The organism is Chthoniobacterales bacterium (assembly GCA_035274845.1).
In the GTDB taxonomy this organism is placed as follows: Bacteria; Verrucomicrobiota; Verrucomicrobiia; order Chthoniobacterales; family UBA10450; genus AV80.
Genome location: DATENU010000007.1, coordinates 1 through 56689 on the forward strand (window position 1 = coordinate 1; position 56689 = coordinate 56689).

A 56689-nucleotide genomic window follows, 5' to 3' on the forward strand; every position below is an offset into this window, starting at 1 on the left:
TTGCTCAACGTGCCGGTTCGATTGATTCGCTCGGCTCCCGCCTCGCTCACCGCTACCCTCGCGGCTTTCCGTCTATGTCGCTCGTCCCACTCGCTCCATTCCCGCCCCCGCCTGTTCAACATGCTCGGGATGAACTGACAACGGGGCCTTTGCTTAACGCGCCGGTTCGATTGACTCGCTTGCTCCCGCTTGCTCACCCCGCCCGGGCTTCGCCTATGTCGCTCGGCTTCCGCCGGCTCCATTCCCGCCCTCCGGCTGCTAATCACCCCATCACTCCATTACTCCACTACTCCATCTCCCCACCCCCTGCTCGGCCTCCAAAATGCTCGACCTGGCCGCGGTGTTAGCGTTATCTCATCGGATGCCCCGTTCCCGACCATTGAGCGCCAGGCCAAAATCGCCTGGCGCGGTATGGCTTTGCCTTTGCGCGATGGCTCTGGCTTCGGCCAGCAGCGCGATCGGTCGCGATTATTTTGTGAATCCGGCCGGCGCGGACGGCGCCTTTCCGACGGTCCAAAGCGCTGTCGATGCCGTCCAAGATCAGACGGAAACGGACCGGGCGAATATCTTTATCGCGCCAGGGAGGTACGTCGAGCGGGTGATTGTCGATAAACCATGGGTCACCTTCATTGGCCAGGGCGCAGGACCGGAGAACGTGACCATTTCATACCACATCACGCAGACGCCGGCGTCGCTGAATGAGGTGGTCTCGATCCATCCGAGCGCGACGGCTTTCATGGCGCGCAACCTGACTTTCGAGAATTCCACGCCCCAAAGCAGTTTGTTTCAGGCCCTGGCGACACGCTGCGACGCAGACCGGGCCGTGTTCGATAATGTTCGTTTCCTCGGCTACCAGGACACGCTTCTCGTCTGGAGCTCGACCAGACAGTACTTCAGTAACAGCTTCATCACGGGCGACGCCGATTTCATTTTCGGAAACGCGACCGCGGTCTTCGACCACTGCACGATCGAGAGCACGGGCTTGGGCTATCTCACCGCCGCCGACACGCTGCGCGTCATCGCCAATGGATTGATCTTTCTCGATTGCGAGCTCGTGAAAGGGTTTTCACGAGAGAACGGCACGACCGCTCCGAACAATTCCGTTTTCCTCGGCCGGCCGTGGTTTTATTCGCCGTCCCAGCAAATGCCGAGCGTGATTTACATTCGGACACGAATGGGAACGCATATCACGCAGGCAGGTTGGGACCCGTGGAACAGTCTCATGGACCCCGGCACAAATCGCGATCCGTTCACCCGCGTCTCGGAGTGGGGTAGCATGAGCCTCAGCGGCCAGCTGCTGGCGGATTCCGACGGGAATGGGACTCCCAATGGTCGAGTCGCGTGGGCCGATCCGATGACCGCGGAACAAGCGGCCAATTATACCCTGCAAAATATCTTTGGACCGGTGGATTTCTGGAACGCGACGACGCAGCCCGAGAGCGCCGGGCCTTATGAGAGCCAGGGAGCGCCGTGGGATCCGCAGCTCCAAATGCTCTGGCTGCCGGTGAAGCCAGGCGCGAAGCCGCAATTCTTCAATATCTCCACAAGACTCCGGATCGACGCCACCCAGAATGTGGGGATCGGCGGTTTCATCATTACGGGAACCGCGCCGAAGAAGGTCGTCGTGCGCGCCATTGGTCCGTCGTTGCAGGCCGCGGGTTTGACGGATGCCCTGGCGGACCCAGTGCTGACGGTGCACGGAGTGAGCGGAGAGATCGCAACCAACGATAATTGGCAGGACGATGCCGTGTCTGCCGCGGAGTTGGAGACGAAGAGTTTGTCGCCGGCGCACGAGCTCGAGTCGGCTCTAGTCCTGACGCTTGCCCCCGGCTCCTACACAGCCGTGGTTCGCGGACACGATGGGACCCTTGGGACTGCACTCGTCGAGGTTTATGATGGCGATCTTCCCGCGGATTCGCAGTTGGGAAATATCAGCACCCTGGGGTTCGCCGGCACCGGGGACAATGTCTTGATCGCCGGCGTCGTCATCGGCGGCCCGACTGCGGGGCAGGTGGTATTGCGCGCGATCGGCCCCTCGCTGACGGCATTTGGCGTGGCGAACACGCTCCAGGATCCAATGCTGCAGCTTTACGATGCGAACGGAAGTCTCACCGGTAACGACGACTGGGGGACGTCGGTAAACGGCCAACCCATTCCCGCTTCTTTGCAGCCGACGAATCCGCGTGAGTCTGCTCTGCAAACCAGCCTGGCTCCCGGGCATTACACCGCGATCGTGCAAGGCAAAGGGGCGACGACGGGCGTGGCTTTGGTGGAAGCTTACAATTTGGAATAGCCGGAACCGTTGGCAGTTTCGGCGCGTTAGCTCTCCGGCTCGCCGCGGCGAGCCGGCCCCATTACGACGGCAGGCCGCCTCCAAGCGCGAGAAAAGCGCAAGCCTTTCTGCCATCCAAAGGTTCGTGGTCTAACGAATCAATCTTGGATAACGCTGCTGAATAATGCGGCCGCGCTTTCCGTCAGTCACATCTACATGCTTATGAAAAAATCACTTCTGTTGGGAGCAACTTTGGCCGTATTGGGTCTCGCCATTGCTCCTGTTTTCGCTCAGACGACCCAGAGCACGACCACAACCACAACGGGTTACATTCAAAGTAGCAGCGTTATCGGTTCCAAAATCAAGGATTCACGCGGACAGGATGTCGGCGAGATCAAGGATTTCGTGCTCGATCGAAACAGCGGTTGCCTCGCTTACGTGGTTCTTTCAACCAGAGGGGGCGGGACGACGACAACGAGTACCACGACCACGACAAAAACCGTCGCGGCGCCCTGGAGCGTCTTTTCGGTAAGCTCCGAACCGCGCGTATACGTCACGCGAGTGGAGCGGGAAAAAATCTACAGCGCCCCAGTGTGGGAATCGACTCGGATCGAAGAATACAGCCGGCCGGAATATATCAGCGGTGTTTACGGCTACTTCGGCGTGACGCCAAGCTTTAGTATCGGCGTGACGAATACCAGCACGAGCGGGACGACGACAACTACGAACGCGAGCGCCTCGACCAATGCAACCGCGGTGCCGGCGACGAGTGTTACGCCCGCCGCGTCGGCAGCGCCGAGCCCGAGTGGGACAGCTGCGGCCATCGTGACTCCGAAGCCAACGCCTATGAGCCCGGCCACGTCCTCGCCCTCGAAGCCGGCCGCCAGCGCCTCCGCTTCGAAACCTTCCACCGCCAAGAGCCCGGCGTCTGAAAGCGCGAGCAGCCCTTCGTCAAAGAGCACGAAGAAGAAGAGTAGCGCCGATACCGCGACGGATGAGTCGACGAAGACCGAATCCACCCAGAGCGACTCGACCAAGAGCAGCTCGAAGAAGTCCGAGGCCAAGACCGAGAAATCGCCGAAGAGCGATTCCGCCACGGAAAGCACGACGAGCGAATCGAAGCCAAAGAAATCGCAAAAATCCGAGAAAAAGACTTCCGAACCGGAAGCGGCTCCGACGCCGTAAGGTTAACCAAGCAATTGTATTCAGAACAGCAGGAGTGCGGGAGCGCTCCTGCTGTTTTGCTTTAACGGCTGGGTGGGTCTCAGGCAGCGGCCGCCTCGACACGGGCAATGTCGCGGGGCAAAAACTTCGCCCCAATCAGCCAAAGAACCCCCGCCAAAAGCATCATTCCCGAGACGACGAGAAACGCAGTCGTCCAATTACTGTGGCCAGCCACATAGCCGATTGCGGGAAATGCCGGAACGTCGCCAAACATGTGAAGCATGAGGATGTTAAAGGCAAACGCTGTCGCGCGCACCTTCGGCGACGTAACGTTGGCCAACGCCGTGTTCGACGGTCCGGTGTTGAGAAACAAGAAGAAGACCGACCCAAACATCCACAGCCAGGCGAATGGAAAGGGCGTAAACAACATGGCCACGAAAAGGGGAAAGGCGCAGAGCATTCCCCAGCCTGAGACGAGGAAGTAGGAACCACGATACTTATTGCGAAGACGATCCGCCAGCCAACCGCCGATCAAAGTCGAGGTCAGACCCGCAACGGCAATGATGACTCCGAAAATCTCGGTGGAGGATGAAGGCAAACCACGATCCTTCAAATATGCCGCGATCCACCAGCCGATCCCACCCGCCGCGAAGGTCATCGCCGTCTGAGCTCCGCAGTTTATAAGGAAGGAAGGCGTTCGAATGATCGTAAGGTAGTCCCCCCATTTCGCGCGTTGTTTCTCGGGACGCACGCCGTGGACGGCACGTGGGTCTCGCTGCAAAAAACACCAAAGGCCGAGAGCGATTCCCGGGACTGCCACCAGGCATAAGGCCCAGCGCCACCGGTCCGGCTCGGCCACGAAAGTCAAATGCGTCAGGACCGCTCCGCCAATGACGTAACCCAGCGCGCTGCCGACCGGAATGGCCGCGAAAAAGAAAGACATAATGCGGCCGCGTTTCTCAATCGGAAACAGATCCGCCAAAATTGTCGGCGCCGCCGGTCCGTATCCGCCTTCCCCGACTCCAACAAGAATGCGGGTAAAAAACAAAATGCCGTAAGTCGCAGCCAAACCGGAACCGGCGGTGGCGAAGCTCCAAAAAATAACCGCGAGTCCGATAATAACCCAGCGCGAAAAACGGTCCGCCAGCCAGCCGAGCGCAGGCGCGACCAGCATGTAGGTGACAAGAAACGCACTTCCAAGGCTACCGCTGATCGCGAGGGCGTTTTTGTCCCCCGGCAGAAAAAACGCCGCCCGGATAGAAGGTTCGACGGCCGCCAGGATTTGCCGGTCGACATAATTAAAAATATTGATCGAAAGCAAGAGCGCGACTGCGGTGCGTGCTCCCAGGCGGCCAGGGGAATCCTTTGTCATCATGGAATTGCCGATTGCATGGGACAACCGGCTCCTTGTAAACCATAAACAAACAATGGCTAAATCTTCCGGCGTCGAAAGCGTGCTCCGTTTTTTTGGCTTGGGCATCGCGCGGGTGATTTATCGCGTTTCCACCGTGGGCCGCGAAGATCTCCCGACGGGCGGTTTCCTTCTCCTGCCGAATCACATCACCTGGGTGGACGCCATCGTGCTCTCGCTTGCCTGTCCGCGCCCGGTTCGGTTCATCATCGACGCGGGCGTGTACAAGAATCGTGTTCTTAATCCTGTGTTGCGAGCGGTCGGTTGCATCCCAATCACGGCCCGCAAAGCGAAAGACGCGATGCGCGAGGCGGTCGCGCGGATTGAGGCGGGCGAGATTGTCTGTCTGTTCCCCGAGGGCGAACTCACGCGAATCGGATCGCTTCTGCGCCTGCGCCGCGGTTATGAAATCATCGCCCGGCAGGCGGAAGCGCCGGTCGTCCCTGTCTGGCTCGACCGTCTTTGGGGTTCGATCTTTTCTTTCAAGGGCGGACGCTTTTTTACGAAATGGCCCAGCGCGGTGCCGTATCGGGTGATGGTCGCATTCGGCCAGCCCCTGCCGGCGGATGCGGCCGACATCGCCAGCGTGCGCGAAGAGCTGCTCAAGCTCGGGGAATTTTGTTACAGCCAGCGGCCGATCCTGCGCGAGCACCTCGGGCGCGCCTGTTTGCGCGGACTCAAACGCCATCCGTTTCGAACCGCGCTCACCGACGGCCTGGACGGGAGCACCTTGTCGCGAAGTAAGTTGCTCGGGGTCGCCCTCGCGTTGAGCCGGCACCTGAAAACTAATTGTCCGGAAAAGCGGATCGGAGTTGTCCTTCCGCCGGGCAAAGGCGGCGTGGTCGCGAATCTAGCCGTGACCCTCGCGAACAAGGTCCCGGTGAACCTGAACTTCACCAGCCCGCGCGACGCGGTCGAGTCCGCAATCGAGCAGGGGCGCGTTACCACCATCATCAGCGCGCGAGCGCTGGCCAAACGGCTCGAGGATTTTCCCTGGACGCAAAACGTCATTCACCTGGACGAAGTGCTGCCGCCGATGAAGAAAAAGATCCTCGGTTCGTGGATCGCCGCGCTCATTTTGCCGGCGTCCATCCTGGCCCGGCGCCTTCGGTTACCGCGAATCGGCGACCACGAAGAAGCCGTTCTCTTGTTCACGAGCGGAAGTTCCGGGAAACCGAAAGGCGTGGTCCTGAGCCACCGCAATATTGTCGGCAACGTCTCGCAATTCGCCGTGTTCCTCGAAGCGAAAAAGAACGACGTGATCCTCGGGTCGCTCCCGTTTTTTCACAGCTTCGGCTGCACGGTCACGCTTTGGTATCCGCTCATCGAGAGGGTGCGCGTGGTCACTTACCCGAATCCGTTGGAAGCGAAAAAGATCGCGGGATTGGTGGAAGAGCATGCGATCACGGTGATGCTGGCGACGCCGACATTTCTCCGGGCCTACTTGCGCAAGGCCGAGCCGCCGCAGTTGCGCAGCGTCCGTCTCCTGATCACCGGCGCGGAAAAATTGCCGGACGAACTGGCGAACGCGTTCGCCGTGCAATTCGGCAAGGAGGTGATGCAAGGCTACGGGCTTACCGAGACATCGCCGGTGGTCAGCGTGAATCTTCCGCAGTTGACGCCTTCGAAGCCTGGCCAAAGCGTCCAGCCTTCGAATCGTCTCGGCGCGACTGGCAAACTGCTCCCGGGGATCGCGGCGGAAATTCGCGATCCGGAAACGAACGCGCACCGGTCGCTTCACGAAACGGGAATGCTCTGGCTGCGCGGCCCGAACATTTTCGAAGGTTACCTCGACGCTCCGGAACAAACCGCCGCGGTCTTGCGTGACGGCTGGTTCATGACCGGCGACATCGGACGTTTCGACGAAGACGGGTTTCTTTTCATCGAAGGGCGCCTGTCGCGTTTCTCGAAGATTGGGGGCGAGATGGTGCCGCACGAAACAATCGAACAGAAGATCATCACGACGTTGAACCTGGATCAGTCGACGCGCATGGTCGCGGTCATGGGTGTGCCGGACGCGGCCAAGGGTGAAGCGCTCATTCTCCTGAGCAGCATCGAGCTGGATTTGCCGACGCTGCGATCGGCCCTGGCTGAGTCCGGAGTTCCGAACTTGTGGATTCCAAGGACGGTCCGCCGCGTGGAAGCGATTCCTGTTCTCGGCTCTGGCAAACTCGATCTCGCGAGCTGCAAACGGCTCGTGGAGGAGGGTTAATGGCAGGGACGGCGCGCGGGCGCGTCCGCAAGGATAGCGCTGCAACTTGTGCTCGCGGACGCCGCAGCGCGGCGTCCCTACCAAGCCAATCCCTACCGAGGACGCCGCTGCACCATCACGTAGGCGAGGAACGTTTGGACAATCTCGCCGCGCTGGTTCGTGGTCACGTTCCGGATGCGGATAATGCCGCGATTGGGCTTCGATTGGGACGGGCGCACCTCCAGGATTTCAGTCTCGAGCCGCAGCGTATCTCCCGGCCGGACCGGATGCGGCCACCGCAATTCGTCCACGGCCAAACCAACCGAGCCACCGGCCGCTCGAAATTTTCCGGTGGTATACAACTTCATGCTCATCGCCGCCGTATGCCAGCCGCTGGCGGCCAGGCCCTTGAAAACGCTCTTCTCGGCGGCGGATTTATCGAGGTGAAACGCCTGCTGGTCGAAGTCGCGGGCAAAAGCGATGATGTCCTCCTCCGTCACGTGGACAACGTCGGAATCAAAGCGATCGCCGACGTGCAAATCTTCGAGGTAGAGCTCGGTCACGCTCTATTTTCAGCGTCATTTCCGATTTGTCATCCCGTGCGATGCGCGGGTTTCCGTCACCCCTTCGGGGTTAGGTGATTCGGGATCCACCCCCCCCGGAGTTCGCTGCGCTTCACTCCGGGCTTTAATCCCACGCGCCTCCGGCGCTGCAAGGAAAGCGCGCTCACGTTCCGATTCTGCCGTTATGGTTAGCCCCAACGGGGCGTCGGATTAGAGCCCGGAGTGAAGCGAAGCGAAACTCCGGGTGCCGATCCCGACTGAAATCAAGCCCCGAACAGGGGCGACGGAAGGATCGATGCCGCCCAAAAGGCGTGGTTTCCGTCACCCCTTCGGGGTTTGGTGGATTTGTGAAAGGTCCCCGGAGTTCGCTCTGCTCACTCCGGGCTCTAATCCGGCGCGCCTCCGGCGCTCAAGCAGGTCCGAGGCAGCCGGGAATCCCAGCGTTTCACGCGACGCTACGAACGGAAGCTGTCGATGAGCCCGTTGACACAAACGCTCGCGGCGGTATTGAGTTTGTCTCGCAAACGCCAGGGTAGCTCAGCGGTAGAGCAGGGGACTCATAAGCCCTTGGTCGGGAGTTCGATTCTCCCCTCTGGCAGTTTCTTAAATGGCTTGGGTCTATATCCTCCGCGGTTCCACCGGTCGCCATTACATTGGCTCAACCGTCGATCTCGATGCACGCTTCGCGCAGCATATTCGTGGTCACACCGCAACCACGAAGCGTCTCGGTGAGAAACTTGAAATTGTTGCAGCAAAGAGATTTTCGTCGCTAAGCGAGGCCCGCTCGGTCGAATGTCGATTGAAAAAAAAGAAGAACCCTAAACTCGCGATTTACTATTTGCGCCGGTAGGCAGCCCCGAAAGCTTTCGGGGTTGGTCGGGAGTTCGATTCTCCCCTCTGGCACTCCCCTCACCCGTTTACTCCTTCTTTTTCTCCAAGTACGGCTGGAGATCTTTTTCGCCGCCGCGAATTGCGGCCATGAAACAAACGCCGTTTCGCTGGGTGACCGCGCCCGTCCAGCCTTCCAACTCGACGAAACGCCAATCGGAAAAATCGGTGACCTGGCCGGTTTTGGGGTCGGCCTCGGCCGGGAAGAGAAAACACTGCATCCGCTTTTCCACCAACCAGATTTGGGCGACGCGACGGACTTCATCGTCGTCAAAAACACGCGTGCCCAAGGTTTTGAAATCGGCGAACTCAGCCGGCACGTCATAATGCTCGAGCCGGTGCTTCATGAAATAGAAATCGCTCAGGGCGCCGGCCTCCGTTTTCAACGGATCGAGCAAGACCGATCGGGTCGAAGCGCCCACCGTGAGAAGTCTTCGCGCCTTGTCCGCGCCGGGAAAGTCGCGCAAGTGCTCGCGCACGCGATAAGCAGCGACGCCGCTGATGACGAGCAGGGCCAGGGCAATCGCGATGACAACTGGATTGAGCAGGATCTTTTTCCAGCGGCGCCTCACCACCGGAATGAGGTTTTCGTTTGCGAACCATTCCGCCACCTGCGCGTCCACCGGGATCTCATGAACGAGCCTGGCCATCGCCGTGTCGAACGCCTGCTGATGGCCAAACGCGGCTGCCTTCTTCCCGTGGCGCGCGCGCTGGATCGCCACCCGCATCGCGCGGTCGATCCCCGGCTTTTCCGTGATGGGCGCGCAGCCCAGAAGAAGGTCAGACTTGTCCGGCATCGAAAACTTCTTCTTCGTGATATGGCGTGGTGGCGTCGAGCCAGGATTGGAATTGACGACGCCCGCTCGAAATCAGCCCGGCAAACTCGCCGGTCTTCATTTCCAGCATCGTGAGCATTTCGTTCAAGGTGAATTCGTCCAGATAAAAAAGGGCCAGGGCACTGCGCTGCGGCTCGGGGGCTGCGGAAATCCAGACCGCGAGCTGATTAGGCTCCAGCTGTGCGATCTGCTTCGGGGCCGCGGGAGAAATTTCGGCCTCCTCCAACATTCCCGGCTCAGCCTGCAGATCCTGCTCGCCGAGCGCGAGGCAGCGCCAGCGCGCGTCATTAAAAAACCAGAAGCGATCCGGAGGCGGCTCGTCTTTCGCGGAGCGCAGGGCCGCTTCCCGGACTGTGTCCTGAAAGGCGCTCTGCGCCTTGCTCGCGTCGCCTGTCATTAGGAAACAAAAGCGATAGAGTTGCGGAAGATTTTGGGTGGTAACGGCCATTATTCGATTTTCTGAAGCACGAAATTTACGCGCGAGCTGTGCCGCGACAAGGGGCTGTAGCTGGGACGCTTTCCAATGGAGCCGGCACGCCATCGTGCCGGAGGGATGCAGCATCGCTTTCTCTCAACGGCCTGGTGGCAGGCCGTCTCCAATAAGGCGCCGTCCCACTTCCTCTGCGTTTTCCCGGCTGTTGAAGGCCGAGATGCGGAAGAACCCTTCGCCGCAGGATCCGAATCCGCTCCCGGGCGTGATCACGACGTTAAGCTCGTGCAACATCCGATCGAACATCTGCCAGCTCGTCAGGCCGGGAGGCGTCGAGACCCAAATGTAGGGCGCGTTCACGCCACCATAAACCTCGAGACCGGCGTGCTCCGCCGCTTCGCGCAGGATCCGCGCGTTCCCCATGTAATGATCGATCAAATGGCGCACCTGCTCGCGCCCTTCCGGCGTGTAAATGGCCTCGGCGCCCCGTTGAACCGGATAACTCACACTGTTGGCTTTTGTGCTCCAGCGGCGATGCCAAAGAGGGTGGATCGGCTTCCGCTCGCCGCCCGCCGTGCGCGCCAGCAAACTCTTCGGCATGACTGTGAATCCGCAACGCACGCCGGTGAACCCGCCATTCTTGGAGAAACTGCGAAACTCCACCGCGCATTCGCAGGCACCTGGGATTTCGAAAATCGAGTGCGGAATTTTTGGATCGCTGATGTAAGCCTCATACGCCGCATCGAACAGGATGATGGACTCGTGTTTACGCGCGTACTCAACCCAGCGGGTCAACTGCTCCCGGGAGGCCACGGCGCCGGTCGGATTATTCGGAAAACAAAGGTAAACGATGTCGACCGGCTCCGACGGCGGCTCGGGCACAAAATTATTCGAGGGGCCGCAAGGCAGGTAGGTGATTCCTTCGTATCGACCTGATTTGTCGGCGGCTCCCGTGTGCCCCACCATGACATTCGTATCGACGTAAACCGGATAAACCGGGTCGGTAATCGCCAGTTTGTTTTGGTCGCCCAAAACGTCGAGGATGTAGCCGCAGTCCGATTTCGAGCCTTCCGAGATAAAAATCTCGTCCATGGTCATCTCAACGCCGCGGTCGCGATAATCCTGTTCCGCGATTCTCTCGCGCAGCGATTCCAAACCCTGCTCATGGCCGTAGCCGCGGAAAGTCTCGCGGACGCTGAGCTCATCCACCGCGTGGTGCATGGCCGCGATAACGGCCGGCGGCAACGGCTCGGTGACGTCGCCGATCCCGCAGCGAATCAGGCGTTTCGCCGCGTCCGGATTCGCGTCGCAAAATTCACGGACCCGGCGGCTGATTTCGGGAAAGAGATAGCCAGCCTGGAGCTTGAGGTAGTTGTCGTTTAGATAGGCCATTTCTGTAGCGGCGGTCTCTGACCGCCGAAGCTCCACCTCACGGCGGTCAGAGACCGCCGCTACAGATGAGCAAAACGTCGTCGCTTAATAGTTCTTCGCGACTTCGTCCCAGTTCACCACGTTCCACCAGGCCTTGATGTAATCGGGCCGGCGGTTCTGGTAGTTCAGGTAATAGGCGTGCTCCCAGACATCGACTCCGAGGAGTGGCGTGTTGCCCTCCATGAGCGGGCTGTCCTGGTTCGGAGTAGAAACGACTTCGAGTTTGCCGCTCTTGTTCTTGATCAGCCACGCCCAGCCGCTCCCGAAACGTTTGGCTCCGGCATCGGCGAACTTTTCCTTGAAAGCGTCGAAGCTCCCGAAAGTGGATTTGATGTCATCGCCGAGTTTGCCGGACGGTTCGCCGCCGGCGTTCGGGCCCATGATCTTCCAGAAGAAAGAATGGTTCGCGTGCCCGCCGCCGTTGTTGCGGACGACGCCGCGAATGTCTTCCGGCACAGAATTGAGGTCCTTGATCAGATCCTCGACGGATTTGTTCGCGAGTTCGGGTTTATCCTTGAGGGCGTTGTTGACGTTGGTGATGTAAGTCTGGTGATGCTTGGTGTGATGGATTTCCATCGTGCGCGCATCGATGTGCGGCTCAAGCGCGTCGTAGGCGTAGGGCAGTTTTGGTAATTCGTAGGCCATAGTTTGGCAATGTCACTGCCTGCGGCAGCGCGTCAATCAAGCAGCGAACTGCCAAATTTACGGCGCCGCTCCGACAGGGCCGTCGCACCCTTTAGATTGCCGCTACGGAATCTTGACGGCTTTAAGCCGTCAAGATTTGCAGCGCCCGTTCGCACGTCCGCCGTCAACCGAGATGGCGCTGCTGGCCGACTTGATAGGCTTCGGTAAACCAGGCGGCGGCTTCGTCGTCGATCTCGTCCACGCTCTCGAATCGAAAGGCGTGAAGATGATTTCGCGGCGAAAAAGTCTCGATTCGGCGAAAGCGCGGGTTCTCCAGGCGGCGCGCGAGGACGACGTGTCCGTCCACCCAGTTTCGTCGGATGACGAAGGCGGCAAAGCTCATCCGAACCTGAAACGCGATCCGGGTTTTCTCGGGCAGAACAGTTACCGGCCCGTTCCGCCTGGCGACTGCGAGCAGCTTATCGAAAATGGCACGGACCGTTTTCGGTTTGTCGTCGAAATGTGAAGCGAGGGTGTAATTCCCGCAGGCGTGGGATTGATTGCGATTGGCGAAAGCGCGGCCGCACTCAGGACAACGCCAGAGGGGAGGGCGCCGTTTCGTTGCCATCACGCCTTCAGTTGCCTCATCAATCCCGCGATATCAACCAGACCCCAGGCCTCGGCGGCACGGCCATCCACGATTCGCCAAACGCTGAACCCTTCGATCCGAACGTTCTTCCCCGTCGGCTCGATCCCAAAAAAAGCGCCGCGATGCACCCCCTCTGAAACCCAGTGATCGATGACGAGATCGCCTTCCGCCGCAGTATGCAGACTCCGCACTTTCTGGTCAAAAGCCGCTCGCAAATTTCCGACCGCATCGGCGAAGCCAGCCCGGCCGGGTCGCTGACCAGGAAATGCGGCATGGTCGTGAAAATCATCCGCGATAACCGTGTCCAGCGCGGCGATTGGTTTCTCGCCGCTCAACACGGCATTAATGACTTCAACGACCTGCCGGTTCTCGGCCGTTTCGCTCATGCGCCGCAGCGATAGAAGCTGGGATAATGGCCGAGGCCGCTGCGGTAATTGATGTAAGTCGCGAGCGCGAGCAGCGGAAAATTCTGCCGGTACATGTCGTACTTGAGATAAAAGACGCGGGGGAAACCGGTGCCCGTGATTTGCGGTTCGTCCCAGGCGCCGTCGGCTCGTTGGGTCGAAAGCAGATAACGCAAACCTCGCTGCACGCTGGCCCGATCGAGATCGCCACAGGCACAGATTCCCATGATCGCCCAGGCGGTCTGCGAGGCGGTGCTTTCGCCGCACCCTTTCACCGTCGGGTCGTCATAGGATGCGCAGGTTTCTCCCCAGCCGCCATCCGCATTCTGGCAGCTCTCGAGCCAATCACGTCCGCGCAGGATCCAATCCTGCGTCATGTTCTCGCCGATGGCGCGCAGGCCGCGGAGCACCTGCCATGTCCCGTAAATGTAATTGACGCCCCAGCGTCCGTACCACGAACCGTCGTCATCCTGCGTTTCAAAGAGATAGCGGATGGCTTCGCGGACCGAGCGCTGTTTCACGTCGAAATTGATGTAGCCGAAAAGCTCGAGGGTGCGCGCGGTGAGATCGCTGCAGGTCGGATCGAGAATCGCGTTGTGATCCGCGAACGGCATGTCCTCGAGCCAATGTTTGGTCACTTCCTTGTCGAACGCCGCCCACCCGCCGTCACGGCATTGGAAGCTGAGCTGCCAGGCGATCGCGCGTTTGAAAAGGGCATCGAGTGCCTCCTGGTCGTCCGGCTTTGCGAGCCGAAGTCCCATCAACACCATCGCGGTATCGTCGGTATCCGGATAATAAACGTTGTTGTATTCGAAGGCCCAACCGCTCGCATCCGTGTGGGGATTGTTGATCGTCCAATCGCCCTGGGTGCGGACTTCTTTGTCGACCAGCCAATTGGCGGCCTTCTTGAGCGAGGGATGGTCCGCCGGCAGGCCGGACTCGGCCAGCGCGATGATATTGATCGCCGTGTCCCAGACAGGCGACAGGCAGGGCTGGATCCGGAAATCTTCCGGGTCATCGACGAAGAGGCCGGCAAAGTCGTTCGCGGCTTTTTTGTAAATCGGATTGTTGGGCGAATACCCGAGAGCGCGCAGGGCGATCAGCGAGTTGAGCATCGCTGGAAAAACGGCAGCCAATCCGTCGCTCCCCTCCCCGATCCGCTCGATCATCCAGCGTTCGGCTTCCTCCAAGGCGCGCCGGCGCATCGGACGCCATCCCAGTTTCGAAATGATCTTGATGGCGTGATCCGCCCGCAGGAAAAAATTCCGCCAGGCAAAAAAGCGGGGATCGCGGGAAAGTGTGAAATCCTTGTGCTCTGTACCGAGAGGATACAGCTCGTGCAATTGCTTCATCCCGGGGAGTTCACGGGTCGGCTTGAAATGATTAATGATCGCGAGCGGGATCAGCATCGCCCGGCTCCAGGAGGACATTTTGTAAATGTTAAAGAACGCCCAACTCGGGAGGAGGATCATCTCGACCGGGATCGTGGGCAGATACTGCCACGGGAACTGCCCCAGCAGCGCGAGGTAAAGCTTGCTGAAGGTGTTCATCTTCGGAATTCCGCCAAGCCGAAGAATGTTGGCGCGGGCGTCGTGCATGAACGGCAGATCGGCCGAATGCCCGGCAAGCTTAAGGGCGAAGTAGGCTTTCACCGAGGCGTTCACTTCGCTCGGCCCGCCGTAGTAAATGTTCCATCCGCCGTCAGGCAGCTGGCGTTTCAAAATGTGGCGGACGCAGCGTTGCTGGAGAGCGTCGTCGACTTCACCGAGCCAGTGCATGAAGAGCACGTAGTCGGAGCAGAGGGTGCTATCGACCAGGAGCTCACCGCACCAGTGGCCGTCCGGGTGCTGTTGCCGGAGAAGATTATCCTGGGCCCGCGATATCGCGCTCGCGATTTCCGGATCGTCCTGCGAATAGGACGAGCTCGCGTTCGGGGCAACGCTCGGCAGCGGAATGAGGTTGGCAACCGGTGGCGCCATCGCCTTAGGATGCCTTGGCCGCGACTTCCGCGCGCTTGCCCGTCAGATGCCCATTGCCTGAAGTGACGCCGTTGTATGCCGCGATTTCACTCCCCCGCCCGGTCGGTTTTGGTCGCGGACCGAAATTAAACTTTACCGTTTTCCAGGTATCGCCGCGCTTGGCGTGCAAACCGAGGCTGGCGGTCGGCTCGTAGCCGCAATGCGTCATGCAATTCTCGCAGCGCGGGTCTTTCGCGACACCTTCCACCACGCCGTACTTGTTCCAGTCCACATTCGCGAGGAGGTCGGCGTAGCTCTTGTAATGGCCGGTGCCGTTTGTGCCGGCGGCATCCGTCATGAAATAACAGGGAGCTTTCCAGCCGCTGATGTTGCGGGTCGGAATCGCCCAGGCAGAGCAGGTCAGGTCGCGTTTGCCGGCGAGAAATTCGAAGTAAACCGGCGTCCCGAAAAACGTGTAGCGCTTCATCCAGTCTTCCATCTTCGCGAACTTTTTCACCGTCGCGCTTCGGGTGAGAAAGAAATTTTCCGGCTGCAAGCTCAGCCGTTTGATCATGTCCTGCTTGGCCGCGTCGTACTCGTAGCCCGGGGTGATGGTGTGGCCATCCACGCCGAGATCGGAAAGGAAATCGAAGAGCTGTTCGAGCTCTTCCATATCGGTTTCCTTGTAAACGGTCGTGTTCGTCGCGATCTGATAACCAAGGATTTTCGCCATCTTGATCGCGAGGATGCATTCCTTGAAAACGCCTTCGCGCTCGACAATCAGATCGTGCGTCCGCTCCAGCCCATCGAGGTGGACGTTCCAATACATCCAGCGGCTCGGGCCGATGGTCGGTTTCGCCGGATCTTTTGGACCTTGCCGGACGACTTCCGCATCCTTTTCGGAAACGAGGCCTTTGGCGACCAATTCCGCGAGCTTCGACTCCAGACCGGCGCGGCTGCCGTTATTCGCTTTCGCCAATTCGGCCGCCATCCATTCCCGCATCTTTTTGCGCATGAACATGGCGTTGGTGCAGACGTAAACGATCCGTTTTTGCTCGAAGAGTCCGTTCACCAACGCTTCGATTTGGGGATAAATCAGGGGCTCCCCGCCGCAGATCGAGACCATGGGGGCGTTGCACTCCCGGGCAGCCCCCAGGCAGTCTTCCAGCGGCAAAATGTCCTTGAGCGAGGTGGAATACTCCCGGATCCGTCCGCAGCCGGTACAGGTTAAGTTGCACGTATGCAAGGGCTCAAGCTGGAGGACGGTGGCAAACTTCGGAGTCCGCCGCAGCTTGTTGGTGATGATGTAGGCGGCGATCTTGGAGGTCAACGCCAGCGGGAATCGCATAGGAAGCGAGGATAGTAACAAGGGGGGGCCCGCTGTCAATAAGACTGCCCCCTCTCAATCTTGCTCCTGATCAGGAGCATCAGCAGGAAAAAGTGACAGCATTCATCGCTGGGCGTACCTTCATCTGCCAGCATGAAAACGCCTGAAACCGTCGCTATTCTCGGCGCCTCGCCCAAGCCGGACCGCTACGCCTATAAAGCATTCGAGCTCTTGCAGGAATACGGGCACCGGCCCGTGCCCATTAATCCCGCCTTCGCCGATATCCTGGGGGAGAAATGCTACCCGAGCATATCGGACGCTCCGCGACCAATTGACACCGTGACGTTGTACCTCGGTGAAGCGCGCTCGAATCCGCTGATTGACGGCATCGTCGCCGCGAAACCGCGCCGCATCATCATGAACCCCGGGGCGGAGAACTTCGCCTTGGCGGAAAAAGCGGAAGCGGCCGGCATCGAAGTGGTCGAGGGCTGCACCCTGGTGATGCTCCGGACGGGGCAGTTCTAGACGCGAGAGCGCGTTCCCTCCTAGTTACCGAAGCCTCGCCAGGCGTTGTAAAATACGTCCACTAACGAGAGCGAAAGCAGGACCCCCGACAACAGGACCGCAAAAGGCAGCCGGCGGCCTGCGATGGAGAAACTTCGATCACGCCCTACCGCGATAATGAAAAGAGACGCGGTAAAGACCACCGGTAAAAAGAGCGTCAGGATAAAACGCGTATCGCTGGTGATCGCGTCGAACCAGGCGAAGGCGACGATGAAAAACGCGCAGAACAAAAAGGCAAACGCCGCCCCAAACGGATTTTCGGCGACGAGCTGCCAGCCACGACGCGGGTCGCTTACCCACATAACCCCGGCCAGCAGCACGAGCCCCACCATGAATTTGTAGTGGCCGACCGCCATGGCTTTCTGAGTGGCGAGCGAGCGCAACCCTCGCGCGAATCGATTGACCACCTGCGACAGCGAGTGTTCCCGCCAATACTTCGCGGCCGAAGGAATCTGGTCGGCGGGAAGAGCGCGCCATTTCTCGCGGTCATGTTGAAGTTCCAGCCATCCAAGCGCTTCGGGCCACGAATCGCACCACACCACGATGGCCGAGTTCACATTGAAGAAATAGGCGCCGTAAACTTCTTTGCTGGTTCGCAGATAGGCGGAGGTGACGGCCAAAAAGGTCACGATGACCAGGAGAAGCGCGAGCACGCGCGGCCCAACTTCTCCGGTCCTGTCACCCCTTTTCCAAAAAGTCTGGACGACGAAGAGGAGCACCCAGAGAGCCAGTGCGGGAAGCAGCGATCCCTTGGTCAAATGGGCCACGCCCATCGTTGCCCCGGCGAGCACCGCCAGCCACCAACGCGGCGTGGCGAACAATCGCGCGAACAAAAGGAAGGCGCAGAAGCAGAGGGTGTAGAGAAGCACCTCCGGTTGCGCCATCCCGGCGCGATAGAGAAACATCCCGAACGCCGTGATGCTAACGAGCGCTACGGCGTAAATCGTCGGGAATGTCCTGCGGAAAATCAGGAAGAGCAGGAACAAGAGAACAATGGACAGATTGACCGTGAACGTTTGCGCCCGCTCGAGAAATTTCTCCTCTGTCAGTCCCGGTTCGTAGAGGAACGAGAGGAGAAATGGATAGACCGGCATCCGGGCGCGTTCTCCTACGGCCGCGTAGTTCGTTTCATACATTCGGACGGCATCCGCCAGGTAGGCGCCCTGGTCGCCCTGAGTCGCCGGCGTCGGTTCGAATTGCCGGCGAGCATGGGCTTCGAACCCGTAGATTACGAGAATCAGCAACACCACCAGCATACCGCCGTGACGTCGAAAGAAGGAGACCGGCGTGGGGGCCGCGGCGGGCGGAGAATTTTCTGAATCCGAAATCGGCGAAGGCGCACCCAAGGCAGCGGCTCTCCTTCCTTCAGGGCGCCTGCCAACCCCGCCTGATCAGGCTCACCGCAATCGCCGCCAGGAGCAGCGAAATCAATTTCGAGACGCCCCTCAGGCCCTGCTGCCCCATCCAGCGAGTAAAATGGCTCGCGTAGCGGAACCCAATGCCGACCAACAGCAAATTGACGAGGAGCGCCAAGACCGTGAACAAAATTCCGACGGTATCCACCAGGAGGAGCAACGCGGTGAGCAAGGCCGGGCCGGCGATTAGGGGCATCCCGAGAGGAACCACTCCAAACGCTTCTCCGGCGTAGCGGTTCCGTTCGCCGAGGTCGAGAAGCTCGCGGACCGCGATGCCGAGGAGAATCAGGCCCCCCGCCACCTGAAAATCCGAAACGGTAATTCCAAGAGCGCGAAAAATTATTTTGCCGAGAAAAATGAAACCGATCGAAACGGCCAGGCTCGTGATCAAGCCAAGGGTGCCTTCATGCTGCCGGCGCTTGGCGTCGGCATGGCCGCCCAGCCCGAGAAAAATCGCGACGAGCCCGATGGGATCGATCGCCACGAAAAGCGGGATGAAGGCGAGAATGAATTTTTCGAGGTACGGTTGCATCAACTGCGATCTCATCGCATGGCGCGCCGATTTTCGCAAAACGCGCGTTGCGTCCCCCCGACGGAGCCGCCGTTTCCCAAACCGCGGATTCCGTCACCCCTTGTCAGGGGTTTTCGACATAATTCTTGCCGCGATTCCCGGAGTTTCGCCGCGCTGCACTCCGGGCTCTAATCCCTCGCCTCCAGCGCTCCAATTCAGGCAACCCTTGTCATCCGAGCGAAGCGTAGCGAAGTCGAGGGCCCCCACGTCCACCAGATCGGTATCGCTCGCACCAAGGCGGGGTTGTTCGACTCCGCTGCGCTCCGCTCAGAATGGCGGTGTTCGTGCACGTGCGCGCGGTTTCCGTCACCCCTCCGGGGTTCGATGGATTCGGATGCGACTGTCCCGGAGTTCGCTACGCTTCACTCCGGGCTTTATTCCTTCGCGCCTCCGGCGCTATGAACGAGTGGAGACACATGGGGGTTGCCTCCGCCTCGGCGCGGACAGCGACACCACCAGCAGCGCCGAAAGGCGCGGCGGAATAAAGCCGGGAGTGAAGCGAAGCGGAACTCCCGGTTTGATGTTCAAGACAGGTCAAGCCCCTGAAACGGGGCGACGGAAACAAAGGGCGGTTTGGAAAGCGCCCCTCCTTGAAGATCCGCCCCCCGGATTCCACTTTACCCTCCTCCCCTTCTCCAACATGTTTCGGCTTCCACTTCGTTATTTATGAAACCGACAATTTTGCCACTCCTCTTTTTCGCAATCACCGCCAGCCTTCGCGCCGATGAACTGAAAACCGCGGATTCCTTCCGCGAAGCCGCGACCAAGGCAAATGCAATTCTGACCCTGCCGGAGTGGGAGCAGACGCCGGATGCGGTCGAAGCGTCGATGACAAAGGCGATCGCGACCGCGAACGCCGCGCTCGATCAGATCGGCGCCCAGGACCCAGCCAAGGTTACGTTCAAGAGCACCGTCGTCGCGCTCGACGACCTCGGTTACCAAGCTCGGCTGGCGGCCAACCGGGCCACCATCATCAAGGAGACCAACACGTCTCCCGCCATGCGGACCGCCGCCGAAAACGCGGTCAAAAACTTCCAGGATTGGGCGGTGGGTGTCGATTATCGCGAGGACGTTTACAAGGCGATCAAGGCATTCGAGAAAACCCAGCCGAAGCTGAGCGGCGAGGAGGCGAAGCTGTTCAAGGAAACTTTACGCGATTATCGCCGCGCCGGACTCGATCTGCCGCCGGAAAAGCGCAATGAGGTCGAGCAATTGCGCAAGGATCTCTCCAAGCTCGGAACGACTTTCGATACAAACATAGTTGAAGTGCAGGCGCCGGTCGTCTTCACCAAAGCGGAACTGGAGGGCATGCCGGAGAGCTTTCTCGCTTCTCCCGGGGTCAAGACCGGGGACGACGCCTACACGGTGAAAGCCAACGTCACCTGGCAATATCTCGCGGTGATGGATAACGCGAAGAGCGAGGAGCTGCGCAGGAAGCTCTACGTCATTCACGACTCGATGGCGAAAGAGAAAAACGTCGAGGTGTTGAACCAGATGCTTGCGCTTAGGAACAAGATCGCGCTCCGGCTCGGCTACAAATCGTGGGCGGATTATCAGACCGAAATCAAAATGGCGAAGTCGGCCGCTGGCGCGACGAAATACATCGACGATCTCGTGACCGGTTCGCAGCCGAAGTTCGCCGCCGAGATTGAAGAGCTGCGCAAACTAAAGGCCGCCGAAACGAAGGACCCGAAAGCCGCCATTAAGATCTGGGATTTCCGCTATTACACCAACCAACTGAAGAAGCAGAAATACGCCGTCGATACCGAGGCATTGCGCTCGTACTTCCCGTTCCAAAAAACGCTGGAAGGGATGTTCGCCATTTATCAGAGCATCTTCGGCCTGAAATTCGAGAAGATCGCGGTCCCGCAAAAATGGGTGGACGACCTCCAACTCTACGCGGTCACCGATGCGGCCACCGGCGAACCGCTCGGGATGTTTTATCTCGATATGTTTCCGCGCGAGGGAAAATTCAACCACTTCGCCGAGTTTGAAATCATCGGCGGCAAGCAGATGGCCGACGGGAAATACCAGCGCCCAACCGTGGCGTTGCTTTGCAATTTTCCGCCGCCGAACGCGGAGGGCCAATCGCTCCTCACCCATACCGACGTGGAAACGCTCTTCCACGAGTTTGGGCATGCGCTCCACACCATGGTGACCCGCGCAAAGTTTTCTCGATTCGCGGGAACCAATGTGCCGGGCGATTTCGTTGAGGCGCCTTCGCAAATGCTGCAAAACTGGGTCTGGGAAAAGAAGGTCCTCGATACCTTTGCCGCCGATTATCGCGATCCCGCGAAGAAGATCCCCGCGGAAACGATCGAGAAAATGAAGGAAGCGAAACTGGCCACGGCCGCCACCTACTACCGGCGGCAATTCTCGATGGCCTCCCTCGACCTGGCGCTGCATGCGCCGCATCCGGAAGGACAGGCCTACGATTGCGTCGCCATTTCGAACCCAATCCTCGAGAAGGTCTTTCTGCCGATCGCGCCCGAGACGACGTTCGTCTCCTACTTCGGCCATCTGAATGGCTACGACGCCGGCTATTACGGTTACGCCTGGGCGGATGCGATCGCGGCGGATATGGCGACGGTGTTCGAAGCGGCGAAAGACCGTTATCTCGACAAGCAGGCCGGAATGCGTCTGCGCAAGGATATCTACGAGCCGGGCGATTCGCGGGAGATCACCGAATCGATCGAGAAGTTCCTTGGCCGCAAACAATCGGTCCAGCCGTTTCTGAAGAAAATCGGGATCGCGGCAGCGAAAGATAAAAATACGAAGCCGACGGTGAAGCCCCCGGACGCCCGATAACATGAAACCGGCCCATATTCTTCTATCGGCATTTTCCTTCGGCGTTTCCGCGCTTGCCGCGGACCCTCCACCGAAAGCGGCTCTGGACGCCATGACCGCCGCCGATCTTTTGAAACACATCAAGGTTCTTGCTTCCGATGAATTCGAAGGACGCGCACCGGGTTCCAAGGGGGAGGAACTCTCGGTCAAATATATCTCGGAGCAGTTCAAGAACCTGGGGCTCAAGCCGGGCAACCCCAACGGCACCTACACCCAGGAAGTTCCGCTCGCGGGAATCACGACCAGGCCAACCGCGTCGTTTACCGTCGGCGACAAAAGGACCGATCTGAAATTCCCGGACGATTACGTCGCGTCATCGGCGCGGCTCCAACCGGAGATCAAGGCGGCGAACACCGATATCGTGTTTGTCGGATACGGGGTGGTCGCGCCGGAATTTGGCTGGGACGATTACAAGGACGTCGATGTTCGCGGGAAAACGATCCTTATGCTGATCAACGATCCGGCGATTCCAGATCCGGCCGATCCGTCGAAGCTCGATCCGAAAATGTTCAAGGGCAGCGCAATGACCTATTACGGCCGCTGGACCTACAAGTACGAAATCGCGGCGGAAAAAGGCGCCGCCGCGGCGGTCATCATTCATGAGACAAAACCGGCCGCGTATCCCTATTCGGTCGTGATGTCGAGCTGGGCGAAGGAGAACTTCGAGATCGATGCCGCGGACAAGAACGCAGGCGCGGTTCAAATCCGGTCGTGGATCACGCTCGATGTCGCGAAAAAATTGCTGACCGATTGCGGCCAGGATTTTGACGCACTGAAAAAAGCGGCGATTACCAAAGAGTTCCGGCCCGTGGCGTTAACCGCGAAAGCCAGCTTTGATCTCAAACAGACCGTGCGGCCGTTCAAGTCGCGCAATGTCGTCGCCAAAATCGAAGGGAGCGATCCGAAGTTGAAGGACGAATGGGTCATTTACAGCGCGCACTGGGATCATCTCGGGAAGCATGACGACATCCCGGGCGATAAGATTTTCAACGGCGCGTCGGACAACGCGTCGGGTGTCGGTGGACTGCTCGAGTTGGCCACAGCGTTTACGAAAATGAAACCGGCGCCGAAGCGTTCAGTGCTCTTCATGGCGACCACGGCGGAAGAAGCCGGCCTGCTGGGCGCAAAGTTTTATGCGGAGCACCCGCTCTACCCGCTGGAGAAGACCCTGGCCGACATCAACATGGATGGCCTCAGCCTCTGGGGAAAAACCCGCGACTTCGAGGACATCAGCTTCGGCAATTCCGATCTCGACGAGATCCTCGCCGAAGCGACGAAAAAACAGGGCCGCGTGATGAACCCGAACAGCGAATCGGAGAAAGGAACATTTTATCGCGCGGATAATTTCGAGTTCTCCAAGGTCGGAGTGCCGTCGCTCTACACCAAGGAAGGACGCGATGTCATCGGCAAACCGCCGGGTTTCGGCCAGCAAAAGAGGGATGAATACATCGCGAAGCATTATCACCAGCCCTCGGACCAGGTGAATCCAGAGTGGGATTTGTCCGGCGCCGCGGAGGACCTGCGCTTGTTGCTCGAGGTCGGCTACCAGGTGGCGAACGGGGAGAAATTCCCCGAGTGGAAACCCGGGACCGAATTCAAGGCGAAGCGCGACGCGATGCTGAAGAAATGATCTGACGCCGGAGATGAACCTTTCCGTCCCGATTATCAGTGTCGCCGTCGGCGTGGCGATCCTGTTGTTCGGGCGAAAGCTGTTCTGGCTCTTCGTCGCGGCGCTTGGTTTCGCCATCGGACTGGAGGTCGCGGCCTACTTCATGAAGGAGCCGCCGCAATGGATGACGTTGCTCGTCGCGCTCGGCTGCGGAGTGATCGGCGCGCTCCTTGCGATCCTGCTTCAAAAACTTGCGATCGCGGTGGCCGGATTCCTCGCCGGCGGCCGGATCGCGTGGGCGCTGGCGGCAACGTTCTTCGTCGATCACATCCACTATCGCGGCATCACCTTTGTCATCGGCGGAATCGTGGGCGCGCTTCTGCTGCTCGCCTTGTTCGATTGGTCCTGATCCTTCTTTCTTCAATCGAAGGCGCGCACCTGATCGGAAACGGATTCACCCTGCCGGAAAAAGGCACGATGATTCTGACCATCGCGCTCGCCGCGATCGGGGTGATTGTCCAGGGCTCGATGATGCGGCGCTCGCGTCGCGTCGCGGAATGACGCTGTAGCCGCCCCGCTCTGTCGGGGCGTTTCCTCGGCGCGGCGACAGAGCGCCGCTACAGCGCTTAATGCCGGAAATGCCGGACGCCGGTGAAGATCATGGCCATGCCGCGTTCATTGGCGGCCGCGATTACTTCCTCGTCGCGGACTGAGCCGCCGGGTTGAATCGCACAGGTGGCGCCGGCATCGGCCGCCGCAAGCAAACCGTCCGGGAAAGGAAAAAAGGCATCGCTCGCCACCGCGCTTCCGCCGAGCGACAGGCCCGCTTCCCCCGCTTTCCACACAGCGATACGCGAAGCGTCCACACGTGACATTTGCCCGGCGCCGATACCGAGCGTCCGATCCGGCCCGGCGTAAACGATGGCATTGGATTTCACGTGTTTCACCACGTGCCATCCGAAAATCATCGCGGACAACTCATGTTCCGCCGGCTGCCGCGTTGTGACGACTTTGTTCTCGAGGTCCGTGAGCGCGCCGGAATCCCTGTCTTGGGCGAGCAGGCCGCCCGCCACGGAACGGATGTCCTGCAAAGGCGTCTTGGACGGGGCTGGAGTCAGCGACCGGATCAGCCGCAGGTTCTTTTTCTTTTGAAACAAAGCCCGCGCCTCGCTTTCAAAATCCGGCGCGATAATCACCTCGCTAAAGATCTCGCTGATCGCCTTGGCGAGCGGCTCGCTGACCGGACGATTGCAGACGATAACCCCTCCGAACGGCGCCTGCTTGTCGGTCGCGAAAGCTTTTTCCCAGGCTTCGCGCAGGTCCGGATCGCTGCCCACTCCGCAGGGGTTGGTGTGCTTCAAAATCGCGACCGTCGGATCGGTAAATTCGGCGATCAGGTTGGCGGCCGCGCTGATGTCCAGGATGTTGTTAAAGGAAAGCTCCTTGCCGTGCAGTTTCGTGAAGTGCTGGTCGAAATCGCCGTAAAGCGCCGCGGTCTGATGCGGATTCTCGCCGTAACGCAGGCGCGTCACCAGCGGAAGCGAGAGCGAAAAGGATGCGTCGGTGGACTGCTCCTGGTTCAGGAAACTGCCGATCGCGCGGTCGTAATCGGACGTTTTGATGAACGCCTTGATGGCCAGGCGCTCGCGCAATTTCAGGGTCGTCTCCCCTTCGTGATCGCGCATGTCTTCCAGGACCGTGTCGTAATCGGCCGGATCCACCACCACGGTGACCGACTCATAATTTTTCGCGGCGCTGCGGATCATGGAAGGTCCGCCGATGTCGATTTGCTCGATCGCTTCCGGAAGGGTGACGCCCGGCTTCTGTATCGTAGCTTCAAATGGATAGAGATTTACGACCACAAGATCGATCGGTTGAAACCCGCATTCCTTGGCCTGTTTTTCGTGGAGCTCGTTCCCGCGTTTGTAAAGCAGCCCGCCGTGCACCCGCGGATGGAGAGTCTTTACCCGGCCTTCGAGCACTTCAGGAAAATCCGTGAAGCTGGAAATATCCCGCACTGGGACGCCTTCTTTGCGCAGCAGATCCGCGGTCCCACCGGTGGAAATAATATCGACGCCTTTCTTTTCCAAGGCCCGGGCGAACTCCGCCACGCCTTTCTTGTCGGAAACGGAGATGAGAGCGCGAGTGACTTTCATTTTCGATGAACAGAAAATTTATCCGCGGATTACACGGATGCCACGGATCAAAACACAGAAATTTGAGACTCCAGATCCATCCGTTTCATCCGTGTAATCCGCGGTTCAAAAATTCTCTACCGATCGAGGATGACGTTTTTCGCCATCGGATAGAGAACCGGGCAGCAGCCGATCGTTTCACAGAAGGCTTTGCTGAAGTGACTCAGGCTGGCGTAGCCCACTTCGGTAGCGGCCTCTGTGACATTGTATCGCCCGCTGCGCAGGAGCTCCGCGGCGCGTTCCATTCGGAGTTTCCGCAGATATTGCGGAATGGTCAGGCCGACTTCGCGGGAAAAGCTGCGGCTCAGGTAAAACGGGCTGCACCCCACTTCCCGTCCGAGCATTTCGAGGGTCGGCGGCTGGGCCAGATCGCGGGCCAGCAATTCCTTGGTTCGTTCGACGCGGTCCCGGGCCACCCGCTTTTGCCGCATGCAAAACAGCTCCGGGTCTTTCGGCGCGAACAGGAAATGCGACATCAGCTCCAGGGCTTTGCTTTGATACCAAAGAGCCTGGGCGGGCTTGGAAACCGGCGGCGTCAGCAGCGTGGAGACGACCTGATGCTGCTCCGCCGTCATAGGCCGGGCGGAGGAAACAATCGGGCGTTCCTTTTCGGGGAAAATCGCGGCGCGCAGCTGAGGTTCCAGGTCGGCTTCGCAATCGGCAAGCTGACGTTGCAAATGGTCGTTGGAAAACTCGACGGTCACGAATTGATGATGATCGCGCGCCTGGCGCGAAGCCCGGAGCGGTTCGTCGGCGACCGCATAATAACCGGCACTGCTGGAAACGTAATCGGCCTCACGGCCCACGGCGCCACGTCCGGCGACGTTGAGACAAAACTCGAGGCTGCGCGGACGGAAGCTCTGGCCCCAATCGAGCGAGCGCTCGGTCCGGAAATCGTGCCACTGGAGGCTTACCCCCAGCCGGTCGAAATCGCCCCAGAGCTGGCGCCATCCCTGGGGGACGTCGCGCCACGCGATAGCTTCGTCGTTGCAAACCATGTGGGCCGACTTTACGGGCGCGGGGGGCGCGAATGCAAGTCGGGTTTGGCCTCCGGGAGCACAATGCGGTAATCGTTGCGGCTCCGATCAGGCATGAAATCGCCTTATTGATAACGTGACAAAACAATCCTGGCCGGGAACGAATATCAAGAACTTGACACCGGACGTAGTCCGATCAGTCTAAACGAAAGGAATTCCCCTTGGCTGCGGATAAGACGATCGTTAGCGCGAAGATTCATCCCGGAATCGGTGTGGCGCGGGTGGGAAACAGCAAATCAGAATTTTTCGTGGGCCCGGAAGTTCCCCATCCGACCCCGGCTCCGCTCGACTATTACAAAGACGCCACAGGTGCGCTGAAACGTCAGGCCGCGAAATTTCGCATTTATGGCTACAATGCTGCCGGCGAAGTGATCGGCGAATTAAACGCTTCCAACGCCGAGATCGTGTGGACAGTTCACGTCGCCAACAAGAAGGCGGCCTGGTTCAACTTCGAAACGGCGATGGATATCCCCGAGGCTACGGCTTGTGTCCTGCGAAATGCCGGCGTGGTCGGAGAAAAGCGGAGCCAGTTAATCATCGATCCGGGCCCGCGATCAATTAAAGGAGAAAAGGGCGCCCCGGCGCAGAAGTTCGACACCGGCGAATTTTTTGGGACGAAGGTTTACCTAGGCGAGTTGACCACCGATGAGCTAGGAAATCTGATTTTCCTCGGCGGGAGGGGCGAGTCCAACAGTCCGTTCCCAAATAATCCGCCTTATACGTTCGCCAATAATGACGGCTGGCATGACGACACCTCCGATGGGCCGGTTTCCGCGGAGGTTCGCGTCAAGGGCAAGTCAATCCCGGTGGATCCCGCCTGGGTCGTGACCGCGCCCCCTAATTACGCGCCGGAAATTGTCTCAGTCCAAACGATGTACGACTTGCTCTACGACACCTACCAGAAGGTTTGGATCAAGCCGGTCACCAAGCCCTCGTTCACCGAGCACATCTTTCCGATCTTGCAGCAGTTCTGTGATGCCCAATGGGTGAATTATGGCTTTCACGTTCAATTCGGCTGGCGATCACCCTACGATTTTCTGCAACCGGATTACTTCGACAAGCTCCATCGAGTGGTGTCGAACGATGGGCTGCCTGATTTGTTTCATGAAGTGCGGTTGCAATTGTTTAACATCTTCCGCGACCCGGCGTCTTCCGCTTTGAACGTTCTGGCCTGGCCCCAAATGTACGGGGATGCAGTGACAATTCCCGCCACTGGGCCGCGGTCTTTGCTGGCCCTGACCACGACCCAGTACCAATTCCTCCGACTCTGGGCCAGTGGCCAATTTGAGGATGATTGGCCCGCCGGTGGACCAAAATATCCCGGGAAGCTGGCTGAGGTCGAGCTGAGGGACCGGCCGGCGACGCTGGATAAAGCGGCTTTGTGGTTTTGTTTGGGAGGCCCGTTCCATCCTGGATGCGAAATGACTTGGCCGATGAGACGGAGGACAATGTACTACGCGCCGTTTCGAGTTCGGCCCCGGGCCCCAAATCAATCCGAACCAGATTATGGCACGACCTTGACGCCGGAGGTGGCCACGGGAGAGTTTGGCCCACTCTACGCGAACGGCCCGGGGGATCTCACGCGCTGGATGGCGGTGCCGTGGCAGACGGACACGGCAAGCTGCCGGGCCGGATACGAGTCTGGCTACGATCCGTTTATCCCGACATTCTGGCCCGCACGCGTTCCCAATCATGTCCTGACGGAGGAGGCTTACCAGCAGGTGATGAATAAGAAGCTGCCGCTGGAAAAACGTGTGCTGGCTTTCAACACGCGCGCGGTCTGGTACCGATTTCTGCTGGGAGGGACGCTGGCTCAGATCAAACAGATGATTTCCGATTTCGGAAAGCTCGGGGTGGTGGAGCGGCGGGCGGGGCCGAAGGACAAGCTCCCAGTTTTTCCACCCGACCTCTACGTCGAGTCTCAGACGGGATTTGCCCAAACAGTTTCGGCCGCCAGGAATCTGCGCGTGGGCCCGGCCGAGAAGGTCACCCGCCAGCAGAACCGACGAGCGCTTGCCGAGCGGGCTGAGGGAGCGATGCCCAGGGGGATCGAGGATTTTGCGAACCTCGCAAATCGCGCGAAATGGAAGACACCGGCGGACAGCCTCTGACTTCGCGAACGAGACGGCGCAGGCCCGGGAGATGCGTAGGCCCTTTGGTAGCTAGTCACTAATATGGCGCTGCCGCGCCGTATGTTTGATACGATTGTCGTGGGGGGCGGGCCAGCCGGTTCGGTGACGGCACTTGTCCTGGCCAGGGCCGGTGAGCGGGTCTTGTTACTTGAAGCAAAGTCCTGCCTCTCGTTTAAGGTTGGGGAGAGCTTGCCTCCGGCGATAAAGCCGCTTCTTCGTGATCTCGGCCTTTGGGATTCATTTGTCGCGGATGGCCATCTGGCTTGCTACGGGAATCAATCGGCGTGGAGCAGCTCGACGCTCCGGTCGACTGAGTTCATCAAAGATCCGCATGGTCACGGATGGCATCTCGACCGCCCTAGATTTGACGCAACGCTCAGGAACGCGGCCCGGCACGCCGGCGTGTGCGTCCATGAAGAATCCAAGGTGGTGGAGGTGCGACGAGCCAGGAAGACATTTGAGGTGGAACTTGGGGCACACGGCAACGTGCGCGGCCGCTGGCTGGCCGATTGCACCGGACGCCTCAGCCTTGTGGCGCGCCAACAAGGTGTCCGCCGGGTCAAACACGACAGCCTGGTCGCATTCGTTACTCTCTTCGCGACAAGGACGACCGAAAGCGAATTCGATTCAGACTCGGCTACGCTCGTTGAGTCCGCGCCTGAAGGCTGGTGGTATACCGCCCTGCTCCCATCCCGCAAAAGAGTTGTCGTTTACCATACCGATGCCGGCACCAGTTCCTCTTCCCTGGCCCGCACCATCTGCGGATATCGATCGCTCTTGCACCGGACGAAACACATCCGCGCGAAAATCTCTCGTCACGGTTATGTGTTCCCGGGCCGACCGAAAGCCGCCGCGGCCAATAGCGCCCGGCTGGAAAAATTTCACGGAGATGATTGGATCGCGGCGGGCGATTCGGCCCTGTCGTTCGACCCCCTGTCCTCGCAGGGAATCCTGACCGCCATCTACGCTGGGCTCAAGGCCGGTCAGACGCTCATTGCACGCAAGGCCGGAGATGAAGGCGCGCTCGGCCGGTACGGCGAGCGGATGGAGTCAATCTACGCCGCCTACCTCGCTCAGCGACACTCATTCTACGGTTATGAACAGCGATGGAGCGGAAAGGATTTTTGGAAAAGGCGCCACGACGGAACACTCCCGAAGTGACCTGTTCATCACCGGGGCGGCCCGCGAAAATGCACGTCAGGTTTGACCTCTAGGAGCGCGGCACGATCCCAATGGCCGAGCGTCGAGGCCGCGTCGTACGCGCCGCGGGCAAAATCGAGCAGCGCCTGATCGGGCTCTGCAGCCTGCCGGACAGCCTCGTAGGGAAGGACGAATTCCTTGAGTTGCGCGTTAAAGCTCGCGGCCGCGGGTTTCACTTTCGCATCAGAAAATCCGCTGGGTTCCGGGTAGGCGTAGGAATAAAAAATCGGATCAGGCATGGCTTCATTTCCCGGCCAGAACCCGAGGCTGCTTACTTCGTGCGAATAAGCCTCGCGCGTGATGGCGTCCGGCAAATGCGGGACGCCGCCGGGATGCTGGGGCGCGCGGCGGCCGGAGAACCGGGTGACGGCCAGGTCGAAGCTCCCCCAGAAAAAATGGACCGGGCTACATTTGCCGCAGAACTCCGCGCGAAATTCCTTAAAGACCCGGTCGCTCTGGAGAAGGACGCGCCAGAAGCGGTTCGCGTATTCCGCGTCGTAAGCGGCGTCCGTTTCGTTTTTCTCGAACGGGACCGCGGGGTCCACTTCATTCGGAGTGGTGTTGATCTCGACCGGCATTTCAAGATCGGCCAACGCGTTCATAACCTCACGATAAAACGCCGCGACTGAGAGCGGTCTCAACTTGATGACCCGAATTTCGCCGCCGCTGGTCAGGATTCGCAGTTGGTGGTCGATGAAATCGAAACGGATTTCAAATGTCGTCGTTCCGTGTGGGATCGGCGATGTCGTTAAGCCGCGCGAGGTAAGATAGAGGGTGACGTGCCAGGAATGATTCGTCCAGGGGGTGAGCGCGAGCCGGATCTTCCCGACGATCTGCGTCCACATGTGAAGAGTCCTGGCGGTCTCCTTCCACTCCGGGAGGGGAAGCGAAGGCCAGAGAGTTTCCGACGAGGCCACGAATTTTACCGGTTGAAGAAATCCACGAAGGAACGCCGGACCTTGTGAAATATTCGGGTCGCGTCGTGAGTTGTGCGGCGGAACATTCTCTTCACATCTTTCAATACGATGTTCTCGTCGGAATTTTCGTCCTCGTCCTGAACCTGATCATCCTCCGCCGGCGGCGGATTGTCGGCGGTGTCCGGGTTCACTTCCACCTGCTCCATGTTCCGGCCCTGATACATTCCCTCGACGCGGGTTACCCGGCCGTCGCTGGCGCGAATGTGGATCGTGCCCACCGGCCGGTTCCTCCGGTCGGCCAGGGCCACGACCCAGATCGGGTTTCCGCGATCGTCGGTCCGCAGCGTGTAACTGGTAAGCGAGAAGGTGACGTGCGATGTCTCCGCGGTATGGGCCGCAACCGAATACGCGCCGGTGGAATCAAGATTCAACTTCGAGGTGTTGATCGTCGCGCCCTGGGTGGAACCGACGACCGAGCGGTTCGGCACGCGCTGCGAGACGACGCGATTGTCTTCCACCACGATCTCGCGCACGCCGTTAGCCGCGTTCTTGTCCTCGACCAAAATCTTCCAGGACCGCGGTTGGGGATCGCCCTCCACGCCGTTGACCGAGACGACGCGATTAACCAGCCCGCGATTGAGCTGCGTGCCGATGACTCGCAACGCCTCGTAGGCGCTCGGGCTTTCCTGGGCCAAAACCGGTCCGGTCGCGAGGAGCAATGCGAGCAGCAATTTCCACATGACGAAAGAGAGCTATGCTTGCGCCGGCTGTCCACCGGGTTTTCGGTAGGGAGTTTGAATAGGCGGCGGCATAGGTTCAGCGTTCACGCGGGTTAATGAAAAAAACGAAGGTCGAATTTTCCAGCCACACCGGCAATCTGGCGCCGATGCGAAAATTCGTGCGCGGATTCCTGGACGCGTATCCGTTTTCCGAAAAGGAACGCATGCTCATGGTGCTGGGAGTAGACGAAGCCTGCACCAATATTATTCGGCACGCTTATCAATTGCGGGACGATCAATTGATCTCGCTCTCCCTGGAAGGATTGCGCCATTGCATTCGAATGCGGTTGCGCGATTACGGGAAGCAAACCGAGGTCCATACCATGAAAGGCCGGGCGCACGATCTGATTCGACCGGGCGGTTTGGGCCTGCACCTGATCCGGAACGCGTTCGACAAGGTGGATTACATTTTGAAGGCGCGGGGGACGGAGCTGGTGATGACGAAGAATCTGGGGAGGGCGGCGTGAGGGTCGTGTCCCCCGTCTTCTGTAGCCGCTTCGCTGTGCGAAGCGAGACGCCGCTCACCGTCGATCTTGCGTCGCCCGCAGGGCGACGGCTACAGAAAAAGCTCTGAAACCATGAAACCGCCTGAAACCGATCCCGCTTTCGAGATTTCGCTGCGGCCGCCGATGTTCAGCGAATTCACCGGCCAGGTGAAGGTTTGCGAGCGCCTGGAACTCCTGGTCGAAGCCGCGAAAAAGCGGGGCGACGTTCTCGAGCACATCCTGCTCAGCGGACCGCCCGGTCTCGGGAAAACCACGCTGGCGAACATCATCGCGAACGCCATGGGGGTCAGCGTGAAAAACACGAGCGGGCCGGTGATCGAAAAGGCCGGAGAGCTGGCCGGTCTTTTGACGAGCCTCGAAAAAGGCGACGTCCTGTTCATCGACGAGATCCATCGGCTTCAGCCAACGATCGAAGAATACCTTTATCCCGCGATGGAGGATTACCGGCTGGACATCATTATCGATCAAGGGCCCCAGGCGCGAAGTCTTCGCCTGCAATTGCCAAAGTTCACCCTGATCGGCGCCACCACCCGCGCGGGGATGGTGAGCGCGCCGTTGCGGTCGCGTTTCGGGATGACGGCGCGGCTCGACTATTATAGCGCGGACGAAATGCATAAGATCATCACGCGCAGCGCCGGGTTGCTCCGCGTGGAAATCGATTCCGCCGGCGCAGCCGAAATCGCCAGCCGCACCCGCGGAACGCCGCGGACCGCCAACAATCTCCTCCGCTGGGTGCGCGACTACGTCCAGGTGAAGGCCGACGGAAAAATCACGGCCGATCTGGCTGACAAAGCGTTGACCATGCTCGAAATCGACCGGGATGGGTTCGATCAGTGGGACAAACGGATCATTGAAACGTTGATCCACAAATTCAACGGCGGGCCGGTGGGATTGAGCTCGCTCGCGGTGGCCGTAGGCGAGGAGGCGGGAACACTCGAGGAAGTGAATGAGCCGTATCTGATTATGGAGGGATATATAAAGCGCACGCCGCAGGGACGGGTGGCGATGCCGAATGCGTACCGGAAGCTAGGGTTGAAAGTGCCGGTGGGGACGCAGGAAGAGTTGTTTGGAAAATGACGAAGAAATGACGAAGCGCCTCCGGCCCTCGCCCTTTTGATCCCGTGGAAAGCGACTTCTTCCAACAAGCGTCCAAGGTCTTCACCGTCGCCGAGCTCACCCGCCAGATCCGCGGGACGCTCGAGACAAAATTTGGCGCAGTCTGGGTGCAGGGAGAAGTCTCTAATCACAAACTGCATCCCTCAGGACATCGCTATTTCACCCTGAAGGACCAGCGCGCGGCCATCTCCTGCGTGATTTTTCGAAATACCCTGCCGCCCGGGGGGCCGCCCATCGCCGATGGCGCGCAGGTCCAGGTTTACGGGAACGTCTCTGTTTTCGAGGCGCGCGGCCAGTATCAGCTTAGCGTGCAAATCCTGCAGACGCGCGGGGCCGGTCTGCTTCAGGCAAAGTTCGAAGCACTCAAGCGCAAGCTGGAAGCGGAAGGCCTTTTTGATTCCGCCCGGAAACGCGCCCTGCCGAAATTCCCAAAACGCATTGGCATCGTCACCTCACCGACCGGCGCGGCGGTTCGCGATATCCTGAATGTGCTGCGCCGGCGGGCGCCAAATGTGGAAGTGCTCATCAGTCCAGTGCGCGTGCAGGGCATCGGCGCGGCGGCGGAAATCGCCACGGCTATTAAGGAGCTAAGCGCGCCGAACACCGCCTGGGCTCCAATAGATTTGATCGTCATTGCGCGTGGCGGCGGCAGCATAGAGGACCTGTGGGAGTTCAATGAGGAAATCGTCGCGCGCGCCATCTTCCACTCCCCTCTCCCGCTCGTGAGTGCGGTCGGTCATGAAATCGATTTCACCATCGGGGATTTTGTCGCCGACCTTCGGGCGCCGACCCCGAGCGCGGCGGCGGAGCTGATTGTGGCCGACGCAGCCGAACTCGCGCGGCGGGTGAACGAGCTGGAGAATTGCCTGAAAAAATATCTGCGCAATTTCCTGCAACAAAGCCTGACGCGTCTGCGTTTTCTCTCCGAGCGGACGCTGGCCCGGGAGCTGACGCAGCGAATGCGCGACACCCAGCAGCAACTGGATCTCACCGCGGAGTCGCTCCGCCGCCGATCAAAACAATTTGTGGCGGACGCGCGGGCGGCCCTTGCCGGGCGCGCGCAGTCTTTGAAGTCGCACGATCCTAAAAGTGAGCTGGCGCTTCGGCGCAGCCACCTGACCGATCTGCATCGGCGTTTTGTCGCCCAGCCACGGCGCTTATGGGAAAGCGCCCAGCAACGCTTCCAGCGCGGCAAAGAAATTCTGCGTGTTCTTGGACCAGAAGCGACGCTTCGCCGCGGCTACAGCATCACCACGAACAGCAAAGGCCAGGTGATTCAAACCGTCGCGGCTGTGCGCGCAAAATCGAAAATTCGCACTCGGGTGGCGGACGGCGAATTTGAGTCGGAAGTTATTGGGCCTCCGGCCCCGCCAAAACCGTAGCGCCGTCACCGGAAACCACGCTTTCCTGGGGAGCGCCGGGGAGAGCCCCAATTTCGGCCTGGAACCTCGCCGGAGTATTCTTATTACCGGCCAGCGTCGCCTGGATTCTTTGGTAAACACCGGTATCGCCGCTCTTCCGAATGACCACAAAACCAGCATCGCCGAAAGGCACCGCCGCCGGGTTAAGAGCGGTATCGTAAACGTAGTTCGAGCTGGCAGCGAAAACCGTGTTGGACGGATCGGTGCTCTTCACTTTGTAAACCTTGAGAGCGCACCTGCCGGAAAGAGTGACTACGGCCTGCGGGCCGCCCGTGCTGTGCACGATGCAATTCGCCCCTGGCGCGCTCAGCATTTCCTGAAGATCTTCTGCCTTCAGATACCCCTTTTGGACCAGTTTAGTGCAGTAGCCCGCCAGATCGATGGCCGGATAATCTCCCGGCCAGGCCGAATCTGCGTCGCCGTTGGCGGCCCCATCGGTCGCCATATGAAAGCCGGCAAGATAGAAGGTGCGAGCATTCTTCATCGTCCGCGTCATCTCTCTTTTGGTGATGGCGTGTCTGATGGTTGGCCAGGCCAGAACGCCGAGCAGGCCGACCACCAGGATCACGACCAACAAGCGAAGCCAGGTAAAACCCGAGGAGGGCCTTCCTGTAGCCGGGGTCGTTGATCCCGGCCTTCGTCGTGCTGGTAACGAACAAGCAGATCTAAGGCGTATTCGGCAACAAGAGAGCGTTCCCAGTGGGAGAGATCCAGGTCGAGCCATTCGCCGCGAAAATATCTGTGTTCGTGCTGCCACCGGTCGGTCCTTCTACTGTGGCCGTTCCGGCCGCTGCATTAACTTTGCACGATTCGACAGTCCCGCTCTGATCGCAACGAATAACGATCGCCTTTTTGCCCTTCCAAACGCCGCCCTTCTGGGTTTGATCGGTCTTATAAACGGCGCTGGCTCCGCCGCTGAAGGGAGCGTCCGCGATCAGCGGAAAGCTCGGAGGCGAAGTCTCCGTCATGCCCAATTCGTAGGCGAAATTGTTAGTCCCGGCTTCGCAGCGGTCGGCCGGCAGAGTCGTTTTTTCATCCGCGACCGACGGCGACCAGGCCGATCTGCCAAGGTAAAATAACTTTTCCGTCGGCAGATAATTCGGAATCAAAAGGGCGAAGGCCTGGTTCGAATTGCTGGCAGCCGTCAACGGCGCCGGCGGGTCGACGGTGCCATCCTTGTCCGGATATTTTCCATCGTTGTCAGCGGCGTAGAGTTTACAGGCGAGCGCAATTTGCTTGGCGTTCGAGAGGTCTTTCGTTTGAGCGCCACGCTCCTGGACGGTGCTATAGACGGGAAGCGCGATGCTGGCGAGAACTGCGATAATCGCGATGACAACCAGCAGTTCGATGAGGGTGAAGGCGGGGGATGAGTCGGGGGATGGGTAGTATGGTTTCATTGTCTGGGGAGGACTGCCGGGAGAATGGCAAAAGCCACCGCCTTGGGTCAAGCGTCAATCTGCGACGCTCTACTTCTCGAGTTTGAACGCCACCACGGCGAGCGGCGGCAGGCTAATCATCAGGGAATGCGTCCGGCCCTGCCAGGGATAATCCTCCGCCTCGAAGCCGCCCATATTGCCGACATTGCCGCCCCCATATGTCTCCGCGTCGGTGTTGATGATTTCGCGATAGAAACCGCCGCCCGGAACGCCGAGGCGATAACCCTGCCGCACGACCGGCGTCGCGTTCACGGCGAAAACGATCACGTCCTCTTCGCGAGACCGCCGGAGAAACGCCACGACGCTGTTATCGGCATCGTGAAAATCGACCCACTCAAAGCCTTCGTGGGTGTCGTCGAGATCCCAGAGAGCGGGCTCGCTTTTATAAACATAGTTGAGGTGTTGCACCAGCCGGCGCAAACCGTCGTGCAGCGGCAGCTCCATCAAATCCCAATCGAGCTCGCGATCGTGATTCCACTCCCGCCGCTGCCCAAACTCGCCTCCCATGAACAGCAGCTTTTTCCCCGGATGCCCATACATCCAGGCGTAGAACATCCGCAGATTGGCGAACTGCTGCCACTCATCGCCCGGCATTTTGTTGATGAGGGAGCGCTTGCCGTGGACCACTTCATCGTGACTGAGCACGAGAATGAAATGCTCCTGGAACGCATACATCAACGAGAAGGTGATGCTGTTGTGATGGAAGCGGCGGAAGATCGGATCCAGCGCCATGTAGTGGAGGAAGTCATGCATCCAGCCCATGTTCCATTTGAAATTGAAACCGAGGCCGCCCAAATGGGTCGGACGCGAAACGCCGGGCCAGGCGGTTGATTCCTCGGCGATGGTCATGACGCCGGGGAAACGCTCGCCACAGACTTCGTTGAAGCGCTTGAGGAAAAAAACCGCTTCCAGGTTTTCGCGGCCGCCAAACGCGTTCGGGACCCATTCGCCCGCCTTGCGTGAGTAATCGAGATAAAGCATCGACGCCACCGCATCCACCCGCAGACCATCAATGTGGTATTTGTCGAGCCAGAAAAGAGCGTTCCCGATGAGGAAATTGCGGACCTCGTTGCGGCCGAAATTAAAAATCAACGTCCCCCAATCCTGATGCTCTCCCTGGCGCGGATCCGCGTGCTCGTAAAGATCGGTCCCGTCGAATTCCGCGAGGCCATGGGCGTCCTTTGGAAAATGGGCCGGGACCCAATCCATGATGACCCCAATCCCGGCCTGATGACACCGGTCGACGAACTGACGGAACTCGTCGGGCGACCCGAGCCGGCTGGTGGGCGCGAAATAATTGGTGACCTGATATCCCCACGAGCCTTCGAAGGGATGTTCCGCGACCGGCATCAGCTCGATGTGGGTGTAACCCATCTCGATCACGTACGGGATCAGCGTGTCGGCTAACTCGAGGTAACTCAAAGACCGCTTGGCTCCATCAGATTTGCGCCGCCAGGAACCGAGATGAACCTCGTAGATGCTGAGGGCGCTGGTGTGCATGCGCCGCTCTTGACGCGATTCAATCCAAGCAGCGTCGCCCCATTTGTAACGCTCCAGATCGTAAACCATCGAGGCGGTCTGGATTCCGTGCTGGCTGAAAAGGCCGAACGGGTCGCTCTTGATCAACAAGGCGCCGGCCAGCGTCCTGATCTCAAATTTGTAATGCACGCCTTCGCCGGCGTCGGGCAAAAATATTTCCCAAACTCCGCTTCCGATCAGTCGCCGCATCGGATTAGTGCGGCCATTCCAGAGGTTGAAATCGCCCACCACGCTGACCCGCTGAGCGTTCGGCGCCCAGACGGCAAAGTAAACGCCCTTCACTTCTCCGATCGTGCGCAGGTGAGCGCCGAATTTTTCGTAGATCTGCAAATGGTTTCCCTCGGAGAAAAGATGCAGATCGATCTCGCCCATGATCGGTCCATAGCGGTAGGGATCGTGCACGACGGCGGTCGAGCCATCCGCTTTGGTCAGGTGAATTTCGTATTCAACATCGCGATCCAGACCGGGAAGGACTGCCTGGAAAAATCCTTCGCGACTCAGCTGCTGGGCGGGAATGCGTTGCGGCTCTTTTCCGGGGAGGACCACGGTGACTTCCTTGGCATCGGGACGGAAAATGCGGACCGCGAGATCGTCCCCGACTTGATGCGGGCCCAGCAGCCGGAAGGGATCGGGGTGCGCGCCTGCCAGAAAGAGATTGAGCTCGTCGACAGGAAAGCCGGTTATTTCAAAGGATCTCATGCGCGAAACATCAATGTTAAAGCTTCCGGGAAAGATGTCGTGCGCGGATTTCCAGGCGGATGCAAAAATCCGGCGGTTATTTATAGATCCAGAGGAGGGCCGCGGGCAGCGCGATTCCTGCGAACAAACAAACCGTGGCCACCATCGGGCGCTGACTGAACCGGTAGGCCATGACGATGCCGATCACAGAAGTCGCCACCAAACCGGCGCCGGCGGCGAGCATGAAATAGCGCAACGGCGTCGGCTCCCGCCCCGGCGTGCCGGGAATATGGGCATCCTTATGAATGAAGGAGAGAGCGGCGAGAGCGGGCGGCGCGATGTAGGTCTTGTCCTTCGTCGACTGATGCCAATTGAACAGCTGCCACGAACCGGTGACGGCGAAGAAAATCAAAATCGGCGCGAAAAGACAGCCCAGATAGAGATGAAGCGAGCGCAGCGATTTCATGTTCCGGTTCGAGATATCACAGTTGCTCCGTGTTCCCAAACCCTGTTTGGGAATGCGACTTTCCGTTTCCATTGCGGGCGGAGCCGTCGCATAGTTGGCCTGCATGGAATCGCCGACGAACGACGCTGCTGCCGAACTGCTTCAAACCTACACGGAAGGGGGCGGCATCAATTATCTCGATGCCGCGGCGACGTTGCCCTCCCGCCCGGCCATTGAAGAGGCCTGCGTCGGCCTGATGAGCTTGATGTTCCCCGGCTTCCATGGGGAGCCGCTGGTCGATTCGAGCGATCTGCCCGATGTCACCCGGAGCCGGATCCGCCGGCTCCACGCGCGGATGAAGCCTGAGATTTCCAAGAGCTTCAACAAACTCGACCGGGACACGGCCGATTCCAAGGCGGATGAGATTCTGAGATGGTTCATGTCCGAGCTTGGCCAACTGCGCCAGGTCTTATGGACCGATGTCGATGCGGCTTACGAAGGCGATCCGGCGGCGACGAGCTACGAAGAAGTGATCGTCGCCTATCCGGCCATCGAAGCGATCGCCATCCAGCGCATGGCGCATCTTCTTTACGAAAAAAAAGTGCCGCTGATTCCGCGGCTCATGACCGAATGGGCCCACACCCGGACCGGAATCGATATTCATCCCGGCGCCCGGATCGGACCGCATTTTTTCATCGACCACGGCACCGGTGTGGTGGTGGGCGAGACCTGTGAGATCGGGGCGCGGGTGAAGTTGTATCACGCGGTGACCCTGGGCGCGCGCAGCTTCCTCAAAGACGAGCATGGCAAAATCAAGAAAGGCGGGAAACGCCATCCGACTTTGGAAGACGACGTGACCATTTATCCAAACTCGACCGTGCTTGGCGGGGAGACCGTGATCGGCGCCCGGAGCACGATTGGCGGAAACGTTTTTCTGATCCAGAGCGTGCCCCCGGATTCGCTTGTTTATTACGAGGAGAAGCAATTGCAAATCGTGCCGAAACGCCGGGCTGGGGCCCGGGATTTCACGGCCTGAAAGGGACGGACACGAGATGATCTATCTCGATTACAACGCCACGACCCCGCTCTGTGCCGCCGCGCGGGAAGCGATGGAGCCGTTCTTCGACCGGCATTACGGGAATCCCTCGAGTGTTCATGCCGCCGGCCGCGAGGCCCGAGCGGGCGTGGATAACGCGCGTGATTCCCTGGCGGAATTGCTCGGGGTGAAGCCGCACGAATTGATCTTCACCGGCAGCGGAACCGAATCGAATAACCTGGCTGTGCTCGGCCTGGCGCGCGCCCATGCGGCCCGCGGCCGTCACCTGATCTGCGCCAGCACGGAGCACCACGCGGTTCTGCAAGCCTTCGAGCATCTGGGCCGCCGTGAGTTTTTCGACGTGACCTTCCTGCCGGTTGACGACTGCGGCCGGATTGATCCCGGTGACCTGGAGAAGGCGATTCGCGACGACACGATTCTGGTTTCAATCATGACGGCGAATAACGAGACCGGTGTGCTTCAGCCGATGGAGATTCTGGCCGGCATTTGCGCAGACCGGGCCGTCCTTCTGCATAGCGACATGGTGCAGTCGTTCGGGAAATTGGAGATCGATCTGGAAAGGAGCGGTTTCGCCGCGGCGAGTTTCGCGGCCCACAAATTCTATGGGCCTAAAGGAGCTGGTCTGCTTTATCTGCGGGGCGGCATCCCGATTGAATCGATTCAGTTCGGCGGTGCGCATGAGAATCAGCGGCGCCCGGGAACCGAGAACGTGCCGGCGATCGTGGGAATGGCCGCGGCCGCGGATAGGACGTTGCGCGATCGCGAAAGGGAACAGGAACGGCAGAGATTACTGCGCGATCGTTTGTGGAAACATATTGCGGGATCGGTTCCGGACGCCACTCAAAATGGCGATAGGACGCACCGGTTGGCCAACACGCTGAACGTCAGCTTCGGCGGAGTGAGCTCGGAAACCATTCTCATGGCGCTCGATCTTGAAGGCGTCTGCGCTTCGAGCGGCTCGGCCTGCATGGTCGGGTCGGTCGTCGCATCCCACGTTTTACTGGCGATGGGTCTTTCCCAGACTCTCGCCGGCTCCGCGGTCCGGTTTTCGTTAGGCCAGCAAACGACCGAACCAGAGATCGATCGCGCGGCGGCGATCATCGGCCGGGTGTTGAATCGAGTCTCCTCGGCAGCGGCGAGAACAGAAAAGCAGCTTCAAGGAGCGGCGATTTGAAATCGCCGCCCGGAAAATCGGCGGTTTCAAACCGCCGCTCCTTGAAGTCGAACGTCCAATCCGGCGACGAACAGCTCGATCTCGTCTTTCCCGCGGGGCCTTCACTTGTGGTCCTGGGTCGGGACTTCGCGCTGGAAGCGAAAGCGAGGGAATTGCTGGAAGCGCTGAACGCTTCGGAACTGGCCCGCGCTGTTCATGTCGAATGGAATGCCCGCCTTTTCAGCGCGGCCGGCCGGGCTGATTTCCGCCGCACCATGGTTTCCTTGAATCCACGTCTTCGCGAACACGACGCCGGTGAAATCGAACGAACTTTGCGGCACGAGCTGGCGCATCTCCTCGCCCAATTCCGCGCGGGCCGGCGCCGGCTGTCGCCCCATGGTGTCGAGTGGCGAAAAGCTTGCCGGGACCTGGGCATTGGCGATGAATCGCGCACCCACGCGCTGCCTTTCCCGGTGCAACGCCGGACCCGACGCTACCTTTACCAATGCCCCCGCTGCGGAAAAGATTTTCCGCGCGTCCGCCGAATTCGGCGCGCCGTGGCCTGCCTCGATTGCTGCCGGAAATTTAATCGCGGCCAGTTCGACAAAAGCGCGCAGCTCCGCCTGGTGGAAAACAAAGACGGAGCGCCGAAAGCTTAGCGCGCGAAGCCCTCTCAACGGCCTGGTGGCAGGCCGTCTCCATCATCCCCCTCGCCTTTCTTGGCCTTTTGCCCGCGCAATTTCGCCTGGATAAACAGGTCGATGTCGCCATCCATCACCGCCTGAACGTCGCTCGTTTCCGCGCCGGTCCGGTGGTCCTTTACCATTTGGTAAGGCTGGAAAACATACGAGCGAATCTGGCTGCCCCACGCCACGTCCCCTTTTTCGCCATATTGCCGGTCGATCTCCGCCCGCTTTTTGTCCTGTTCGATTTCGTAGAGCTTGGCTTTCAACATCTTCAGGGCGAGCTCGCGATTGCGTCCCTGGCTCCGTTCCGCCTGGCACGCGACCACGATCCCAGTCGGCTTGTGCACGATGCGGACAGCGGTTTCGACTTTGTTCACGTTCTGGCCGCCTTTGCCGCCGGCGCGAAAAGTAGTCACCTCGAGGTCGGCCGGGTTAACGTCAATGGGCGCCGAATCCGCAATTTCCGGCACGATGTCCACGCTGGCGAACGAAGTATGCCGGCGCTTATTCGCGTCGAACGGCGAAATCCGCACCAGCCGGTGGACGCCGCGCTCCGCGTTCAAATAACCGTAGGCGTACTCGCCCTGCACGAGCAGCGTCGTCGATTTGATGCCGACTTCTTCGCCCACCTGGACGTCGATCGTTTGGGACGTGAACCCGCTCCTCTCGATCCAGCGCTGATACATGCGCAGAAGCATGTCCGCCCAATCGCACGACTCCGTCCCGCCGGCCCCGGAATGGATCGTGAGGAAAGCGTTCGCTCGATCGTTCTCGCCGGAAAGAAACTGGCGCAGCTCGAATTCTTCCAGTTGATGAATGAGACGCGCGTGTTCGCCCGCAAGTTCCTTCTCGGCTTCCGCGCGATGAGCGGGATCGGATTCTTCCTCGGCGAGCTGCCAGAGCGCCTCGAAATCTCCCACCGTGCGTTCGAGCTCACGCAGCGGAGTCAGGAGCGACCGGATCCGCGAGACTTCTTCCACATCGCCCTGGGCGCGCTCCCGGTTCGACCAAAAATCGGGCGCGCTCATCCGCCCTTCGAGCGCGCTGAGCTGGGCTTCTAGTTTCGGGACGTCAAAGAAACCTCCGCAGTTCGCCGACACGCGACTGGAGAGCTTCGGGATCGATTACCGGAACTTCGCTGGCCATGCGGAGAAAGTAGCGCCGCTCTCGAATTTGTCATCCCGAGCGCAGCGAAGCGAAGTCGAGGGATGACCTACTTCTTCGGCGCGGGCGGAGATTCGAGCCGAAAGATCGTCTCCCCTTCCTTCATCAGGTCGAGCCGATCGCGCGCGACGGTCTCCAGATAGGTCGGATCGGTTTTCAGCAAATTTACTTCACGTGTTTGCCGGGCGAGAAGGATTTTTTGGTCGGTCACCTGGCTTTGGAGAGCTTCGATTTCCGTTCGGCTTTGGCCGAGTTTCTTAACAACCGGGAGAAATAGACTCACGACGACGAGGCCGCCCGCGACGACGAGCAGGACGAGCAGAATGCTGTTGAGACGCTGCCAAACGGTGGCTTCACGTCTCGCGCGAAAATCGCCGTAACCCGGATGATCCACTAGCGCATTTTACCGCCGTAAACGGCGTTGTCACCAAGTTCCTCCTCGATCCGGAGGAGCTGATTGTATTTCGCCACCCGATCGGTCCGGCAGAGCGAGCCGGTCTTGATTTGTCCGGCATTCGTCGCGACGGCGATGTCTGCAATCGTAGTGTCTTCTGTCTCGCCCGAGCGATGGCTGATGACGGCCGTGTAATTGTTCTTCGTGGCCAGATCGATCGCCGCCAGCGTTTCGGTGAGCGTGCCGATCTGGTTCACCTTGATGAGAATGGAATTGGCCACGCTCTGGAGAATCCCTTTCCGGAGAAATTCCACATTCGTGACGAAGAGATCGTCACCGACCAGCTGAACTCTATCCCCGAGCCGCGCGGTCAGCTTTTTCCAGCCATCCCAGTCGTTCTCGGCACAGCCGTCCTCGATCGAAATAATCGGGAAGCGGCGCGAAAGAGTGTCGTAATAATCGACCAGCTCCTCCGCCGACCGCTTCGAGCCGTCGGATTTTTTGAAAACGTAGGCGTTTTGCTCGGTGTCGAAAAACTCCGAGGCCGCGGGATCCAGGGCAACAAAGATTTGTTCGCCAAACTTGTAGCCCGCTTTTTCGACCGCCAGCGCGATGCAATCGAGAGCGTCTTCCGCGGAATTCAGGTTCGGCGCGAAGCCACCTTCATCGCCGACCGCGGTGGAGAGTCCGCGATCGTGCAGGACTTTCTTCAGGGCGTGGAAAACCTCGGTCCCGTAACGGAGCGCTTCGGCGAAGGAAGGCGCGCCTTTCGGCATAATCATGAACTCCTGGAAATCGATGGGGGCATCGGAATGCGCGCCGCCGTTCAGGATATTCATCATCGGCACCGGCAGGGTCTTCGCCGAATTCCCGCCGAGATAACGAAAGAGCGAAACTTTCGAGGCCGCCGCGGCCGCGTGCGCGGTGGCGAGCGAGACGCCGAGCAGCGCGTTTGCTCCGAGATTTTTTTTGTTCGCCGAGCCATCCAGTTCGATCATCTTTTGATCGATCTTTGCCTGCTCCTGAGCATCCCAACCGGCGATAGCGGGCGCGATCGTCTCGGTCACGCTTCGGACCGCTTTCGAGACTCCTTTGCCACCGTAACGTTTCTTGTCGCCGTCACGCAGCTCCCAGGCTTCGTGCTCGCCAGTGCTGGCTCCGCTGGGCACAGCGGCCCGGCCTATTGCTCCGCCATCCAGATGGACTTCGACCTCGACGGTGGGGTTTCCGCGCGAATCCAGAATCTCGCGCGCCTTAATTTTTGCAATGCTGGTGGGCGCCATGGGTGCGTTGATTAACATCAGGTTCAGTCCCCGCAAGCAATTCTCTTTTCCAGATGGAGACGGCCTGCCTCCAGGCCGTTCGAAGTGGGGCAACTTTCCGGCTTCGGCGCGCGCCCTCAACGGCCTGAGGGCAGGCCGCCTCCAACACAGCCGTCTCCATATTCCCATTGGCAATCTCGATACGCGGGGATAATCTGGCCTCATGTTTGTTCGGATTTGGACGGGAATGCTGGCCCTGGCGAGCGCGTCTCTCGCATTCGCGGCCGCGCCGGCGAATCTCGCGCCGGAACAACTGGCCGGCGCCATCAGGACCGACTCCCTGACCATTCCCACGCCGGGCGAGCTTTTTGCCGCTCTCGAGAAGCCCGGGAAGCCGGATTGGGCAGGCCAATATCGCACGCCGATTCCGATGACCTATCGCAACCGCGCCCAAATCGCGCTCAATTTGGGCGGCCTGATCGCGGACGGTTTTATCGCGGTGCAGGCGCAGGACAGCCAGCAGGTGAAGAATATCGGCACCGATATTATCAAGCTGGCGAAGGCCCTGGGCGTGAGTGAGAACGTGCTCAGCCGCGGAAACAGCATCAACGAATTTGCCGAGAACAGCGAGTGGGACGCGCTCCAGGAAGAGCTGGAAGCAACGCAAAACGAAGTTAAAGCGTCCATGCAAACTCATCGCGACCAGGACCTCGTCATTCTCGTGAGCCTCGGCGGCTGGATTCGGGGCACCCAGGCCGTGAGCGCCTCGGTCATTAAGAATTACGATGAACGCAGCGCCCGGGTTTTGCGCCAGCCGGCAGTGGTCAATTTCATCCATACCAAGATCAACGACATCAGTCCCGATTTGCGCAACGAGCCTCTGGTCAAAAGCGTGAGCGAGCAGCTGGGCGGGATTGAAAAACTGGTGGGCTTTCAATTAGGCAAAGGTCCCACTCTCGACGACGTCAAGAAGCTCAACGAGGCCGTCACGAAGTTGATGGAGGAAATCCAGAACAAGGGAGACGCGAAATGAAAAAGACGGTCGCGCTTATCCTTGGCTTGATTCTGGGTGCGTCCTGCCCTTCGCTCCGGGCGGAAACCGATGAGGAAGTGGAAGCGCACAAGCTGGTGCTCGATCTGACCGGCGCTTTCTCAAACGAAGGCTTCAAGCTGCGGGATGGTCATTGGGCCGGCAAGATCAAGCCGTCCGAGCGGGCGCTCATTGCGGTCAATCTGTATGCCGGAAACCAGTATTGGTTCTCCGCCGCCGCCAACACGAAAGCGAAGAAGATCGCGATCGACCTGTATGACGAAAATGGCAAGCCTCTTGTGACCGAAAGCTACAACGAAGGCGAAAAGGCGTCCGCGGGATATACCCCCACGACCAGCGGGCAATACTTTGTGGCCGTGAGTCTTTTGGAAGGCGAACAGACCACGTTTTGCGTCGTCTATTCGTATAAGTGAGATGGCGCGGCACGTGCTTGAACTGCGGCTGTGAACTATTCTCGACTGGTCCTGCCCGGAGCCCTGCTCCTCGCGATCGTTTTCGCCGGCTGTTCGACCGCGGATAAAAAGACTGCCCAGGAAACCAGCAAGGCGACCTCGACCAAGAATGGTCAACTGCTCGCGGTCTCCGCCGATTCCGCTGCTTTCTTTCAACGCGGGCCCCAAGCGGGCCGGGAGCCGGACAAGACGCTTCCGAGAGAGACTTTGGTCAAGCTGATCCGGCCGTCGTTCGGTTTCAGCAAGGTGCAGCTGGTCGCTTCTGGAGAGCAGGGCTATGTCGCCAGTGACGAGCTCAAACCAGCCTCTTCTACCCTGATCGCCTCGACGACGGCCCGAACATCTCCGGATTCTCTGACTCCCGCTTCGACCCCCGCGGTCGAGCAATTCAATCTGGATTCGAACGATCCGCGACTCGTCCCTCCCCCGGAAGAACTCCCCAACCCCGATCTGCCTGCTCCCTCACACTGAGAATAATCGCGCTGAATGGTTGCCGCCGGCGACGCGCCGGACCAATCTTTGGGTAGCGTGATCGAATCCATCCATGTTTTTTACGAAGGCAACGTCCAGGGCGTTGGCTTTCGTTATTCGGTCAGGCAAATCGCCAAGGGATTCGACGTCACCGGTTCGGTGCGCAACCTGGCGGACGGCAGCGTGGAGCTGCTGGCCACCGGCGAGAAAGAAGAAGTCCGCGCGTTCCTGGAGGCCATTCTCCAAAGCGAACTTCGGGCCCACATCAAGCATCATTTCGAAACGCCTCTGCCCCATCCACCCCCCACCCGCGGTTTCGAAATTCGGCATGACTGAACCTGCTGTCCTCCTCAGCAACGTCACCAAAATATTTCCAGTCCCATTCCAGCGGCGTCCCGTCGTGGCCCTGCGCGATTTGAACCTGGAAGTGGCGCCCGGCCAGATCTACGGCCTGCTCGGGCCCAATGGCTCCGGGAAGAGCACGACCCTCAAAATCATTCTCGGCCTGGTCACCCCGACGCGCGGAAAAGCGCAAATCTTTGGGCGGGACAGCGACCGGGTCGCGAGCCACGAATCGGTCGGTTATCTGCCGGAGAGTCCCGATTTCTACAAATACCTCACGGGCGAAGAGACCTTGCGATTCTACGGAAAACTTTGCGGCCTCCGCGGCGCGCGCTTGAAGAATCGGGTCGGCGAACTGCTTGCCCTGGTCGGCCTAACGAGTGCGGCTGGACGACGGCTGAATGGCTACTCCAAGGGAATGCTGCAACGCATCGGCCTCGCCCAGGCTCTCATCCAGGAACCGGCGCTGCTCATCCTGGACGAACCCACGGCAGGGGTCGATCCGGCCGGGGCGCGGGAGATTCGCGACCTCATTCTGGAGCTGAAAGGGCGCGGCATCACGGTTCTGCTTTCATCGCATTTGCTTGGCCAGGTGCAGGAGATTTGCGATCGAGTCGGCATTCTCGCCAACGGGGTTCTGGTGCGGGAAGGGTCGCTGGGCGATTTGCTGAGCGTCGAAAACCAAACCCAGATCATTTTGGAAAACGCGTCTCCCGCCCTCATCAACGAAATCAGCGGCCTGGCCTGTGGATCCAGGGCACGCCTGGTTGAATGTGGCCCGCCCCGAACCTCACTCGAACGTCTCTTTCTCGAAGCTACCCAGGCGCCGGGCGGCAATGGCGCACGCAAATCATCCTGATGAACGCGGGCCATCACGCTTTCTCTTTTTTCCGGGTGGCGGCGATCACCGGCGCGACACTCAGGGGATTAGCCCGGCTAAAGACCTTTTACGTGTTGCTGTTCTTCGCCCTGCTCCTCATCGGCAATTCGATTTTCATGGCCCAAATGACCTTTCAGCAGGAGTTCCAGGTGCTGAAGGACATCGCTCTCGGCGCCATGAGCGTTTTCTCCTCGTTGCTCGCGGTGCTGGCTACGGCGCGCCTTCTTCCCCAGGACATCGAGGACCGCACTGCCTCCACCATTTTGGCCAAGCCGGTGTCGCGGTTTGAATATCTTGCCGGCAAATTACTGGGCGCGCTGCTGCTCCTCGCGATCAGCCTGGTCGCAATGAGCGCGCTTTTCTTTCTGGTGCTGACATTGCGGGAACAGGCCGTTCTGCGCGAAACCGTGCGGCAAATGAGCGCGGCGCCGCCGGAACAATTGGCCGAAACATTGCGGCTGGTGAGGACTTCCGCCCTCAATTCGAATTTGCTCGCCGGTATTGCGATTATCTACGTGAAGGCTTGCCTGCTCGCCTCGCTGACGCTGTTCGTCTCGACGTTCGCCACGACTAGCATTTTTACGATGATCGTCATGACGTTCGTCTATTTCATCGGCCACCTCCAGGCGGTTGCCCGCGAGTTCTGGTTCCAAACCCACAGCGCCGGCTGGATCTCCCAGACTTTTCTTGGCCTGGTCGCGTTGTTCTTTCCCGACCTCCAGTTGTTTACTCTCACGGACGACGTCGTCGCCGGAAACGCCATCCCAATGGCGGTTCTTGCCCAAATCGTCACGCTCGGTCTGTTTTATACGGGCTTTTATCTCCTGCTCGCCTGGTCGGTTTTTTTCCGGAAAGAATTATGATGCGGGTTATCGTCGCCATTCTCGGCGTCGCACTATTTGGCGCGGCTAAATTACCGGTGGAACAGGCCATCGCCGAAACGCATCGCCAGCTCCATTTTCGCGCGCTCGATTTCAATCTCGACTTGCGCGAGCACGTGGGACAACTCGGTTTCATCGCGGCCCTGAGCGGCTTCCGCTCGCTGGTGGCGGACGCCCTTTTTCTGCAGGCTCACGTGGCTTGGGAGCGGACGGAATGGGGGCGCGTCCTCCTGCTCTTTCGTCGGATTACTACTCTGCAACCACGCGCCCTATTATTCTGGGACATGGCTGCCTGGCATATGGCGTGGAACGCAAGCACCGCCGCCCTGAACGACCGCGCCCAACCGCGCCTCGCCCTCCGGATCAAGGCGCAGCGGGAATATTTCCAGCTCGGCAAAGACTTCCTTGAACGCGGCATCAGAAATAATCCGGACCGTCCGCAACTCTACGAAGCCCTGGGCCGCCTTTATCGCGACAAATATGGCGATCACGAACACGCGGCGGAGTTTTACGCCAAGGCCGCTCTCCTGCCTGAAGCACCCGGTTACGAGAAGCGTTTCGCCGCGTATGAACTGGCGCTCTGCCCGGGCCGCGAACGGGAGGCCTACGCCAGTTTACAGGCCCTTTACAAATCCGGCGAAAAGGAAAGATTCCCGACCTTGCTACGCCGCCTTAAAGAACTGGAAATTAAGTTGGAAATACCGCCAGATGAGCGGATACCCGACTAACGGCCCTGACCTTTTTATTTGCCCATGCGTCTCGCGATTCTGAGCGATCTCCACGCTAACCTCGAAGCAACCAACGCCGTCCTGGCCGATGCGCACGAGTGCGGGTGCAGGGATTTCGTTTGTCTCGGCGACGTCGTCGGCTACAACGCGAACCCACGGGAGTGCCTGGAGATTGTGCAAAAAATGGAATGCCCGGTGGTGAAGGGAAATCACGACGAGCAGGCCTCGCTCGAGGAATCTTCGCGGGATTTCAACGCCCTTGCGGAAATGGCCATCAACTGGACCCGCTCCCAGCTGAAAGCCCCGGAGAAGGAATGGCTCCGCTCGCTTCCTTTGACCGGAACCGTGCGCGATTTCTCCATCGTGCATGCGACGCTCGATTCGCCCGCGGAATGGCGATACGTTCTTAACAGCCTCGATGCCGCGGCCAGTTTTCCTTACCAGACCGCAACGGTTTGTTTCTTCGGACATACCCACGTAGCAGGAGCGTTTGTCCGCGACGAAGGGGTCAAAAGCGTGAAAGTCGATCAGCTCGAAATCGAGGAGACGAAGAAATATTTGATTAACGTCGGCAGCGTCGGGCAGCCGCGGGATGGCGACTGGCGCGCCGCCTATTGCATTTATCACCTGGACAAGAACGTCGTTGAACAACGGCGGGTCGAGTATGACCTCGAGACCGCGCAACAGAAGGTGATCAAGGCTGGATTGCCCCGGATGCTCGCGGAACGGCTGAAGCTCGGGCGGTGAGTGATTGCAGATTGTAGATTTCAGATTGCAGATTGCCCCGAATTCAATCTGAAATCTGAAATCTGAAATCTGAAATCCGTTCGATTCTCATCATCAAGCCCAGCTCGCTCGGTGACATCGTGCATACCCTGCCGGCTGTGGCGGCGATCCGCGATGCTCACCCGCACGCGGACATCACCTGGACCATCAATCCGGAATGGACCACGCTCCTGCGCGGCAATCCCGACGTCGACCACGTCCACATCTTTCCCCGAGGCAAACTAGGTGGGCTGAAAGGGCCGCGCCATTTGTGGCCCTGGCTTAAATCCACGAGAGCGTTACGCCCGGATGTCGCGCTCGATTTTCAAGGCTTGCTCCGCTCTGCGCTGATTGGGCGCGTGAGTAAGGCGAGGGAGTTTTGGGGGATGAGCGATGGCCGGGAAGGATCGAGATTTTTTTACCAGCACGTCGCGAAGGTGGACCGGCGCGCGCACGCGGTGGAACGCTATCTGAAACTCGCTGAGGCTTTCGGCGCGCCCGTGCGGGAACCGATTCGTTTTCCCCTGCCCACGGGAGATGAATTACCGCGTTTTGATCCGTATCCGCCGTTTGTCGTTCTGCATCCTTTCGCCCGCGGCTCGGGCAAATCGTTGAGCAACGCCGTGATTGAAAGTTTCTGTCGCGTCCTGGCGCCGGTCCGTGTCGTCCTGGTGGGAAAGACCGGCCGAGGAATCAAACCGGCGGATAATTGCGTGAACCTGGCTAATCAAACCACCCTTCTGCAGCTGATCTGGCTGCTGCGCTCGGCCCAGTTCACGATCAGCGTGGATAGCGGTCCCATGCACATCGCCGCGGCCATCTCGTCGCGATTGGTCTCGATTCACACCTGGTCCGATCCGCGCCGGGTCGGGCCTTACAATTCCGAAGCGTGGGTCTGGAAGAACGGGCAATTGCTTCAGGCCGGCGACCTCGCCGAGGCGAAGCTAAAAAAAGGCCGGCGATTTACGGAGGCCGACGTCCCGGGCATCATCGATTTGGTCGCCCGTTCGACATCGGAATCCGAAGCGACGAATTCTACGTCGAGCGGCGAGTGAGCACCGCCTCGGCCAGGAGCAGATCGCGCGGATAAGTAATCTTGAAGTTGAATTCGTCGTTCGGAACGAGAACCACCTTCGCTCCGAGATGCTCTACGGCGGAAACCTCGTCGGTGATCGAGAGATTCTTTTCCGCCACGCCGGCATAAGCAGAGAGAAGAAGATCGCGGGAAAAAACTTGCGGCGTTTGCATGGCAAAGAGTCCCTCCCGGTTAACGCCTCCGGTGACCACTCGATCTGCATCGGCCCGTTTCAGGGTGTCGGTGACGGGCTCGGCCAACGCCGCCGCCCCGTGTTCACGAGCGATCGCAAAAACACGCTCGATTTGTTGCGACATGACCAGCGGCCGGGCCGCATCGTGCACCGCCACGTAGCGCGCTTCCGGGCCAAGCCGTTCCAATCCGGCGCGCACCGAGTCCTGCCGGTGTCTTCCTCCCGGAACGACGGCACGCACTTTTTGAAATTCGTTCCGCCGGACAAGCTCCTCCAGGTCCTGCACGCGTTCCGTATGCCCGACGAGAATGATTTCATTCACGCAATCCGTCTTCTCGAAGGCGCCAAGCGTATGCGCCAGGACCGGCTTGTCACCGAGCGGCGCCAATAGTTTATCAAACCCCATCCGCTGGCTGCTGCCCGCGGCGACGATGATGGCGCTTAACATGAAGACGAAAAAGAGCCCACCGCGCAGCCCTGTTATCCGAGTTGCTTTTGGACTTCCGCGCTCAACGCCTTCCCATCCGCGCGGCCCGCGGCTTTGGCCTGAAGCGCTTTCATCACCGCGCCCATCTGCGCCTTCGACGTCGCGCCGACTTCCGCGATGGTCTCCCGAACCAGCGCGGAAAGTTCCTCCGCGCTCAGTCCTTTCGGCAGATAGGCATTCAGAATTTCGATCTCTTCCCTTTCCTTCGCGGCGAGTTCGGGCCGCCCGCCTTTTTCAAAACTCTCAATCGAATCCTGGCGCTGTTTCACCTGCTTCCGGATCACTTGCGTCGCCGCGGAGTCATCCAGAACGCCGTCCGGTTTTTCGATGGCGGCGTATTTGAGCGCCGATTTCAACATGCGAAGCACGGCGAGTTTGCCGGCCTCCTTCGCTCGCATCGCATCCTTCAGATCTGAATCTATCCGTTCTGGTAATGTCATTGGTTATCTTTCGCGCAACTTCTCCGCGCACGCATGCACCGAAGCCGGGTCGCTCACGCTGATCACTTCGGCGTCTTTTCGGGTCCGGCGCAGCAAACCCGCTAGCACTTCGCCGGGACCGAGCTCGATGAAGAAATCGCAGCCCCGTTCCAGAAGGGCTTCCAGACAATCGCTCCAGCGAACCGTGCTGGTAACCTGGTCCTGCAGCGCGGTTCGAATCTCCGGCAATGTTTCGACGACGCCCCCGGTGACATTGCTCATCACGGCAAAGCGCGGCGCGCTCAACTCGGCTTCGAGCAAAGGCTCTTCGAGTTGCTCATAAGCGCTGTTCATCAGGCGCGAATGATAAGCCCCGGCCACGTTCAAGAGCGTCGCACGCCGAATCCCATGTTCCTTCGCAAGGCTGACGGCCATTTCGACTTTCGAGGCCTCGCCAGAAACCACGATCTGTCCCGGCGCGTTAATATTGGCCACGTCGACATCCGTCGCGGCCGCCAACGCGCGCACGGAGTTTTCATCCGCGCCAATCATTGCCGCCATGGCTCCCGCCGTTGCCGCGCAGGCCGTATCCATGAGCCGGCCGCGGGTCTCGACCAATTTCAGGCCCGTGGCAAAACCGAAGGTCCCGGCCGCTGCATGCGCCGTCCATTCGCCTAACGACAATCCGGCCGCCGCCTCAATGGCAAAATCTCCCGCCACCCCGCGCAACGCCGCCAGGCAGGCCAGCCCATGAACGTAGAGAGCCGGCTGACAGTTCGAGGTCTTGGTCAGTTCTTCGAGCGGCCCGTTCCACGCGATCCCACTCAAGGAACGGCCGAGAATCTGATCGGCCTGCTGGAACAAGTCTCCCGCCGCCGGGTGGTGCGCGGCCAGGTCGCGGCCCATCCCGACGCTTTGTGCCCCCTGGCCGGCAAACAGTAGCGCGATCTTTTTTGCCATGTTAGGTTAGTAGTTTCTCCGCGCCTATCGCGCAACTCGCGTAATTAAGCTTGCATTTCTGTCATGAAATCAAAATACTTTGCGTATGCAGAAACATGCACGCAATGCAGCGCTTGCAGTTATCGCGCTGTTGGTCGCATTGCCGCTAGCAACGGCTAATGCCAAATGGCTTGAAAAGTCAGAACCGAACCTTCCGTTCGGTGTCTACCTTCAAGGGTTACAGGGGTCAGTCGTGCTTTCCCTGACGCTGGACAAGAGTGGCCGCGTCACGAGCACCAATGTTCTGCGGAGCAGCGGTCATCCCGCTTTGGATGAACTCGCCCGCAACGCAGCCATGAACTGGCGCCTGAGCGCCGACTCCGTCCTGCCCACTGATATCAGCAAGGGCCGGGTTGAGTTGATAACGTTCAAGAACTCCCATCCGCCGAAGATGATGCTACCGGACACTCGGCCGTATTGGGCGCAGTTAAGATAAAGTCGAACGCGCGGTAGTCGTTTCCTACGACTCCGCTGGCAGTCCGGCGGCGGACGCCCCATCCGCCGCCACGGGGCAGGTCCCCTTTGCCTTCCTTTTCTCGGAGGCAAATTGTCGGCGCCTCCTGACGCGTATCCTTCGTGGCGCGACTTTGCGCTTGCGCCTCCGGCGTCACTCGCCAGCATAATCGCAAGCTCCCTTATGGCTTTCACCACGCGCGAAATCGAATCCCCTGATCCAACGACGCGCGTGGTCGCGGCGGACGCGCAGGCCCGGGAAACGCTTGGCGATATCGGAGAAAAGATGGTGCTCAATATGGGCCCGTCGCACCCCGCCACCCACGGTGTTTTACGTCTCGTCCTTGAGATGGATGGCGAGACGATAACGAAAGCGATCCCGGACGTCGGCTATCTCCATCGGGGCGACGAAAAAATCGCCGAGAACATGCAGTACAACCAGTTCGTCCCCTACACCGACCGGCTCGATTATCTCGCGCCGCTGGCGAACAACGTTGCCTATGCGCTCGCCGTCGAGAAATTGATGGGCTGGGAATTGCCGCCGCGGGGAAAAGCCATCCGGGTGATTTGCTGCGAGACCGCTCGCATTTCGGCGCATCTCCTGGGTCTGGGCGCCATGGCGCTCGATCTCGGAGCGATGACCGCGTTTCTTTACACGTTCACGGAGCGGGAAAAACTCTACAATCTTTTCGAACTGCTCACCGGCGCGCGCTTCACCACGTCTTATACTCGCGTCGGCGGCCAGATCCGCGATTTGCCCGAGAAGTTCATCCCCCAGCTGGAAAAGTTTCTCGACGGTTTCATCCCGCAGCTCGACGAGGTGGACAAACTCCTGACCCGGAACCGGATTTTTGTCGATCGCACTCGCGACATCGGAGTGATTCCGCGTGACCGCGCGATCGCCTATGGGCTTTCGGGGCCAAACCTGCGCGGCAGCGGCGTCGAACACGATCTGCGACGGAAGCATCCTTACTTGGATTACGACCAGTACGACTTCGAAGTCGTCGTCGGCACGGCCGGGGATTGTTACGACCGCTATCTGGTGCGCGTCGAAGAAATGCGGCAAAGCGCCCGCATTCTCCGGCAGGTCATCGAGAAGCTGCCCGATGGCCCGATCAATGTCGCCGACTGGAAGAACATGCCGCCGCCGAAGTCACGCGTGATGACAAAAATGGAGGAGCTCATTCACCATTTCATTGTGGTGACGGAGGGGCTCGATGCGCCGCCGGGGGAGATCTATTTCGCGGCTGAAAATCCAAAGGGGGAGCTTGGCTTCTACATCAACAGCAAAGGCGGCGGGGTCCCTCATCGGCTAAAGATCCGGGCGCCCTCGTTTGTGAACTTAAGCATCCTGCCGGAACTATTACCCGGCAGCTTGCTGAGCGATGTGGTCGCCATCCTGGGCAGTCTGGACTTCGTTATGGGCGAATGCGACAGATAAGCAAAATGACGAATGAACGAATGACCCGTAACGCAGCCTGCGAAGAAGGCGAGGCCGGGCTTTCCAATGACGAAAAAACAGCGAGCGGCGGAGTCACCTTGCGCCGGATGTCGTCATTCGTCATTTTCCTCCTCGCGATCTCGCTTGCGCTTGCTTCGTGCAACTCCTCCAAGCGCCTCACCAAAGCCAACGTCGACGAAGTGGCCGAAGGCATGGCCAAAAAGCAGGTGGAATCGATCCTGGGACCGCCGACGACAATCGACACGAAGGATTTCGCCCTCCTCAAAAAGACGACCTACGTCTACGCCCAGGGGAAAGATTCCATCACGATCGTTTTTAAAGACGACAAGGTGCAGTCCAAGGTCAGCACGTTGACGGAGTAATTGAACGCGTTGTTTGCCGTGGAACCGACGAACAAGCGCATTTCCGCCGAGCTGGAGCGAAAAATGGATGACGCCATCGCGCGTTACCCGGCCGATCGCAAACGGAGCGCGGCGATGCCGCTACTCCATTTGTGGCAGGAAGAGTTTGGGTTCATCAGCGACGAAGGCGTTGAGTGGATCGCGGCGAAACTGGAGCTGCAACCGATTAACATTCTCGAGCTGGTGACGTTCTACCCGATGTATCGCCAGGCGCCGGCGGGCAAAACGCACATTCGCGTTTGCCGGACGCTGAGTTGCGCGATGGCTGGAAGTTATCAAGTCATGGAGCAGGCCTGCGCTGCCGCTGGAATTGTTCGGGAACACGACGATAACGGGATGCACACCCCGGTCTCGGTGAGCAAGGACGGCAAATACAGCATCGAATTCGTCGAATGCCTGGCGAGCTGCGGCACTGCGCCGATCTGCATGGTGCAGGATGAATTGGTTGAGAACGTCGCGGCGCCAAGCGCTCCCACTCTTCTCACCGATCACCAGTCACTGATCACCAATCACCAACCCGTCCCGCACCCACTCGAGCATCGTCTTATCTTCAAGAACATCGGTCGCGCTGATTACACGCCCGACATCGACTGCTACCTCCGGCACGGCGGTTACGAGCAGTTACGAAAAGCCATCACGATGTCGCGGACAGAAATCGTCAACGAGGTGAAGACTTCCGGCCTCCGCGGCCGGGGCGGCGCGGGATTTCCCTGCGGCGTGAAGTGGGGCTTCATCAAACAGGATGAAAAGAAGCCGATCTACCTGATCTGCAACGCGGACGAATCCGAGCCGGGGACATTCAAGGACCGCTACATCATTCACGACGATCCGCATCAGTTGATCGAGGGCATCCTGATCTCGTGCTTCGCGCTCAATGCGAAGACGGCCTACATTTACATTCGCGGCGAGTTTCCCGAAGGCGCGAAGATTTTGGAGCGGGCGATTGAAGAAGCCCGCGGGAAGAACTTTCTCGGAAAAGACATGCTCGGCACCGGTTTTGACGTCGAGATTTACATTCATCGCGGGGCCGGCGCCTACATTTGCGGCGAAGAAACGGGCCTGATCGAATCCCTGGAAGGCAAGCGCGCCTATCCGCGGATCAAGCCGCCTTATTTCCCCGCCGTGCTGGGTCTCTACATGTGCCCCACCATCGTGAACAACGTCGAGACGCTGTGTCACGTTAAACACATCATCGAAATGGGCGGCGGAAAATACGCCAGCCTTGGCCGGCCAAATAACACCGGGACCCGAATCGTGTGTGTGAGCGGAGATGTCCAACGCCCAGGCTATTTCGAAATCGAAGTCGGCGCGGTAACCATGGGCCAGCTCATTTACGACATGGCCGGCGGGCCACGTTAC

Annotated in this window: 56 protein-coding genes and 1 tRNA gene (1 of these 57 cut by a window edge); 31 read left to right on the forward strand and 26 right to left on the reverse strand. The window is 59.5% G+C overall.

What is annotated here, in order from left to right:
* Window positions 1-430 precede the first annotated feature (430 nt).
* Together VJU77_02550 and VJU77_02555 are read left to right on the forward strand one after the other, a co-directional pair.
* A complete protein-coding gene (locus VJU77_02550; GenBank protein ID HKP02217.1) occupies window positions 431-2293 on the forward strand; it encodes a pectinesterase family protein in 1863 nt (620 codons plus the stop codon).
* A gap of 201 nt (window positions 2294-2494) precedes the next feature.
* Window positions 2495-3457 (forward strand): PRC-barrel domain-containing protein, encoded by a 963-nt coding sequence (locus tag VJU77_02555; GenBank protein HKP02218.1) that lies wholly within the window; start codon window positions 2495-2497, stop codon window positions 3455-3457.
* 79 nt (window positions 3458-3536) lie between these two features.
* On the opposite strand, the gene VJU77_02560 is transcribed toward VJU77_02555, so the two are convergent.
* Window positions 3537-4811, reverse strand: a complete 1275-nt coding sequence (locus tag VJU77_02560) for an MFS transporter (protein HKP02219.1) — start codon at window positions 4809-4811, stop codon at window positions 3537-3539.
* A gap of 52 nt (window positions 4812-4863) precedes the next feature.
* Here VJU77_02560 and VJU77_02565 point away from each other — a divergent pair, with 52 nt between their 5' ends.
* Complete coding sequence (locus VJU77_02565) at window positions 4864-7059, forward strand: AMP-binding protein (protein ID HKP02220.1); 2196 nt, start codon at window positions 4864-4866, stop codon at window positions 7057-7059.
* A 92-nt stretch (window positions 7060-7151) separates the two neighbouring features.
* Here VJU77_02565 and VJU77_02570 read toward each other — a convergent pair whose 3' ends face one another.
* Entirely contained in the window at window positions 7152-7601 is a 450-nt protein-coding gene (locus VJU77_02570; GenBank protein HKP02221.1) for a MaoC family dehydratase, read from the reverse strand.
* Window positions 7602-8127: 526 nt separating this feature from the next.
* On the opposite strand from VJU77_02570, the gene VJU77_02575 reads away from it, so the two are divergent.
* Together VJU77_02575 and VJU77_02580 are read left to right on the forward strand one after the other, a co-directional pair.
* Window positions 8128-8199: transfer RNA gene (locus tag VJU77_02575), tRNA-Met, on the forward strand.
* Between the two features lie 9 nt (window positions 8200-8208).
* A complete protein-coding gene (locus VJU77_02580; GenBank protein ID HKP02222.1) occupies window positions 8209-8451 on the forward strand; it encodes a GIY-YIG nuclease family protein in 243 nt (80 codons plus the stop codon).
* A gap of 67 nt (window positions 8452-8518) precedes the next feature.
* On the opposite strand, the gene VJU77_02585 is transcribed toward VJU77_02580, so the two are convergent.
* The 8 genes from VJU77_02585 to VJU77_02620 all read right to left on the reverse strand — a co-directional run bounded on the left by VJU77_02585 (window position 8519) and on the right by VJU77_02620 (window position 16169).
* Window positions 8519-9286 (reverse strand): hypothetical protein, encoded by a 768-nt coding sequence (locus VJU77_02585; GenBank protein ID HKP02223.1) that lies wholly within the window; start codon window positions 9284-9286, stop codon window positions 8519-8521.
* The gene (locus VJU77_02590; protein HKP02224.1) at window positions 9270-9773 is read right to left on the reverse strand and encodes a hypothetical protein; all 504 of its coding nucleotides are present in this window, start codon (window positions 9771-9773) and stop codon (window positions 9270-9272) included. The genes VJU77_02585 and VJU77_02590 overlap by 17 nt, the downstream gene beginning before the upstream one ends.
* Window positions 9774-9896: 123 nt before the next feature.
* Complete coding sequence (locus tag VJU77_02595; GenBank protein ID HKP02225.1) at window positions 9897-11147, reverse strand: LL-diaminopimelate aminotransferase; 1251 nt, start codon at window positions 11145-11147, stop codon at window positions 9897-9899.
* 84 nt (window positions 11148-11231) lie between these two features.
* Window positions 11232-11831, reverse strand: coding sequence for a superoxide dismutase (locus VJU77_02600; protein ID HKP02226.1), 600 nt, complete (start codon window positions 11829-11831; stop codon window positions 11232-11234).
* A 163-nt stretch (window positions 11832-11994) separates the two neighbouring features.
* Complete coding sequence (locus tag VJU77_02605) at window positions 11995-12438, reverse strand: DUF5655 domain-containing protein (GenBank protein ID HKP02227.1); 444 nt, start codon at window positions 12436-12438, stop codon at window positions 11995-11997.
* Entirely contained in the window at window positions 12438-12845 is a 408-nt protein-coding gene (locus tag VJU77_02610; GenBank protein HKP02228.1) for an ester cyclase, read from the reverse strand. Before VJU77_02610 ends, VJU77_02605 begins: the two co-directional genes overlap by 1 nt.
* Window positions 12842-14842, reverse strand: a complete 2001-nt coding sequence (gene shc, locus VJU77_02615) for a squalene--hopene cyclase (GenBank protein HKP02229.1) — start codon at window positions 14840-14842, stop codon at window positions 12842-12844. Before shc ends, VJU77_02610 begins: the two co-directional genes overlap by 4 nt.
* Before the next feature lie 4 nt (window positions 14843-14846).
* Window positions 14847-16169: a DUF3463 domain-containing protein gene (locus tag VJU77_02620; GenBank protein HKP02230.1), complete on the reverse strand. Its 1323-nt coding sequence runs from the start codon at window positions 16167-16169 to the stop codon at window positions 14847-14849.
* Between the two features lie 132 nt (window positions 16170-16301).
* On the opposite strand from VJU77_02620, the gene VJU77_02625 reads away from it, so the two are divergent.
* Complete coding sequence (locus tag VJU77_02625) at window positions 16302-16673, forward strand: CoA-binding protein (protein ID HKP02231.1); 372 nt, start codon at window positions 16302-16304, stop codon at window positions 16671-16673.
* Window positions 16674-16693: 20 nt separating this feature from the next.
* Here VJU77_02625 and VJU77_02630 read toward each other — a convergent pair whose 3' ends face one another.
* Window positions 16694-17968 (reverse strand): hypothetical protein, encoded by a 1275-nt coding sequence (locus VJU77_02630; GenBank protein ID HKP02232.1) that lies wholly within the window; start codon window positions 17966-17968, stop codon window positions 16694-16696.
* Between the two features lie 109 nt (window positions 17969-18077).
* Entirely contained in the window at window positions 18078-18674 is a 597-nt protein-coding gene (locus VJU77_02635) for a MarC family protein (GenBank protein HKP02233.1), read from the reverse strand.
* Between the two features lie 690 nt (window positions 18675-19364).
* Between VJU77_02635 and VJU77_02640 the strand changes: the two genes are divergently transcribed.
* The 4 genes from VJU77_02640 to VJU77_02655 are packed head-to-tail and all read left to right on the forward strand — an operon-like array spanning window position 19365 to window position 23715.
* The gene (locus VJU77_02640) at window positions 19365-21506 is read left to right on the forward strand and encodes a M3 family metallopeptidase (GenBank protein HKP02234.1); all 2142 of its coding nucleotides are present in this window, start codon (window positions 19365-19367) and stop codon (window positions 21504-21506) included.
* Between the two features lies 1 nt (window position 21507).
* A complete protein-coding gene (locus VJU77_02645) occupies window positions 21508-23175 on the forward strand; it encodes a M28 family peptidase (GenBank protein ID HKP02235.1) in 1668 nt (555 codons plus the stop codon).
* Between the two features lie 13 nt (window positions 23176-23188).
* On the forward strand, window positions 23189-23563 hold the full coding sequence (locus VJU77_02650; GenBank protein HKP02236.1) for a DUF4203 domain-containing protein: 375 nt from the start codon (window positions 23189-23191) through the stop codon (window positions 23561-23563).
* Window positions 23554-23715, forward strand: coding sequence for a hypothetical protein (locus VJU77_02655; protein HKP02237.1), 162 nt, complete (start codon window positions 23554-23556; stop codon window positions 23713-23715). The genes VJU77_02650 and VJU77_02655 overlap by 10 nt, the downstream gene beginning before the upstream one ends.
* A 65-nt stretch (window positions 23716-23780) precedes the next feature.
* On the opposite strand, the gene purH is transcribed toward VJU77_02655, so the two are convergent.
* Both purH and VJU77_02665 read right to left on the reverse strand, forming a co-directional pair.
* Window positions 23781-25310, reverse strand: coding sequence for a bifunctional phosphoribosylaminoimidazolecarboxamide formyltransferase/IMP cyclohydrolase (purH, locus tag VJU77_02660; GenBank protein HKP02238.1), 1530 nt, complete (start codon window positions 25308-25310; stop codon window positions 23781-23783).
* Window positions 25311-25426: 116 nt separating this feature from the next.
* A complete protein-coding gene (locus VJU77_02665; protein HKP02239.1) occupies window positions 25427-26347 on the reverse strand; it encodes an AraC family transcriptional regulator in 921 nt (306 codons plus the stop codon).
* A 200-nt stretch (window positions 26348-26547) separates the two neighbouring features.
* On the opposite strand from VJU77_02665, the gene VJU77_02670 reads away from it, so the two are divergent.
* Window positions 26548-28497, forward strand: a complete 1950-nt coding sequence (locus VJU77_02670) for a LodA/GoxA family CTQ-dependent oxidase (protein ID HKP02240.1) — start codon at window positions 26548-26550, stop codon at window positions 28495-28497.
* Window positions 28498-28578: 81 nt separating this feature from the next.
* The gene (locus VJU77_02675; GenBank protein HKP02241.1) at window positions 28579-29679 is read left to right on the forward strand and encodes a tryptophan 7-halogenase; all 1101 of its coding nucleotides are present in this window, start codon (window positions 28579-28581) and stop codon (window positions 29677-29679) included.
* 8 nt (window positions 29680-29687) lie between these two features.
* Here the strand turns inward: VJU77_02675 and VJU77_02680 are convergent, their stop codons facing one another.
* Window positions 29688-30635, reverse strand: coding sequence for a DUF5996 family protein (locus VJU77_02680; GenBank protein HKP02242.1), 948 nt, complete (start codon window positions 30633-30635; stop codon window positions 29688-29690).
* 5 nt (window positions 30636-30640) lie between these two features.
* Window positions 30641-31375: a hypothetical protein gene (locus VJU77_02685; GenBank protein HKP02243.1), complete on the reverse strand. Its 735-nt coding sequence runs from the start codon at window positions 31373-31375 to the stop codon at window positions 30641-30643.
* A 95-nt stretch (window positions 31376-31470) separates the two neighbouring features.
* On the opposite strand from VJU77_02685, the gene VJU77_02690 reads away from it, so the two are divergent.
* The 3 genes from VJU77_02690 (at window position 31471) to xseA (ending at window position 34418) form a co-directional block, all read left to right on the forward strand.
* Window positions 31471-31881 carry an ATP-binding protein gene (locus VJU77_02690; protein HKP02244.1) on the forward strand — a complete coding sequence of 137 codons (411 nt, stop codon included), beginning with the start codon at window positions 31471-31473 and terminating at the stop codon, window positions 31879-31881.
* A 111-nt stretch (window positions 31882-31992) separates the two neighbouring features.
* The gene (gene ruvB / locus VJU77_02695; GenBank protein ID HKP02245.1) at window positions 31993-32997 is read left to right on the forward strand and encodes a Holliday junction branch migration DNA helicase RuvB; all 1005 of its coding nucleotides are present in this window, start codon (window positions 31993-31995) and stop codon (window positions 32995-32997) included.
* A gap of 44 nt (window positions 32998-33041) precedes the next feature.
* On the forward strand, window positions 33042-34418 hold the full coding sequence (gene xseA, locus VJU77_02700; protein HKP02246.1) for an exodeoxyribonuclease VII large subunit: 1377 nt from the start codon (window positions 33042-33044) through the stop codon (window positions 34416-34418).
* Here xseA and VJU77_02705 read toward each other — a convergent pair.
* From VJU77_02705 to VJU77_02720, 4 genes are all read right to left on the reverse strand, one after another.
* A complete protein-coding gene (locus VJU77_02705; GenBank protein ID HKP02247.1) occupies window positions 34387-35034 on the reverse strand; it encodes a hypothetical protein in 648 nt (215 codons plus the stop codon). The genes xseA and VJU77_02705 overlap by 32 nt on opposite strands.
* An 88-nt stretch (window positions 35035-35122) precedes the next feature.
* On the reverse strand, window positions 35123-35854 hold the full coding sequence (locus VJU77_02710; protein HKP02248.1) for a type II secretion system protein: 732 nt from the start codon (window positions 35852-35854) through the stop codon (window positions 35123-35125).
* A 69-nt stretch (window positions 35855-35923) separates the two neighbouring features.
* Complete coding sequence (gene glgB / locus VJU77_02715; GenBank protein ID HKP02249.1) at window positions 35924-38131, reverse strand: 1,4-alpha-glucan branching protein GlgB; 2208 nt, start codon at window positions 38129-38131, stop codon at window positions 35924-35926.
* Between the two features lie 76 nt (window positions 38132-38207).
* Window positions 38208-38576: a hypothetical protein gene (locus VJU77_02720; GenBank protein HKP02250.1), complete on the reverse strand. Its 369-nt coding sequence runs from the start codon at window positions 38574-38576 to the stop codon at window positions 38208-38210.
* Window positions 38577-38679: 103 nt separating this feature from the next.
* On the opposite strand from VJU77_02720, the gene epsC reads away from it, so the two are divergent.
* From epsC to VJU77_02735, 3 genes are read left to right on the forward strand one after another with little or no spacing between them, the layout of a single operon-like run.
* The gene (epsC, locus tag VJU77_02725) at window positions 38680-39591 is read left to right on the forward strand and encodes a serine O-acetyltransferase EpsC (protein HKP02251.1); all 912 of its coding nucleotides are present in this window, start codon (window positions 38680-38682) and stop codon (window positions 39589-39591) included.
* A 16-nt stretch (window positions 39592-39607) separates the two neighbouring features.
* Complete coding sequence (locus tag VJU77_02730; GenBank protein HKP02252.1) at window positions 39608-40786, forward strand: cysteine desulfurase family protein; 1179 nt, start codon at window positions 39608-39610, stop codon at window positions 40784-40786.
* Between the two features lie 41 nt (window positions 40787-40827).
* Window positions 40828-41424, forward strand: a complete 597-nt coding sequence (locus tag VJU77_02735) for a SprT-like domain-containing protein (GenBank protein ID HKP02253.1) — start codon at window positions 40828-40830, stop codon at window positions 41422-41424.
* 14 nt (window positions 41425-41438) lie between these two features.
* Here VJU77_02735 and prfB read toward each other — a convergent pair whose 3' ends face one another.
* The 3 genes from prfB to eno form a co-directional block, all read right to left on the reverse strand.
* Window positions 41439-42551 (reverse strand): peptide chain release factor 2, encoded by a 1113-nt coding sequence (gene prfB, locus VJU77_02740; protein HKP02254.1) that lies wholly within the window; start codon window positions 42549-42551, stop codon window positions 41439-41441.
* A 113-nt stretch (window positions 42552-42664) separates the two neighbouring features.
* Window positions 42665-43009: a septum formation initiator family protein gene (locus VJU77_02745; protein ID HKP02255.1), complete on the reverse strand. Its 345-nt coding sequence runs from the start codon at window positions 43007-43009 to the stop codon at window positions 42665-42667.
* Entirely contained in the window at window positions 43009-44292 is a 1284-nt protein-coding gene (gene eno, locus VJU77_02750; GenBank protein HKP02256.1) for a phosphopyruvate hydratase, read from the reverse strand. Before eno ends, VJU77_02745 begins: the two co-directional genes overlap by 1 nt.
* A gap of 202 nt (window positions 44293-44494) precedes the next feature.
* On the opposite strand from eno, the gene VJU77_02755 reads away from it, so the two are divergent.
* The 9 genes from VJU77_02755 (at window position 44495) to VJU77_02795 (ending at window position 50896) form a co-directional block, all read left to right on the forward strand.
* Window positions 44495-45304 carry a hypothetical protein gene (locus tag VJU77_02755; protein HKP02257.1) on the forward strand — a complete coding sequence of 270 codons (810 nt, stop codon included), beginning with the start codon at window positions 44495-44497 and terminating at the stop codon, window positions 45302-45304.
* A complete protein-coding gene (locus VJU77_02760) occupies window positions 45301-45735 on the forward strand; it encodes a hypothetical protein (protein HKP02258.1) in 435 nt (144 codons plus the stop codon). Before VJU77_02755 ends, VJU77_02760 begins: the two co-directional genes overlap by 4 nt.
* 30 nt (window positions 45736-45765) lie before the next feature.
* Window positions 45766-46245: a hypothetical protein gene (locus tag VJU77_02765; protein HKP02259.1), complete on the forward strand. Its 480-nt coding sequence runs from the start codon at window positions 45766-45768 to the stop codon at window positions 46243-46245.
* Window positions 46246-46260: 15 nt separating this feature from the next.
* A complete protein-coding gene (locus VJU77_02770; GenBank protein HKP02260.1) occupies window positions 46261-46581 on the forward strand; it encodes an acylphosphatase in 321 nt (106 codons plus the stop codon).
* Window positions 46574-47446, forward strand: a complete 873-nt coding sequence (locus VJU77_02775) for an ABC transporter ATP-binding protein (GenBank protein ID HKP02261.1) — start codon at window positions 46574-46576, stop codon at window positions 47444-47446. The genes VJU77_02770 and VJU77_02775 overlap by 8 nt, the downstream gene beginning before the upstream one ends.
* A complete protein-coding gene (locus VJU77_02780) occupies window positions 47446-48330 on the forward strand; it encodes an ABC transporter permease subunit (protein HKP02262.1) in 885 nt (294 codons plus the stop codon). Before VJU77_02775 ends, VJU77_02780 begins: the two co-directional genes overlap by 1 nt.
* Window positions 48327-49076 carry a hypothetical protein gene (locus VJU77_02785; GenBank protein ID HKP02263.1) on the forward strand — a complete coding sequence of 250 codons (750 nt, stop codon included), beginning with the start codon at window positions 48327-48329 and terminating at the stop codon, window positions 49074-49076. Before VJU77_02780 ends, VJU77_02785 begins: the two co-directional genes overlap by 4 nt.
* A 24-nt stretch (window positions 49077-49100) precedes the next feature.
* The gene (locus tag VJU77_02790) at window positions 49101-49823 is read left to right on the forward strand and encodes a metallophosphoesterase family protein (GenBank protein HKP02264.1); all 723 of its coding nucleotides are present in this window, start codon (window positions 49101-49103) and stop codon (window positions 49821-49823) included.
* Between the two features lie 119 nt (window positions 49824-49942).
* Entirely contained in the window at window positions 49943-50896 is a 954-nt protein-coding gene (locus VJU77_02795; GenBank protein ID HKP02265.1) for a glycosyltransferase family 9 protein, read from the forward strand.
* On the opposite strand, the gene ispD is transcribed toward VJU77_02795, so the two are convergent.
* The 3 genes from ispD to fabD are packed head-to-tail and all read right to left on the reverse strand — an operon-like array spanning window position 50877 to window position 52975.
* Complete coding sequence (gene ispD / locus VJU77_02800) at window positions 50877-51557, reverse strand: 2-C-methyl-D-erythritol 4-phosphate cytidylyltransferase (protein ID HKP02266.1); 681 nt, start codon at window positions 51555-51557, stop codon at window positions 50877-50879. The genes VJU77_02795 and ispD overlap by 20 nt on opposite strands.
* Before the next feature lie 32 nt (window positions 51558-51589).
* Window positions 51590-52036, reverse strand: a complete 447-nt coding sequence (locus tag VJU77_02805) for a GatB/YqeY domain-containing protein (protein HKP02267.1) — start codon at window positions 52034-52036, stop codon at window positions 51590-51592.
* A gap of 3 nt (window positions 52037-52039) precedes the next feature.
* Window positions 52040-52975: an ACP S-malonyltransferase gene (fabD, locus tag VJU77_02810; GenBank protein HKP02268.1), complete on the reverse strand. Its 936-nt coding sequence runs from the start codon at window positions 52973-52975 to the stop codon at window positions 52040-52042.
* A gap of 85 nt (window positions 52976-53060) precedes the next feature.
* Between fabD and VJU77_02815 the strand changes: the two genes are divergently transcribed.
* The 4 genes from VJU77_02815 to nuoF form a co-directional block, all read left to right on the forward strand.
* A complete protein-coding gene (locus tag VJU77_02815; protein ID HKP02269.1) occupies window positions 53061-53450 on the forward strand; it encodes an energy transducer TonB in 390 nt (129 codons plus the stop codon).
* A 201-nt stretch (window positions 53451-53651) separates the two neighbouring features.
* The gene (nuoD, locus tag VJU77_02820) at window positions 53652-54908 is read left to right on the forward strand and encodes an NADH dehydrogenase (quinone) subunit D (protein ID HKP02270.1); all 1257 of its coding nucleotides are present in this window, start codon (window positions 53652-53654) and stop codon (window positions 54906-54908) included.
* A 20-nt stretch (window positions 54909-54928) separates the two neighbouring features.
* Window positions 54929-55291 (forward strand): outer membrane protein assembly factor BamE, encoded by a 363-nt coding sequence (gene bamE / locus VJU77_02825; protein ID HKP02271.1) that lies wholly within the window; start codon window positions 54929-54931, stop codon window positions 55289-55291.
* A gap of 18 nt (window positions 55292-55309) precedes the next feature.
* Window positions 55310-56689 carry the 5' portion of an NADH-quinone oxidoreductase subunit NuoF gene (gene nuoF / locus VJU77_02830; GenBank protein HKP02272.1) on the forward strand. It continues 609 nt past the right edge of the window, so the window shows 1380 of its 1989 coding nt (coding positions 1-1380); it begins with the start codon at window positions 55310-55312; its stop codon lies off the right edge, out of view.

Coding starts and splice junctions, on each gene's coding strand:
- VJU77_02550 (HKP02217.1), top strand. CDS start 431: ATGGCTCTGGCTTCGGCCAGCAGCGCGATCGGTCGCGATTATTTTGTG.
- VJU77_02555 (HKP02218.1), top strand. CDS start 2,495: ATGAAAAAATCACTTCTGTTGGGAGCAACTTTGGCCGTATTGGGTCTC.
- VJU77_02560 (HKP02219.1), bottom strand. CDS start 4,811: ATGATGACAAAGGATTCCCCTGGCCGCCTGGGAGCACGCACCGCAGTC.
- VJU77_02565 (HKP02220.1), top strand. CDS start 4,864: ATGGCTAAATCTTCCGGCGTCGAAAGCGTGCTCCGTTTTTTTGGCTTG.
- VJU77_02580 (HKP02222.1), top strand. CDS start 8,209: ATGGCTTGGGTCTATATCCTCCGCGGTTCCACCGGTCGCCATTACATT.
- VJU77_02585 (HKP02223.1), bottom strand. CDS start 9,286: ATGCCGGACAAGTCTGACCTTCTTCTGGGCTGCGCGCCCATCACGGAA.
- VJU77_02590 (HKP02224.1), bottom strand. CDS start 9,773: ATGGCCGTTACCACCCAAAATCTTCCGCAACTCTATCGCTTTTGTTTC.
- VJU77_02595 (HKP02225.1), bottom strand. CDS start 11,147: ATGGCCTATCTAAACGACAACTACCTCAAGCTCCAGGCTGGCTATCTC.
- VJU77_02600 (HKP02226.1), bottom strand. CDS start 11,831: ATGGCCTACGAATTACCAAAACTGCCCTACGCCTACGACGCGCTTGAG.
- VJU77_02605 (HKP02227.1), bottom strand. CDS start 12,438: ATGGCAACGAAACGGCGCCCTCCCCTCTGGCGTTGTCCTGAGTGCGGC.
- VJU77_02610 (HKP02228.1), bottom strand. CDS start 12,845: ATGAGCGAAACGGCCGAGAACCGGCAGGTCGTTGAAGTCATTAATGCC.
- shc (HKP02229.1), bottom strand. CDS start 14,842: ATGGCGCCACCGGTTGCCAACCTCATTCCGCTGCCGAGCGTTGCCCCG.
- VJU77_02620 (HKP02230.1), bottom strand. CDS start 16,169: ATGCGATTCCCGCTGGCGTTGACCTCCAAGATCGCCGCCTACATCATC.
- VJU77_02625 (HKP02231.1), top strand. CDS start 16,302: ATGAAAACGCCTGAAACCGTCGCTATTCTCGGCGCCTCGCCCAAGCCG.
- VJU77_02630 (HKP02232.1), bottom strand. CDS start 17,968: ATGCTGGTGGTGTTGCTGATTCTCGTAATCTACGGGTTCGAAGCCCAT.
- VJU77_02635 (HKP02233.1), bottom strand. CDS start 18,674: ATGAGATCGCAGTTGATGCAACCGTACCTCGAAAAATTCATTCTCGCC.
- VJU77_02640 (HKP02234.1), top strand. CDS start 19,365: ATGAAACCGACAATTTTGCCACTCCTCTTTTTCGCAATCACCGCCAGC.
- VJU77_02645 (HKP02235.1), top strand. CDS start 21,508: ATGAAACCGGCCCATATTCTTCTATCGGCATTTTCCTTCGGCGTTTCC.
- VJU77_02650 (HKP02236.1), top strand. CDS start 23,189: ATGAACCTTTCCGTCCCGATTATCAGTGTCGCCGTCGGCGTGGCGATC.
- purH (HKP02238.1), bottom strand. CDS start 25,310: ATGAAAGTCACTCGCGCTCTCATCTCCGTTTCCGACAAGAAAGGCGTG.
- VJU77_02665 (HKP02239.1), bottom strand. CDS start 26,347: ATGGTTTGCAACGACGAAGCTATCGCGTGGCGCGACGTCCCCCAGGGA.
- VJU77_02675 (HKP02241.1), top strand. CDS start 28,579: ATGTTTGATACGATTGTCGTGGGGGGCGGGCCAGCCGGTTCGGTGACG.
- VJU77_02685 (HKP02243.1), bottom strand. CDS start 31,375: ATGTGGAAATTGCTGCTCGCATTGCTCCTCGCGACCGGACCGGTTTTG.
- VJU77_02690 (HKP02244.1), top strand. CDS start 31,471: ATGAAAAAAACGAAGGTCGAATTTTCCAGCCACACCGGCAATCTGGCG.
- ruvB (HKP02245.1), top strand. CDS start 31,993: ATGAAACCGCCTGAAACCGATCCCGCTTTCGAGATTTCGCTGCGGCCG.
- VJU77_02710 (HKP02248.1), bottom strand. CDS start 35,854: ATGAAACCATACTACCCATCCCCCGACTCATCCCCCGCCTTCACCCTC.
- glgB (HKP02249.1), bottom strand. CDS start 38,131: ATGAGATCCTTTGAAATAACCGGCTTTCCTGTCGACGAGCTCAATCTC.
- VJU77_02720 (HKP02250.1), bottom strand. CDS start 38,576: ATGAAATCGCTGCGCTCGCTTCATCTCTATCTGGGCTGTCTTTTCGCG.
- epsC (HKP02251.1), top strand. CDS start 38,680: ATGGAATCGCCGACGAACGACGCTGCTGCCGAACTGCTTCAAACCTAC.
- VJU77_02730 (HKP02252.1), top strand. CDS start 39,608: ATGATCTATCTCGATTACAACGCCACGACCCCGCTCTGTGCCGCCGCG.
- eno (HKP02256.1), bottom strand. CDS start 44,292: ATGGCGCCCACCAGCATTGCAAAAATTAAGGCGCGCGAGATTCTGGAT.
- VJU77_02755 (HKP02257.1), top strand. CDS start 44,495: ATGTTTGTTCGGATTTGGACGGGAATGCTGGCCCTGGCGAGCGCGTCT.
- VJU77_02760 (HKP02258.1), top strand. CDS start 45,301: ATGAAAAAGACGGTCGCGCTTATCCTTGGCTTGATTCTGGGTGCGTCC.
- VJU77_02770 (HKP02260.1), top strand. CDS start 46,261: ATGGTTGCCGCCGGCGACGCGCCGGACCAATCTTTGGGTAGCGTGATC.
- VJU77_02775 (HKP02261.1), top strand. CDS start 46,574: ATGACTGAACCTGCTGTCCTCCTCAGCAACGTCACCAAAATATTTCCA.
- VJU77_02780 (HKP02262.1), top strand. CDS start 47,446: ATGAACGCGGGCCATCACGCTTTCTCTTTTTTCCGGGTGGCGGCGATC.
- VJU77_02785 (HKP02263.1), top strand. CDS start 48,327: ATGATGCGGGTTATCGTCGCCATTCTCGGCGTCGCACTATTTGGCGCG.
- VJU77_02790 (HKP02264.1), top strand. CDS start 49,101: ATGCGTCTCGCGATTCTGAGCGATCTCCACGCTAACCTCGAAGCAACC.
- ispD (HKP02266.1), bottom strand. CDS start 51,557: ATGTTAAGCGCCATCATCGTCGCCGCGGGCAGCAGCCAGCGGATGGGG.
- VJU77_02805 (HKP02267.1), bottom strand. CDS start 52,036: ATGACATTACCAGAACGGATAGATTCAGATCTGAAGGATGCGATGCGA.
- fabD (HKP02268.1), bottom strand. CDS start 52,975: ATGGCAAAAAAGATCGCGCTACTGTTTGCCGGCCAGGGGGCACAAAGC.
- VJU77_02815 (HKP02269.1), top strand. CDS start 53,061: ATGCAGAAACATGCACGCAATGCAGCGCTTGCAGTTATCGCGCTGTTG.
- nuoD (HKP02270.1), top strand. CDS start 53,652: ATGGCTTTCACCACGCGCGAAATCGAATCCCCTGATCCAACGACGCGC.
- bamE (HKP02271.1), top strand. CDS start 54,929: ATGACCCGTAACGCAGCCTGCGAAGAAGGCGAGGCCGGGCTTTCCAAT.